We start from the raw sequence: 56,474 nt of genomic DNA on the forward strand, positions 1-56,474 counted from the left end.
GCCACACCCTACAACTGCCAACGAACTACCGACTCAGGACACTAGATGTTTGATTCCGTGAAGTTGGTGTTAGTGGTCGTAGGCGATCAGTGAGCGTTTGCTGGTCGAGCGACGCTCACCGTCAAAGCGCAATAACGCCTGGGCCACAGCCACGGTCAGTAACTCACTGTCGGTAAACAACGGACGGCGACCCGGCCCAACTGATCTTTGGGTGTGGACCCGTCATCAGCGGGCACGAGTGACGCGAAAGTGGGCCAGCCCGTTGGAAAAGGCCACCAGGTGAAGAAATTTCCTTTCCGACCCTCTTGCTGGTTGCGGATCGCCGTGTGAATACGTCGCGGTGCGAAGGGACAGCCGATGTCGAGCCTGGTCGAAGCCCTGGCCCAGCCACCTCCGCCCGGCGTCGGTCACCGCCTGGTCCTGCGGTGATGCGAGGATGGCTGACGTGTCGAGCACTGTGATCGTGGTCATCGTCGTCGTTGCTGTGTTGGTGTTGCTCGCGCTGGTCGTGGGGCTGACGCTCACCCGGCGGCGGCGGATCAGCCTGACCGAGCAGGAGCCGGTCGAGCTGGAGAAGCCGAAGGGCTACCAGGCCGGCGCCGGGATCAGCCTCGCCCCCGGCGGGCAGCAGGCACCGTCCGTGCCTCCCGGCCCGACCACCAGCGAGCCGATCACCGCCCCGGTCCCGACCCAGTCACCGACCCAGACACCGCTCACGCCGACCCAGACGCCGACGGCCGAGCCGCTCACCGAGCCGGTGCCGTCGGCGACCACACCGGTCACCGAAGAGGTACCGGTCGAGCCGCTGCCGACCACCCCCGCCCCCACCGAGGAGATCGCCCCGACCACCGGCCGCCTCGAGCGGCTCCGGGGGCGTCTCTCTCGGTCCCGCTCCACGTTCGGCACCGGCCTGCTCGGCCTCCTCGGCGCCGGCGACCTCGACGAGGACTCCTGGACCGAGGTCGAGGACACCCTCCTGCTCGCCGACCTCGGCGCGGCCACCACCCAGGAGGTCGTCGACCGCCTGCGGGCCGAGCTGGTCGCCCGGGGCGTCCGCACCCCCGAGCAGGCGCGCGCGCTCCTCCGCGAGGTCCTCGTCGACGCCCTGCACCCCGAGATGGACCGCGCCGTCCGCGCCCTCCCGCACGAGTCCAACGGCACCAAGCTCCCCGCCGTCGTCCTGGTCACCGGGGTCAACGGCACCGGCAAGACCACCACCACCGGCAAGCTCGCCCGCGTCCTGGTCGCCGACGGGCGTTCGGTCGTCCTCGGCGCCGCCGACACGTTCCGGGCCGCGGCCACCGAGCAGCTCGCCACCTGGGCCGAACGCGTCGGCGCCGAGGTCGTCCGCGGCAAGGAGGGCTCCGACCCGGCCGCGGTCGCCTTCGACTCGGTCAAGCGCGGGGTCCAGACCGGGGTGGACGCCGTGCTGGTCGACACCGCGGGCCGGCTGCACACCAAGACCGGGCTGATGGACGAGTTGGGCAAGGTCAAGCGCGTCGTCGAGAAGCAGACCAGGGTCGACGAGGTGCTCCTCGTCCTCGACGCCACCACCGGCCAGAACGGGCTCACCCAGGCCCGCGTGTTCGCCGACGTCGTCGACGTCACCGGCATCGTGCTCACCAAGCTCGACGGGACCGCCAAGGGCGGCATCGTCTTCCAGGTCCAGCGCGAGCTCGGCGTTCCGGTCAAGCTCGTCGGCCTCGGCGAGGGCGCCGACGACCTCGCCCCGTTCGAGCCCGGGGCGTTCGTCGACGCGTTGCTAGGCTGACGAACGTGGAGTTCCAGGACGTCGTGCGCAAGCGGCGGATGGTGCGCCGCTACCAGAACCGCCCGGTACCCGCCGAGATCCTCGACCGGATCCTGCGCAACGCCACCCGCGGCCCGTCCGCCGGCTTCTCCCAGGGGCAGGCCTTCCTCGTCCTCGAGGGCGAGGACCTGGCCCGGTTCTGGGCGGTCGGCTCGTCCTGGGCCATGGCCAGCGTCCGGGAGACCGCCCCGCTGGTGATCGTGCCGTTCTCCTGCAAGCGGGTCTACCTCGACCGCTACGCCGAGCCCGACAAGGGCTGGACCGACCGCGACGAGTCCCGCTGGCCCATGCCGTTCTGGCACATCGACACCGGCATGGCCGCGCTGCTGATCCTGCAGACCGTCGTCGACGAGGGGCTCGGCGCGCTCTACTTCGGCATCGGACCCGACGACATCGCGCCGTTCCGCGAGGCCTTCGGCGTCCCGGACGACTACGAGCCGATCGGCGCGATCTCCATCGGCTACCCGGACGAGCCGGAGATCCACCCCGGCAGCTCGGCCCGCCGCCGGCCACGCCGAGACCGTGACGAACTCATCCACCGCGGGCGGTGGTGATCGGACCTAGGGTGTAACCCATGGTCGACACCCAGGTACTCGGCGAATCGGTCGAGCGGAGCGAGGAGATACTGACCCCGGCGGCGCTGGAGTTCGTCGGGGAGCTGCACACGCGGTTCGCCGCGCGGCGCGACGAGCTGCTCGCCGCCAGAGCGGAGCGGCGGGCGGAGGCGTCGCGCACCGGACGGCTGGACTTCCTGCCGGAGACGGCCGAGGTGCGCGAGTCGGAGTGGCGGGTCGCGCAGGCGCCGCCGGACCTGACCGACCGTCGGGTGGAGATCACCGGCCCGACCGAGCGCAAGATGGCGATCAACGCGCTCAACTCGGGCGCCCGCGTCTGGCTCGCGGACCTGGAGGACGCCAACACCCCGCACTGGCACAACGTCGTCTCCGGCCAGGTGAACCTGTTCGACGCGGTCCGCGGCACGATCAGCTTCACCTCCCCGGAGGGCAAGGAGTACGCGCTCAAGGAGGACGTGCGGCCCGCCGTGATCGTGATGCGGCCCCGCGGCTGGCACCTCGACGAGCGGCACCTCACCGTCGACGGCCGCCGCGCGGTGGGTGCCCTGGTCGACTTCGGGTTCTACTTCTTCCACAACGCCAAGGCACTCCTCGAGCGCGGCAGCGGTCCCTACTTCTACCTGCCCAAGATGGAGAGCCACCTCGAGGCGCGGCTGTGGAACGACGTGTTCACCTTCGCCGAGGAGCGGCTCGGCATCCCGCACGGCACCGTCCGGGCCACCGTGCTGATCGAGACGATCCCGGCCGCGTTCGAGATGGAGGAGATCCTCTACGAGCTGCGCGAGCACGCCTCCGGACTCAACGCCGGCCGCTGGGACTACCTGTTCAGCCTGATCAAGTACTTCCGCGACGCCGGGTCCGACTTCGTGCTGCCCGACCGCAACGACGTGACGATGACCGCGCCGTTCATGCGTGCCTACACCGAGCTGCTCGTGCGCACCTGCCACAAGCGCGGCGCGTTCGCGATGGGCGGGATGGCAGCGTTCATCCCCAACCGCCGCGACCCCGAGGTCACCGAGAAGGCACTGGCCAAGGTGCACGACGACAAGCGGCGCGAGGCAGGCGACGGGTTCGACGGCTCCTGGGTGGCGCATCCGGACCTGGTCGACATCTGCGCCGAGGAGTTCGGCGCGGTGCTCGGCGAGCGCCCGAACCAGCTCGACCGCCTGCGGGAGGACGTCTCGGTCACCGCCGAGCAGCTGCTCGACGTGAAGTCCACGCCCGGCGCCGCCACCGAGGCCGGTCTGCGGGCGGCTGTCGACGTCGGCGTGCGGTACCTGGCGTCGTGGCTGTCCGGCAACGGTGCGGCCGCCATCCACAACCTGATGGAGGACGCGGCGACCGCCGAGATCTCCCGCTCCCAGGTATGGCAGTGGGTGCGCAACGGCGTCGTGCTGGACACCGGTGCGCAGGTCAGCACCGACCTGGTCCGCTCGGTACTGGGCTCGGTGCGCGACGAGCTCACCGAGGCGTTGCCCGCCGAGTTCCTGGAGCCGGCGGTCGAGCTGTTCGAACAGGTGGCGCTGGCCGAGGAGTTCCCCGACTTCCTCACCCTGCCCGCCTACGAGCGGATCTGACCCGTGCGTACCTCCCTGGACGGCGCCGCGCTCGCCGGGATCGCCCACCGGCTGTCCGAGGTGGACACCGCCCGGGTGGCCAGGTACCCCGGCGACGCGGCCGGCCGCCAACCCGTGCACACCTGCTACGTGCCGGCCGATCAGGTGGTCGGCGACGTGGCCGAGGCGTGGGGCGCGGCCGCGCTGGCCGCGATCGAGGAACACGCCCCGGACCCGGCGGCGTTCGCCGGCCTGTTCGGGCTGCCGGGCGAGCTCGCGGAGGCGGTACACGCCAAGGTGGTCGCGAAGCTGCGGCTGGAACCGGTGGAGGACCTGCGGATCGACTTCGAGGACGGCTACGGGGTCCGGCCGGACGCCGACGAGGACGCCGACGCGCTGCGTTGCGCGGACCTCGTCGCCGGCTGGCCGGTCCCACCGCCGTGGGTGGGGCTGCGGTTCAAGTCGTTCGACACGCCCGAGCTGTTCGCCCGGGGAGTGCGCACGCTGGACCTGTTCGTCACCGCGCTCGGCCGGGCGCCGGTACTGACCTTCCCGAAGGTCACCGACGTCGCCCAGGTCGCCGCGCTGGTGGACGTGTTGGGGTTGCTGGAGTCCCACCTCGGGCTGGCCGAGGGCGCGCTGCGGTTCGAGATCCAGGTCGAGACCACGCAGTCCATCGTGGACTCCGAGGGGCGGCTGGCCGTCCCTCGGTTCCTCGAGGCCGGGCGGGGACGGGTGAGCGGACTGCACTTCGGCACCTACGACTACACGGCGGCCTGCGGGCTGCCCGCCGCCGAGCAGCACCTCGCCCACCCAGCCTGCGACTTCGCCCGGCACGTCATGCAGGTCAGCGCGGCGGGCACCGGCGTACGCCTGTCCGACGGGTCGAGCAACGTGCTGCCGGTGGGGAACCGGGACGCGGTGACCGAGGCGTGGCGTACGCACTACACGCTCGTCCTGCGGTCGCTGGCCAACGGCTTCCACCAGGGCTGGGACATGCACCCCGCGCAGCTGGTCACCCGGTACGCGGCGAACTTCGTCCACCACCTGGAGAGCGCACCGGCCGACGCCGCCCGGCTGCGGGCCTATGTGGACTCCACCGGCGGCGGGGTGCTGGACGAGCCGGCGACGGCCCAGGCGCTGGCCTCCTCGCTGCGCCGTGCGGTGGACTGCGGTGCGCTCTCCAGCGACGAGGTCAGGGGCCTGTGCGGGCTGTCCGAGGTGGAGCTGGACGCGCTTGGCCGTCGGGAACCGCTGTGACCAGGGCCGACCTGGCGTTCCACGCCCCCCGCGTGATCACTCCGGGCGGCGAGGAGCCGGGCTGGGTCGCCGTCCGGGACGGGGTGGTCGTCGAGGTCTCGCCGAGCCCTGTGCCGGCGGAACGGGTCGTCGAGCTCGCCGAGGACGAGGTACTGCTGCCCGGTCTCGTCGACACCCACGTCCACGTCAACGACCCCGGGCGCACCGACTGGGAGGGCTTCCCCAGCGCGACCAGGGCTGCCGCCGCCGGCGGGGTCACCACGCTGATCGACATGCCGCTCAACAGCGTCCCGCCGACCACGGATCTCGCCGCGCTGGCGATGAAGCGGGCCGTCGCCCGCGACCGCATCCACGTCGACGTCGGCTTCTGGGGCGGTGCCGTCCCCGGAAACCTGGGCGAGCTGATCGGGCTGCACCAGGCCGGGGTGTTCGGCTTCAAGTGCTTCCTGCTGCACAGCGGAGTCGACGAGTTCGGCTTCCTCGACCCCGACGAGCTGGGGGACGTGCTCCGGCTGCTGCACGGCGTCGACGCGCTCACGATCGTGCATGCCGAGGACCCCGAGGTCATCGCGAACGCCCCGCCGGCGGCCGGCCGCCGCTACGCCGACTTCCTCGCCTCCCGCCCCGCGGCGGCCGAGGACAGCGCGATCGCCACCGTCATCGACCGCGCCCGCACCGCCGACGCCAGGGTGCACGTCCTGCACCTGTCCTCGTCGGACGCGCTGCCGCTGGTCGCCACGGCCCGGCGCGACGGGGTCCGCCTCACCGCCGAGACCTGCCCGCACTACCTGACCCTGCGCGCCGAGGACATCCCCGACGGCGCCACCCAGTTCAAGTGCTGCCCGCCCATCCGCGACTCGGCCAACCAGGACCGGCTCTGGCAGGCCCTGGCCGACGGCGTGGTCGACTGCGTGGTCAGCGACCACTCGCCCTCCCTCGCCTCGCTCAAGCGCCTGGACACCGGCGACTTCGGCCGGGCCTGGGGCGGCATCGCCGGCCTGCAGCTGGGCCTGCCGGCCATGTGGACCGAGGCCTCGGCCAGGGGTGTCCCGTTGTCCACAGTGGTGGGCTGGATGTCGGCGGCCCCCGCCGACCTGGTCGGCCTGCGGCACAAGGGCCGCATCGAGCCCGGCCGCGACGCCGACCTGTGCGTGTTCGCCCCCGACGCCGAGTTCACCGTCGACGCGGCGGCACTCCACCACCGCAACCCGGTCACGGCCTACGACGGCCGCCGGCTGCGTGGTGTCGTCCGCTCGACGTGGCTGCGCGGCCGCGAGGTCACCGGCGAGCCGGGCGGGCGCCTGCTCGTGCGAGGGCTGGCATGAGCGGCCCGGCGGCCTGGACCGCGCTGCCCGACCTGGCGTCGCGGCGGGTGGGCGGCAGCGTCGTGTGGGCCAACGACGAGCTGTTCGCCGAGCGGGAGAACCTGGTCCGGGCAAGCGAGCCGGTGTTCCAGCCGGCCACGTTCGGCCACAAGGGACAGATCTACGACGGGTGGGAGACCCGCCGACGCCGGGACACCGGGACCGACCAGGCCGTGGTCCGCCTCGGCCTGCCCGGCGTGGTGCGCGGCGTCGTGGTCGACACGGCGTTCTTCACCGGGAACTACCCGCCGTTCTGCGCTGTCGACGCCTGCGCGGTGGAGGGCTACCCCAGCCCGGCGGAGCTGGCGGAGGCCGAGTGGCACCCGCTCGTACCCCGCTCGCCCCTGGCCGGCGACACGAAGAACCCCTTCGCCGTCGAGGACCAGCACCGCTTCACCCACGTCCGGTTGACGATCATTCCCGACGGGGGAGTGGCCCGCCTGCGCGTGCACGGTGAGCCGGTGGCCGACCCGCGCTTCCTCGACCTGGGCTGGGTCGACCTGGCCGCGCTGGAGAACGGCGCGACGATCTCCGGGTGCAGCAACATGTTCTACTCCTCGCCGGCCAACCTCATCTCGCCCGGCTTCGCCGCGGTGATGGGGGAGGGCTGGGAGACCGCGCGCCGCCGCGACGAGGGCAACGACTGGGTGTCGGTCCTGCTGGCCGGCCCCGGCGTGCCCAGGATGGCGGAGCTGGACACCAGCCACTTCAAGGGCAACGCGCCCGGCTGGGCGTCGCTGACCGCCGGTGACCGGGTGCTGCTCGACCGGACCCGGCTCCAGCCGGACACCCGGCACCGCTTCCTGCTCCCGGAAACCGCGGAGGTGAGCGAGGTCCGGATGGATGTCTACCCGGACGGCGGGATGGCCCGCCTGCGGATCTGGGGGTCGCTGGGCACGACCGGCCGTACCGAGTTCGTCCTGCGCTGGTTCAACCTGCTCCCGGCGAGCCAGGCCCGCGCCGTCCTCGTCGGCGCCGGGGCGGCCGAGCCCGACGCCGTGGCGACGGTCGACGCTCGCCCGCTCACCGCGCCGCCGCTGCACGGCCCGCTCGCCGCGATCTGCTCGGGACGGCCAAGAGGGCTACCGTTGCCGGAGTGATCAGAGCAGCACTGTTCGAAGCAGGCCGACGGGCCGCACTTCGTCGGGATGAGAGACGTCATCGACGGAGCCCGGCCGGACTTGCGACCAGTGTTGGGAGAATTCGCCGGTCCTACTGGCGCGTGGGGCGCGTCGACGCCGAGCTCGTGCGGCGCAGCGGCGAGCTGCCGCCGACCCCGTTCGACACCCTGTTCCGCCGGCTGGGCCGGGCTGCCGACCACAGCAAGCTCTGGTTCGCCGTCGCGGCCCTGCTCGTCGCCCGCAAGGGGGCGACCCGGCGGGCCGGTCTGCGCGGTCTCGCCGCGATCGGCGGGGCCAGCTTCTCCGCGAGCCTGGTCGCCAAGCGGCTGTTCCCGCGCCGCCGGCCGGCCGCCGAGCTGCTGCCCGTGCACCGCCGGATGACCCGGCGGCCCACCTCCTCGTCCTTCCCCTCCGGGCACTCCGCCTCGGCGTTCGCGTTCGCCTCGGCCGTGGCCATGGAGCACGGCCCGATCGGCGCCGTCGTGTTCCCGGCGGCGGCACTGGTCGGGTACTCCCGCGTGCACACCGGCGTCCACTGGCCGAGCGACGTCGCCGCCGGCGCGGCGATCGGTGTCGGCGCGGCCTGGGCCACCCGGCACTGGTGGCCGCACGGCGCCGGTCTGCCCGAGCAGAGCGAACCGCCGGTCGACGTGCCCGAGGTCGGCGACGGGAGCGGCCTGGTGGTCCTGGTGAACCCCGCGTCCGGAACCGACAACGTCGACCCCACAGCGGAGATCATCGCGATGTGGCCGGAGGCGGAGATCATCCGCATCGAGCCCAACACCGACCCGGTCAAGGCCATGACCACCCGCCTCGACCAGGGCGGGGTCCGGGCGGTCGGCGCCGCCGGCGGCGACGGCACGGTGACCGCTGTCGCCGACCTCGCCGTGCGCTACGCGTTGCCACTGGTCGTCGTGCCGGCCGGCACGCTCGACCACTTCGCCCGGGACCTGGGAGTCGACGGGCCGGCGGACACCCGCGACGCCACCCAGGTGGGCGCGGCGGTGAGCGTGGACGTCGCGGAGGTGGCCGTCGAGCGCCGGGAGAGCACCGAGCGGATCACGTTCATCAACACCGCGAGCCTGGGCGGCTACCCGGAGCTGGTGCGGCTGCGGGAGAAGCTCGAGTCCCGCTGGCCGAAGTGGTTCGCCGCGGCGGTGGCCATGCCGCGCACCCTGCGCCGCGCCCAGCCGCTGCCGATCCTGCTCGACGGCGAGTTCAAGCTGGTCTGGATGTTGTTCGTGGGCAACGGCTCCTACCAGCCCAAGGGCTTCGGCGCGGCCCGCCGCGCCAGCCTGTCCTCGGGCAAGCTCGACGTCCGGTACCTGCGGGCGGACCTCCCGTACTCGCGTGCCCGCTTCGTCCTCGCCGCCCTCACCGGCACGCTGCAGACCAGCCACGTGTACCGGCACTTCGAGGCCCCGGCGACCGAGGTCACCCTGCTCGGCCCCGACCGCAGGATCGCCACCGACGGCGAGGTCGGCCCGAGCGGCAGCCGGTTCACCTTCCGGGTCCGCCCGCGCTCGCTCTCGGTCTACCGCCTGCCGCCGCCCTAGGGCACGTCCACACAGCCCTCGATCGCGGTCTTCGCGCCCAGCCCGCCGCTGGCCACGTTGTCGGACAGGCCGAGTACGACCCGGTACGAGGCCCGCCCTCCGCCTTGCCAGCGACGACCTGGATCACGAAGCCCATCGACCGGGACTGTGCGGACGCGCCCTAGCGAGCCCGCCCAAACCCGGAAACCTGGTCGTAACACGATCACGGCGACAGTTCACCGGCGTGAAACGTGGCACGCGATCCTGCGAAACGTCCCTTCTCGATGCTCCTCCGCAAGGTCGAAGGCCGCCGGGGGCAGGGCCAAGGGGACGTACAAGAGGAGGAAGCGTGGAAGGGAATACGGCCTGGGTGCTCACCAGTGCCGCCCTGGTGCTGTTGATGACGCCGGGTCTGGCGTTCTTCTACGGCGGCATGGTGCGTACCAAGAGCGTGCTCAACATGCTGATGATGTGCTTCGGTGCGATGGCCGTCGTCGGCGTGCTGTGGGTGGTCTTCGGCTACTCGCTGGCTTTCGGCGACGACGTCACCGGTGGCCTGTTCGGCGACGTGACCCAGTACCTCGGGCTGAGCGGGCTGCTCGGCGGTGAGGCGCTCTCGGGCACCGCGTTCGTCGCGTTCCAGGGCATGTTCGCGATCATCACGGTCGCGCTGATCGCGGGCGCGATCGCCGACCGGGCCCGCTTCGGTGCCTGGCTGGTCTTCGCCGCCCTGTGGGCGACGCTGGTCTACTTCCCGGTCGCGCACTGGGTCTTCGACTTCAGCAACGACTCCGGCCACGTCGGCGGCTGGATCGCCAACGACCTGGTCGCGCTCGACTTCGCCGGCGGCACCGCGGTGCACATCAACGCCGGTGCCGCCGCGCTGGCCCTGGCCATCGTGCTCGGCAAGCGCCGCGGCTGGCCCAAGGAGCCGATGAAGCCGCACAACCTGCCGTTCGTGATGCTCGGCGCCGGCCTGCTCTGGTTCGGCTGGTTCGGGTTCAACGCCGGCTCGGCGCTGGGCGCCAACGGCCTCGCGGGCCTCGCGTTCATCAACACCCTCGCCGCGACCTGCGCCGCGATCCTGGGCTGGCTGCTGATCGAGCGGCTCCGGGACGGGCACGCGACCAGCCTCGGTGCCGCTTCCGGTGTCGTCGCCGGTCTGGTCGGGATCACCCCGGCCTGTGCCTTCGTCGACATCTGGGGTGCGCTCGCGATCGGTGTGATCGCCGGTGCGGTCTGCGCGCTCGCCGTCGGCCTCAAGTACCGGTTCGGCTTCGACGACTCCCTCGACGTGGTCGGCGTTCACCTGGTCGGTGGTCTCGTCGGCACGCTGCTGATCGGGTTCTTCGGCACGGTCGGCGTGAACGAGCTGGGCGCGGACGGCCTGTTCTACGGCGGGGGCCTCACCCAGCTGGGCAAGCAGGCGGTCGGCGCCGGCGCGGTCCTGGCCTACTCGTTGGTGGCGACGTTCGTCATCGGCTTCCTGATCAAGGTCACAATGGGCTTCCGGGTCGACGAGGAGGCCGAGGTCAACGGCATCGACGAGGCCGAGCACGCGGAGAGCGCCTACGAGTTCTCCGGGGTGCGCAGCGGGTCCTCGGGGATGACCAGGGCCGCGGACACCCTCGCCGGCAAGGTCCCGTCCAACGCGCGCAAGGAAGGCGTTACGCCATGAAGCTGGTCACGGCGATCATCAAGCCGTTCACGCTGGACGACGTGAAGGCCGCGCTGGAGCAGGTCGGTGTGCTTGGCATGACCGTAAGCGAGGTCCAGGGCTACGGCCGGCAGAAGGGTCACACCGAGGTCTACCGCGGCGCCGAGTACTCGGTCGACTTCGTGCCCAAGGTCCGGGTGGAGGTGCTGGTCGACGACACCCTCGGGGACAAGGTGGTGGACGCCGTGGTTGAGGCGGCGCGCACGGGCAAGATCGGTGACGGCAAGGTCTGGGTCACGCCGGTGGACACCGTGGTCAGGGTGCGCACCGGGGAGCGCGGCACCGACGCCCTCTGATGTCGCTGAAGGGGGAGGGGGCGGCCGGACGGGCCGGAGCGCCGGTTCCGGCCGCCCCCACCGCCGCCGACCTGGTTCTCGCCCGCGACCGCCTGCTCGGCGGGCGCGGGCCGAACCAGGCGGGACGGCTCGCGCCGGAGGCACTGCGCGAAGCGCTGACCGACCTCCACGAGTTCTGGCTGACCGTGCACGCCGCCCACGCGGGCATCCGGCCGGACACCCCGGGAATCGCCCTGGTCGCGGTCGGCGGGCTCGGCCGCCGCGAGCTCGTTCCCTACTCCGACCTCGACCTGGTGCTCGTGCACGCCGGCGAGAACGGTCCGGCCGGCGACGTGAGTACGGCCGCCGAACAGCTCTGGTATCCGCTGTGGAACTCCGGAGTCGGGCTGGACCACTCGGTGCGCACCGTGCGGGAGGCTCTCGAGGTCGCCGCCAAGGACCTGCGGACCGCGCTCGGCCTGCTCGACGCCCGGCATCTCGCCGGGGATCCCGAGATCAGCCGGCAGCTCGCCGACCAGGCCAGGGAGGCCTGGCGGGCGGGGGTGCGCCGGCGCTTCGAGGAGATGGTCGACTCCGCCCGCGAACGCTGGCGACGCAGCGGCGAGGTCGCGCACTGGGTCGAACCGGACCTCAAGCACGGCCGGGGCGGGCTGCGTGACCTGGCCATGCTCGACGCGCTCGCGCTGGCCCAGCTCGTCGACCGCCCGGCCGGTGAGGTCGCCCAGGCCCGCAAGCTGCTGCTGGACACGCGGACCGAGCTGCGCCGGATCGCCGGGCGGCCGCGGGACGTGCTGATGCCCCAGGACGGCGACGAGGTCGCCAGCGTGCTCGGCCTGGGAGACCGTTTCGCCCTGGCCAGGGCGCTGTCCGGGGCGGGGCGAGCCGTCGCCTACGCGCTCGAGGTGGCGTTGCGTGCCGGTCAGCAGGTCGGCAACCGCCGGGTCCTCGGCGTCCTGCGCCGCGCGCCGGCCAGACGACCGCTGGCCGAGGGGGTGGTGCTGCACGCGGAGGAGGTCACGCTCGCCCGCGACGCCGACCCGGCCAGGGACCCCGGCCTGCTGCTGCGGGTGGCCGCCGCCGCGGCACGCAGCGGCCGGCCGATCGCACCGAGCGCGCTGTCCCGGCTGAGCGAGTCCGCGCCCGAGCTGCGTGGCCCGTGGCCGGCGGAGGTCCGCCAGGAGCTGGTGTCCCTGCTCGGCGCGGGGGAGGGCCTGATCGACGTGGTCGAGGCGTTGGACCGGACCGGGCTCTGGGCGCGGCTGTTCCCCGAATGGGGCGCGGTCCGCGACCTGCCGCCGCGCGACGCCGCCCACCTCTGGACGGTGGACCGGCACCTCGTCGTCGCCACCGCCAACGCCGCCAGGCTGGTCACCACCGTCTCCCGGCCCGACCTCCTGCTGATCGGCACCGTCCTGCACGACATCGGCAAGGGGCGCGACGCCGACCACTCGGTCGTCGGCGCCGCGCTCGCGACCCAGGTCGGGGAGCGGCTCGGGCTGTCCGAGGAGGACGTGGCCACGCTGTCGGCGATGGTCCGCCACCACCTGCTGCTGCCGCACACCGCGACCCGGCGCAACATCGCCGACGAGGTCACCGTCCGCCGGGTTGTCGACACGCTCGACGGCGACCCCGTGCTGCTCGAGCTCCTGCACGGGCTGGCCGAGGCCGACTCGCTCGCGACCGGGCCGGGGGTCTGGTCGGACTGGAAGGCGGCGCTGGTGGCCGAGCTCGTCGCCCGCTGCCGGGAGGTGATGGCCGGCGGGGGCCACGAGGGACCCAAGCCCCTGGACACGCAGGCCCAGGCGCTCGCCCAGGCGGTTGCCGGGTCGGGCAGGCCCGACGTGCTGATCGACACCAGCGGCTCGGTCGCGACGGTCACGATGCTCGCCCCCGACCACCCCGGGCTGCTCTCGCGCGCGGCCGGCGTCCTCGCGCTGAACTCGCTCAAGGTGCACGCGGCCGAGCTGCGGTCGCACGGCGGGGTGGCTGTCGACACCTTCGCCGTGTCCCCGCGGTTCGGCCGGCTGCCGGACGCGGGCCTGCTGCGCGAGCAGTTCACCCGCGCGGTGTCCGGGTCGCTGCCGCTGGCCGAGAAGCTCGCCGCCAAGGAACGCGACTACGCCGACCGGCTCGACGACCCGCCGGAGCCGCGGGTGCTGTGGTTCGACGGGGAGACCGGCGATGGGACCGCGGCGGTCGTGCTCGAGCTCCGCTCCGCGGACCGGCTCGGCCTGCTGCACGGGGTCGCCGAGGTGTTCGAGCGCCGCGGGGTGGACGTGGTGTGGGCGAGGGCGATGCAGGTCGGCGGCACGGCCATCGCGTCGTTCTCCCTCGCGGTCTCGCCGAGCGCGGGCGGGGACACCGCGAGTGCGGAGTGGCGGCGTGGGGTCGAGCGGGCCGTCCTCGCCGTCTGCTGAGTAGTTCCACCCGGTGCGAACAGGGGACGATCACGCTCCCGGCGGGCCGTCAGGTCGGCGAGGCTGTGTTCCGCACACCGGGGTGGATGTGCGGAATCGGGACGGGGCTCGTCGAGGGGTCGAGCCCGTCCCGATGTCCACCTCCCGGCAGCGACTACCCTCGACGTCGTGTTCGACACTCTCTCCGACCGGCTCACCTCGGTCCTGCAGAACCTGCGTGGCCGGGGCCGGCTGTCCGAGGCCGACATCGACGCCACCGCACGCGAGATCAGGATCGCGCTGCTGGAGGCGGACGTCGCGCTGCCCGTGGTGCGGACGTTCATCGCCAACGTCAAGGAACGTGCCAAGGGTGCGGAGGTCTCCGCGGCGCTGAACCCGGCGCAGCAGGTCGTCAAGATCGTCAACGAGGAGCTGGTCGGCATCCTCGGCGGGGAGACCAGGCGGCTCTCCCTGGCCAAGACCCCGCCGACGGTGATCATGCTCGCCGGCCTGCAGGGTTCCGGTAAGACCACGCTGGCCGGAAAGCTCGCCAAGCACCTCGTCGGGCAGGGCCACACGCCGCTGCTCGTCGCGTGCGACCTGCAGCGACCCAACGCGGTGACCCAGCTGCAGGTGGTCGGCGAGCGGGCGGGGGTGCCGACCTTCGCCCCCGAGCCGGGCAACGGCGTCGGGGACCCGGTCGACGTCGCGCGCCGCTCGATCGAGGAGGCCCGGCGCGCGCAGCACGACGTGGTCATCGTCGACACCGCCGGCCGGCTGGGCGTCGACGAGGAGATGATGCGCCAGGCCGCCCAGATCCGTGAGGCCGTGCAGCCCGACGAGGTGCTGTTCGTGGTCGACGCGATGATCGGTCAGGACGCGGTAACCACGGCCGAGGCCTTCCGCGACGGTGTCGGCTTCACCGGTGTCGTGCTCACCAAGCTCGACGGCGACGCCCGCGGTGGTGCCGCGCTCTCGGTCCGCGAGGTCACCGGTCAGCCGATCATGTTCGCCTCCAACGGCGAGAAGCTCGAGGACTTCGACACCTTCCACCCGGACCGGATGGCCTCGCGCATCCTCGGCATGGGCGACGTGCTCACGCTGATCGAGCAGGCCGAGCAGGTGTTCGACCACCAGCAGGCCGAGGCGGCCGCGGCCAAGATCGGCACCGGCGAGCTGACCCTGGAGGACTTCCTCGAGCAGATGCTCGCCGTCCGCCGGATGGGACCGATCGCGAACCTGCTCGGCATGCTGCCCGGCGCCGGCCAGATGAAGGACCAGCTGGCCCAGGTCGACGACAAGCACCTGGACCGGTTGCAGGCGATCATCCGCGGCATGACCCCGGCCGAGCGCCAGGACCCGAAGATGATCAACGCGTCCCGTCGCCAGCGCATCGCGCGCGGCTCGGGCGTCGCGGTGCGTGACGTCAACGACCTGGTCAACCGGTTCTTCGAGGCGCGCAAGATGATGCAGCAGATGGCCGGCCGGTTCGGCCTGCCGGGCGCGAACCGGGTGAGCAAAACGCGCAAGGGCAAGAAGGGGAAGAAAGGGAAGGGGCGCGGGCCCACCCCGCCCAAGATGCGTGGCGGCCTGCCCGGGATGCCGGGGATGCCCGGAATGCCCGGGATGCCGGGCGGCATGCCGGACCTGTCCCGGATGCCACCGGGCCTCAACGAGCTCCCGCCCGGCCTGGCCGGCCTCGACCAGATCCCGCCCGGCTTCGACCCGAAGAAGTTCCGGCTGCCCAAGGACAAGGACGACAAGGACAAGGACGACAAGGGCAAGGACGACAAGGGCAAGAACGACAAGGGCAAGGGCGAGTAGGCCGCCGTGACCGCCCTGCACCTGCGTGGTGTCGTGCTCCCCGACGACGTGGAGCGCGACCTGTGGATCGTCAACGGCCGCATCCGGACCGAGCCGGTGCCGGGCGCGGAGACCGTCGTCGACGGCGGCTACCTGCTGCCGGGCCTGGTGGACGCGCACTGCCACGTGGGGATCGCCGAGGACCTCGCGCAGGCAGCGGCCCACGCCGAGACCGACCGCGACGCCGGCGCCCTGCTGATCCGGGACTGCGGTTCCCCGATCGACACGAGCCCGCTGCAGGAGCGCCTCGACCTGCCCCGACTGATCCGGGCCGGCCGGCACATCGCCCGGCCCAAGCGCTACATCCGCGGCCTCGCCGAGGAGCTCGACGACCCGGCGCTGCTGCCCGAGGTCGTGGCCGAGCAGGCCGCGATCGGCGACGGCTGGGTGAAGCTGGTCGGCGACTACATCGACCGCGAGGTCGGCGACCTGGCGCCGTTGTGGCCAGACGACGTACTGGCCGAGGCCATCCGGGTGGCGCACGAGGCGGGGGCGCGGGTGACCGCGCACGTGTTCGGCTCCGACGGCCTGCTGAGCCTCATCGAGGCCGGCATCGACTGCATCGAGCACGGAACGGGCCTGACCGACGAGACGATCGCCGCGATGGTGGAGCACGGGACCGCGCTGGTCCCCACGCTGATCAACATCGAGACGTTTCCGGGCATCGCGGCCGGTGCCAGCAAGTACCCCCGCTACGCCGGGCACATGCTCGACCTCTACGGCCGCGTCCGCCGCACGGTCGGCAGCGCGATCGAGGCCGGCATCCCCGTCTATGCCGGAACCGACGCCGGAGGTGGCATCGCCCACGGTCGCATCGTCGACGAGATCATCGCCCTGCACGAGACCGGCATGAGCCGCGAGCAGGCCCTCGCCGCGGCCTCCTGGTCGGCCCGATCGTGGCTCGGCTGGTCCGGCATCCAGGAGTCCTCGGCCGCCGACATCGCGGTCTACGCGACCGACCCGCGAACGGACCTCACGACGCTGCGCACCCCCACCCACCTGTTCCTCCGGGGTCGCCTCCTCCCGTGACCGCCGTCCCCGCCGGGTCATGATCTGATCCACCTCTGGTCCAGATCGAAACGCGCGAACGGACTACTCTCAGGTAGATGACGACCGAACGGGAAGTGACGGAGCCCACGGACTCCCCGCCCGCCGACCCTCCGGTTCGGACTCACCGCTGGGGTTTCGGGGCGTTCCTGCTCGTCTTCGCCGTGTTCGTGCTCTCCGCGGTGGTGATCGGCGCGCTCTTCGGCACCGTCGCCCCAGGCAGCCTCGACTCGGTGACGGTCGTCCTGGTCGGCACGATGGTTCCCACGGTCCTCGCCACGGGGACCGCCCTGCTCGTCACCAAGCTGCGGGGCAACGGCCCGAAGATCGACCTGCGCTGGTCACTCACCCGGGAGGACCTGCGCGCCGGCGTCAAGTTCGGTGCGATCGGGCTGGTCTGCACCACGATCGCGGCCGTGCTCTGGACCAACTTCGTCGGCGAGGAGAACGCCAGCTCGGCCGTCGGACGGCTGGTGGAGAACGAGCGCATGCCGCTCGCCGCCGCCATCCTGCTGTTCCTGTTCGTCTGGCTGCTCGCCCCGATCGGCGAGGAGATCATCTACCGCGGCCTGCTCTGGGGAGCGCTCGAGCGGCTCGCCCTCGGTCGGTGGCTGGTGTTCGTCCTCACCACGGTCATCTTCGCGATCAGCCACCTCGAGCCGCTGCGCACCTCGCTCCTGCTGGTGATCGGCATTCCGATCGGCCTGGCCCGGCTGTTCACCGGGCGGCTCGGCGCCAGCATCGTCGCCCACCAGATCAACAACTTCCTGCCGGCGCTCGCCGTACTGCTGGTCGCGACCGGGGTCATGCCGGCCTGAGGCGAGCCGTCTGGCAGAATGTACGGCTGTCCGTCGTGGTCGGACCCTCTCACCGTGCCATGGCGCCACCGAACTTGGGGCACCAGCGCCTCCGCAATCCCCACGCGGGTTCGCCGGTGCCCGGAACCATCATCGACAGGAGCACCACAACCAGTGGCAGTCAAGATCAAGCTGCAGCGCCTCGGCAAGATCCGGGCGCCGTACTACCGCGTGGTCGTCGCCGACTCGCGTACCCGCCGCAGCGGCAAGGCCATCGAGACGATCGGCCGGTACCACCCGAAGGACGAGCCGAGCCTGATCGAGGTCGACTCCGATCGCACCCAGTACTGGCTCGGCGTCGGCGCCCAGCCGACGGAGTCGGTCCAGCGGATCCTGGAGATCACCGGCGACTGGCAGAAGTTCAAGGGCCTGCCGGGCACCGAGGGCACGCTCAAGCACGCCGAGGGCAAGCCGAGCAAGCAGGAGCTGTTCGACGCCGCCCTCAAGGCCGCGGGCGAGGAGCCGACCACCGAGGCCACCACCCCGAAGAAGAAGGGCGGCGCCCGGAAGTCCGAGGCCAAGAAGGACGAGGCCAAGAAGGACGAGGCCAAGGACACGGCCAAGGACGCCGCTGCGGATGAGGGTGCCAAGGACGAGTCGTGAGCTTCCTCGCTGACGCTCTCGAGCACCTCGTCCGGGGCATCGTCGACAACCCGGACGACGTGCGCGTCGAGCTCGTGACGACCCGCCGCGGTCGCACGCTCGAGCTGCACGTCAACCCCGACGATCTCGGCAAGGTCATCGGCCGCGGCGGCCGCACGGCCACCGCGCTGCGCACCGTGATGGCCGGAATCGGCGGTCGCGGTATCCGAGTGGACGTCGTCGACACCGACCAGTGAGCGAGCTTCTGCTGGTCGGCCGGGTGGCCAAGGCCCACGGCATCACCGGTGAGCTGGCTGTCGACATCCACACCGACTCACCGGAGGAGCGCTTCGCGCCCGGGGCCGTGCTCTCCGCACGGCTCCGGGACCGCTCGGTCCGCCCGGTCACCGTCACGACGGCCCGTCCGCACTCGGGCCGGTTGCTGGTCCGGTTCGCCGAGGTGCCCGACCGGACGACGGCCGAGACCCTGCGCGGCGCCCAGCTGTTGGTCGACGCCGCCGACCTTCCTCCCTCCGACGACCCCGACGCGTACTACGACCACGAGCTCGAGGGCCTCGCCGCCGTGCTGGCCGACGGGACCGAGGTCGGACGCGTCAAGGAGGTCGCCCGCATGCCGGCCGGCGAGCTGCTGGTCGTCGACCGCGGCGAGGGCGGCGAGGTGCTGGTCCCGTTCGTCCGCGAGATCGTCCCCACCGTGGACATCGCCGGCGGACGCGTGGTGCTGGACCCGCCGGAAGGCCTGCTGAGCTAAGTGCGCATCGACGTCGTCACGATCTTCCCCGAGTACCTGGACCCGCTGCGCCAGGCGCTCCTCGGCCGCGCCATCGAGCGCGGTCTGCTCTCCCTCGAGGTCCACGACCTGCGGGCCTGGACCCACGACGTGCACAAGGCCGTCGACGACAGCCCGTACGGCGGCGGCCCCGGCATGGTGATGAAGCCGCAGGTCTGGGGTGAGGCGCTGGACGAGCTCTGCGCGGAGGGAACGCCTCGCCTCGTCGTCCCGACCCCCGCCGGTCGCCCGTTCACCCAGGCGCTCGCCCGCGAGTACGCGGCGGAGGAGTGGCTGATGTTCGCCTGCGGCCGGTACGAGGGCATCGACCAGCGTGTTCTGGACGACGCGGCGCGCCGGATGCCGGTCGACGAGGTGTCGATCGGCGACTACGTGCTGGTCGGCGGCGAGGTCGCGGTCATGGTCATGGTCGAGGCGCTCGCCCGCCTGCTGCCCGGCGTGCTGGGCAACCCGGCCTCCGCCGAGCAGGACTCGTTCTCCGACGGGCTCCTCGAGGGCCCGAGCTACACGCGCCCTGAGGTGTGGCGCGACCTCGCGGTGCCGGAGGTGCTGCGCTCGGGCAACCACGGCGCGATCGACCGGTGGCGTCGCGAGCAGGCGCTGGCCAGGACCTTCCACCGCCGGCCGGAGCTGCTGGAGGCGTTGCCGGAGGGCGCCCTGGACAAGCACGACCGGGCTCACCTGGCCCGACTGCGGTCGGCGGACGATCCCGGTTTCGATGCCGCCGGTCGTGCATGACATACTGGTCTGACTGCTGCGACCGGGCGGCCCCTCGGCGCACTCGACGTTGACTCCCCAGGTTGACACCGTGGCGGATCGCCGCGCGTGCCTGGGACGTACGAACGACATGAGGACGGATACACCGATGAACACCCTGGATGCCCTGGACGCCAAGTCGCTGCGCTCCGACATCCCGGACTTCCGCCCGGGCGACACGCTGAAGGTCCACGTCCGCGTCATCGAGGGCTCCCGCGAGCGGGTCCAGGTCTTCAAGGGCGCCGTCATCCGCCGTCAGGGCGGGGGCATCCGGGAGACCTTCACGGTCCGCAAGATCTCCTTCGGCGTCGGCGTCGAGCGCACCTTCCCGGTGCACTCCCCGAACATCGCCCAGATCGAGGTCGACCGCCGCGGTGACGTCCGCCGCGCGAAGCTCTACTACCTCCGCGAGCTCCGCGGCAAGGCCGCGAAGATCAAGGAGCGGCGCGAGCCCGCCTCGACCTCCTGAGCGGGTGCCGCCACGTCTCCTCGAACTCCCGTAGCCTGGATTCGTGGTCACCCCAGTGCACTCGCACACCCCAGAGGATGATCCGGACCCCGACCGGAAGGCCCCAGAGGCCGGCTCCGGTTCCGGGTCGGAGGGCGAGACCTCGGGTGAGGCCATTTCTCGTGAGGCTGGTGACGGTTCCGGCGACGGTTCTGTAGATGACGCCGGCGACGGTTCTGAGGATGGCTCCGTCGCCGAGACCGAGTCGACGCGCCGGGGCCGGCACCGGCGGCCGGCGAAGAAGCAGCCGCTGTGGCGTGAGCTGCTCACCCTGTTCGCGGTGGCGATGCTGCTGACCTTCCTCATCCAGCACTTCCTGGGCAGGGTCTACTCGATCCCGTCGGGTTCGATGGAGCAGACCCTGCACGGCTGCACGGGATGTACCGGAGACCGGGTGCTGGTCGACAAGCTCGTCTACCGGTTCCGTGACCCCCAACCGGGTGACGTCGTCGTCTTCAAGGGTCCCGAGGCGTGGACCGAGAACGACATCCAGGTGCCGCGGTCGGACAACATCCTCGTCCGCGGGCTGTCGCAGGTCGGCGCGCTCGTCGGGCTCGCCCCGCCGGACGAGCGTGACTTCGTCAAGCGAGTGATCGCGGTCGGCGGCCAGGTCGTCCAGTGTTGCGACGAGCAGGGGCGCGTGATGGTCGACGGGCGGCCCCTGGACGAGCCCTACGTCTACTGGCAGAACGGCATGGCCAACGGCCGGCAGCGCTTCGACCGGGTACTGGTGCCGGAGGGCACCATCTGGGTGATGGGGGACAACCGCAACGACTCCTGCGACTCCACCTGCCAGGGCGGCGGTGGAACCCGCGGGGCCGTGCCGGTGGACAACGTGATCGGCAAGGCGCGGTACATCGTGCTGCCGCCGTCCCGCTGGCAGGGCGTCGGCGACCACAACCCCCAGGGCGAGCGCGCGACCGCGATCGGCGCCCCCTCCTGGCAGCAGGGCCTGCCCGCCGCGCTCGGTCTGCTGGTCGCGTGGCCCGCGCTCCGACTGGGCCGGCGGCTGCGCTGGGTGCTCACCCCAGCACGCCGCAACGATCCGCCCGAATCCTGACCCCGGTAGTCTGCACCCGTGGCTGACGTCGCGCATTCCGGTAACAGCAGGGACAACGAGGACGAGGGAGACGACCAGCCTGAGCTGGATCGTGATCCCCTCGTCGCGCGCGGCCACCGGCGGAAGAAGCAGCGTTCTTTCTGGAAGGAACTGCCGATCCTGGTCGGCGTCGCGCTCCTGCTCGCACTGCTCATCCAGACCTTCATCGCGCGCGTGTTCGTCATCCCGTCCGAGTCGATGGAGCAGACCCTGCACGGCTGTGCGGGCTGCTACGGGGATCGCGTGCTGGTCGACAAGCTCGTCTACAACTTCACCGAGCCGGAGCCTGGTGAGGTGGTGGTGTTCGAGCGCCCCAGCAGCTGGAACCAGTCGGAATTCCAGGCCAACCGGTCCAGCAACGCGTTCGTGTCGTGGCTGCAGGACATCGGTGCGGCGTTCGGGCTGGCCGCGCCGGACGAGGACGACGTGGTCAAGCGGATCGTCGCCGTCGGTGGGCAGCGGGTGGAGTGCTGCGACGAACAGAACCGGGTGCTCGTCGACGGGGAGCCGCTGGACGAGCCCTACGTCTTCTGGACGCCGATCGCCGCCCGCACCCAGGAGTCCTTCCCGCCGATCACCGTGCCCGACGGGCAGCTGTTCGTGCTGGGCGACAACCGCAACAACTCCTGCGACTCGCGGTGCCAGGGCGGGGGTGGCGCCAACGGCATGGTTCCGGTGGACAACGTCATCGGCAAGGTGCGGTTCATCGTGCTGCCGCCGTCGCGGTGGCGGGGTGTGGGGGACCACGACCCGCAGGTGAACGCCGTCGCGTTGCAGGCCGCGCCGCTGGGCGTCGGACTGGTCGCCGCGTGGCCCACGCTGTGGGTCGGCCGTCGGGTCCGGACCGCGCTGAAGTCCATGCGATCGGGTGAGACCGCACGGTCGTCGGGAGACGAACCGTGACGCTGGCCCACCTCCACTGGCTGGAGTCCCGCCCACCGCGGGCCATCCTTCGGCGTGACTCGGGCAACTGGGCGTTACAGGCCGCGCTGGACCGCCGCGGCCTCGGCCCGGTGGCGGGGGTCGATGAGGCAGGACGCGGGGCGTGCGCCGGTCCGCTGGTCATCGCCTCCTGCGTGCTGCGCCCGGGTGACGCGGCCCGCTTCGAGGGCCTGACGGACTCCAAGCTGCTGACGGCCGCGGCCCGGGACCGCATGTACGACCTGGTCCTGCGGCGCGCGCTCGACTACGCGGTGGTCGTCGTGCCGGTCGAGGAGGTCGACCAGCTCGGCGTGCACGTGTCGAACATCGAGGGGATGCGCCGGGCGATCGCCCAGCTGCGCGTCCACCCGGGATACGTGCTGATCGACGGCTTCCGGGTGCCCGGCCTGACCGCGCCGAGCATCCCGGTGATCAAGGGCGACCAGGCGGTGGCCTGCGTCGCGGCGGCGTCGGTTCTGGCCAAGGTGACCAGGGACCGGATAATGACCGAGTTGCACGAGTCGCTCCCGGTGTACGGCTTCGACGAGCACAAGGGGTACTGCACGGGTGCGCACAGCGCGGCGCTGGCGGCGCACGGCCCGAGCCCCGCACATCGCTGGTCGTACGTCAACGTGGCGGCGGCGGGGATGGCGCACGGCCTGCGTCCCCCGCACCCGGTGGCCTTGAGTGTGGCGGCGGCCGCCGTGGTTCAGAATGGGAGGTCGACCCCCGTCGAGCAGGAGGAGCGCGAAACCGCATGAGCGCGGAGGATCTCGAGAAGTACGAGACCGAGATGGAGTTGCAGCTCTACCGGGAGTATCGCGACATCGTCGGCCAGTTCTCCTACGTTGTGGAGACAGAGCGCCGGTTCTACCTGGCCAACGGCGTGGACGTGCAGGTACGCGACTCGAACGGTGAGGTGTACTTCGAGGTCCGGATGTCCGACGCGTGGGTCTGGGACATGTACCGACCAGCGCGGTTCGTCAAGAACGTCCGGGTCATCACGTTCAAGGACGTGAACGTCGAGGAGCTGGACAAGCCCGACCTCAGGCTGCCCGAAGAGGGCCCCTTCGGCACCTAGCTCCCATACCACACCCAGCTCCCCGCCCAACCCGCTCAAAGCCCCAGAACCGCGGGTTGTCCACAACCGCCGCACTTGTCCACAGTTCGGCACCACACCCTGGCACGCCCCCTCCCCGCCCGGCACCGTCGAAGCATGACGACCGAGACCACCCACCCCCGGGCACCCCACCTCCACACCGGAGTGCGCGGCGAGGAGTTGGCCGCGCGGTACCTCGAGGAGCAGGGCCTGGTGATGCTGTCCAGGAACTGGCGCTGCCCAGAGGGCGAGCTGGACCTCGTGGCCACCGACCGCCGCCGCCTCATCGTCTGCGAGGTGAAAACGCGGACCAGCACGAACTACGGCCACCCCGCCGAGGCCGTGACAGCGGAGAAGGCCACCCGCATCCGCCGCCTGTCCCGCCAGTGGCGCACCACCCACGGCATCGGCTGGTGCGAGGAACGCTTCGACATCGTCGCCATCGTCTGGCCTCCCGACGCACCTCCCACCCTCCAACACTTCAAGGCGGCCTTCTGATGTCGGCCCGTCTGGGTTCCCGCACGGCGCGAGTCGAAGTTTCGGCCCGCCTCGACTCCGAGCCCACCGTCGAATCCTCCACCACCAGACCAGACGCGAACGGCGGCCTGTCATGCCGCTAGCCCGTGCCTGGTCAGTCGCCCTGTTCGGTGTCGACGGCGTCATCGTCGAGATCGAAGCCGACATCGGCGGCGGCCGTCCCAGAACCCAGATCGTCGGCCTCCCCGACGCGTCCCTGAACGAGGCGAAGGAACGCGTCCGCGCAGCCATCCGCAACAGCCGCGAGGAGTGGCCGACCGAGCTGGTCACCCTGGCGCTGTCCCCGGCAGCCCTGCCCAAGGGGGGAGCAGGCTACGACCTGGCACTGGCCTGCGCCGTCCTCGTGGCCGCCGGTCGGGTGCCGCCGGAACGCCTCGCAGGCACCGTCCTACTCGGCGAGCTGGCTCTGGACGGCCGTGTCCGCAGCGTCCGCGGAGTCCTTCCCGGTCTCCTCGCCGCCCGCAAAGCCGACCTGCGCCGCGCCGTCGTGCCCACCCCGGCCCTGACGGAAGCAGCTCTCGTCACTGGCCTCGAGGTCCGTGGCGCCGACTGCCTGGTCGACGTGCTCACCTGGCTGCGCGGGGACTCCGAGGCGCTGCACGAACCAAGCGCACCGCAGCCCTCGCCCTCGCCGGAGGTCCTGGACCTCGCGGACGTGATCGGCCAACCCGAGGCCCGGTGGGCCCTGGAAGTCGCGGCGGCTGGCGCCCATCACGTCCTGCTGACCGGCCCTCCGGGCACCGGGAAGACGATGTTGGCCAAACGCCTCCCCGGCCTGCTCCCACCCCTTACCGAGGAACAGGCCCTGGAGGTGACCGCAATCCATTCGATCGCCGGAAGCCTGACGGCACGATCACCCTTGATCACTACCGCGCCGTTCGTCGCCCCACACCACTCAACGTCCGTTCCAGGCTTGGTGGGGGGTGGTGTTGGCTTCGCGAAGCCCGGCGTCATCAGCCGCGCACATCACGGTGTTCTGTTCATGGACGAGGCCTGCGAGTTCGCCGCCAACCGCCTCGAGTCACTCCGCACGGCGCTGGAAGAGGGCGAGGTTCGTCTGGTCAGGAGGGACGGCGTGGCCCGGTATCCCGCCCGATTCCAGCTGATCCTTGCCACCAACCCTTGCCCCTGTGCGCCACCGAGGGAGTCCGACTGCACCTGCTCACCGCACGCCCGACGCCGCTACCTCGGCCGCCTGTCCGGTCCGCTGCTCGACCGGGTGGACCTCCGCGTCCGCATGCGCCCGATGACCGCGATGTCCGGCGTCGAGGTTGGCCAACCGGAAACGACAGCGCAGGTGCGAGCGAGAGTCGCGAAGGCCCGCCACCGCGCAGCCGACCGCTGGAAACAGCACGGTTGGCTCGCCAACGCCCAAGCCCCGGGGCCGATCCTCCGCCGGGAATTCGCTTTGCCCGCGAAGGCCACCGCACTCCTGGACCGTGGCATGCGCGCCGGCGTCGTCACCGCCCGAGGCGCCGACCGTTGCCTGCGCGTGGCCTGGACCCTCGCCGACTTGGCCGAGGACGACCAGCCCGGAGCCGACCACGTAGCCGCCGCCCTCGAGTTCCGCGATCGGAGAGCCGTATGAACACCGCACCACCCGCCCCCAGCCTGGTCGAACGCATCCTGGCCCGACAGTGCTTGGCCAGAACCAAGTCCCCGAAGTCCTCGCCGGATCCGCCCGACGCCGCCGACACCCCAGCGGCCACCGATGACCCCCCTGGTGCTGCGACGGGCATCAGCCCGACCGGCAACGCGCCGGCCACACCAGATCGAGCCAGGGAGATCTACGTCCTCGAACCCGACGATGAGCGGTTCGCGATCGGGCCTCGGTCTCGCGGACCGGCCGATGCAGAGTCTCCTGGGGACACGAGCGGCGAGAGTCGTGACGCCGCGGGAACCGTCAGTCGGTCGAGGTCGCGGTCGCAGCGGGATGCGGTGCGGCTCGCCCGCGCCTACCTGATGCGGGTCGCCGAGCCACCAGCCCCTGCCCTGCTGGCCCTTGTCGACGCGATCGGGCCGGTGGAGGCGGCCGCAGCGGTGCGGACGTCGAGCGCTCCGCCCGGTGTGCTCTCGGAGACGTCGGCTCGGCGGCACCTCGAGCTCGCCGAGAGCGATCTGGCCGACGCCGCGCACGTGGGGGCGCGGCTCGTCGTCCCGGAGGACGAGGAGTGGCCCGCGTGGCCGCTGCTGAGCCTCGGCGCCGCCAGCGATCGAGGGCAGCGGTGGGCGGGGACGCCGCTCGGGCTCTGGGCGCTGGGATCCGCGCGGCTCGTCGACGCCTTCGAACGGGCCGTGTCCGTGGTCGGCGCTCGCGCGGCGACGGGGTACGGGGAGTTCGTGGCGGGGGAGATCGCGCACGGGTTGGCCTCGGCGGGAATGACCGTTGTCTCGGGGGCGGCCTACGGCATCGACGGCTGCGCCCATCGGGGAGCGCTCGCGGCCGGCGGGGTCACGGTCGCCGTGCTGGGGTGCGGGGTCGACGTGAACTACCCGGCGGGGCATGCGCGGCTGCTGAACTGGATCGTCGAGCGAGGGCTCGTGCTGAGCGAGTACCCGCCCGGCACGCCGCCCGCCCGGCATCGGTTCCTCGTGCGGAACCGCCTGATCGCCGCTCTGTCCAGCGGCACCGTGGTCGTGGAGGCGGGGATTCGCAGCGGTGCGCGGAACACCGCCACCACCGCGGCTGCTCTGGGAAAGGCCGTGCTCGCGGTGCCGGGGCCGATCACCTCGGCTGCTTCCGCGGGGTGTCACGACCTGCTCCGAACCGGTAGCGCGCAGCTGGTCGGATCCGTCGCAGAGGTTCTCGAGGCGGTCGGGCCGGTGGGGGAGCACCTGATCGAGCCGCCGACGGGGCCGGTGCGCCGCACCGACGGGCTCGGGGGCGAGGCGATGCGGGTCCACGAGGCGTTGCGCCGCCGGACCGCGCGTACGCCGGCGCGGGTCGCCGTCGAGTCCGGCGTGCCGATCGGGCGGGTCCGCGCCCTGCTGGCGGAGATGGAGCTCACCGGTCTTGTCGAACGATGTGAGGAGGGATGGCGCCAGACACCACACGCATGACGGCCCGGAGCACGCGTGGCGGTGCTTGACGCGGTGCTCGGCATGCCGGAGCGTCACCGACGTGGCGAGCGGGCGGACTGGCGGCAGGCGGGTGGACCTGCACCGGGTCCGTGCGGAGCTGCCGGAGCCGGTCCAGCAGGTCGTGGCCGACTACGAGCGGCACCTCGCGCTGGAGCGTGGCCTGTCGGAGCACACCGTGCGCGCCTACATCGGGGACGTCGTGTCGCTGCTCGGGTTCCTGCATGGACTGGCGGTCGTAGGCCAGGAAGGGGGTGAGGACGGACAGCCGACGGATCGCAGCGGCGGGCGCGGGGTAGGCGGGCTCGATCTCACCGTGTTGCGGGCCTGGCTGGCCGCGTTGCGGTCCGCGGGGACGGGGCGCACCACGTTGGCGCGGCGGTCTGCGGCGGCGCGGACGTTCACAGGCTGGGCACACCGGCGAGGGCACCTTCCGGTCGACCCCGGGATCCGGTTGGCCGCGCCGAGGCCGCGGCGGGTGTTGCCGTCGGTGCTGCGGCAGGACCAGGCCGCCGACCTCATGCGAGCGTCCGGCTCGGGTGCGGCCGAACGGGACGCTGTGGCTCTACGTGATCACGCGTTGCTCGAACTGCTGTACGCCACCGGAGTAAGGGTCTCGGAGCTGAGCGGGCTGGACGTCGACGATGTCGATCTCGGTCGGCGGGTGGTCGTCGTGCTCGGGAAGGGGGCCAAGGAGCGGACCGTCCCCTTCGGGCAGCCGGCCGAGCTGGCGCTGCGGGAGTGGCTGGCGCACGGCCGTCCGGCACTCGCACGACCCACCTCACCACCTGCTCTCTTCCTGGGAGCGCGCGGCGCCAGGTTCCAACCGAGCAGCGTTCGACGTATCGTGCACGAAGCGCTGGGTGCGGTTCCGGGTGCTCCCGTCATGGGGCCACATGGTCTTCGTCACTCTGCGGCGACTCATCTACTCGAGGGGGGTGCCGATCTTCGTAGCGTCCAGGAGCTTCTTGGTCACGCTACGCTCGCGACCACCCAGCTATACACGCATGTGACCGTCGAACGGCTGAAGGCAATTCATGACCGAGCCCACCCCCGCTCCCAACCACCAGGGGGATGACCTGGGGACACCGGGACTGACGCCCACGGGCTCGCCCCGGGTGTTGACCAACGGTCATGCCCCCTCGTTCGGGTTCGGGGAGACGGCCGGGGTGCTGCCGGGCGACCAGCGCACGTTCGACGACGTCGAGGCCGGCATCGTCGCCCTGTGGCGGGCCTTCGGCCGGCGGCGCGAGCAGCGGCTGCGCGACCGTCTCGTCCTGCACTACGCCCCGCTGGTCAAGTACGTCGCCGGGCGCGTCGGTACAGGGCTGCCGGCCCATGTCGAGGTCGCTGACCTGATCCAGTCCGGCATCTTCGGCCTCGTCGACGCCATCGAGAAGTTCGAGCCGGAGCGCGGGCTCAAGTTCGAGACCTACGCCATGCAGCGCATCCGCGGCGCCATCCTCGACGACCTGCGTGCCCAGGACTGGGTGCCCCGCTCGGTCCGCGGGCGGGCGCGCGAGGTCGAGCGGGCGCTTGAGCGGCTCGGCGCCCACCTGCGCCGCACCCCGACCGACGCCGAGCTGGCCGAGGAGCTCGGGCTCACCATGGCCGAGCTGCGCGAGGTCTACGCCCAGCTTCAGCTCACCAGCGTGGTCGCGCTCGACGAGCTGGCCTCCGCGGGCCGCGGCGCCACCTCGCTCGCCGACATCCTCGAGGACCAGGAGGCGCTCGACCCCGTCGCGCTGCTGGTCGACCAGGACAACCGCCGGCAGCTGGCGGAGGCCATCAGGCACCTCACCGAGCGTGACCGGATCGTGGTGACGCTCTACTACTTCGAGAACCTCACCCTGGCCGAGATCGGCCGGGTGCTCGGCGTCACCGAGTCGCGGGTGTGCCAGCTGCACACGAGGGCGGTCCTGCGGCTGCGGGCCAAGCTGCTGGAGAAGACCGAGGTCTGAGCGTCGGTCAGTGGTCCTCCTTCCAGGGCAGTAGTCGGACACCGGCGCGGGACAGCAACGCGAGGGGGTCGAGGTACTCCGCGCCGCGTCGCACGCCCCAGTGCAGGCAGGCCGGGGCACCGGAACACCCCAGATGTCCGGGCAGCAGGTGGCCGAGGAGCGCGCCGGCCGGGAGCCGCTGGCCGCGGGTGACCACGGTGTCGACCGGTTGGTAGGTCGTGCGCAACCCGTTCACGTGGTCGACCGACACGACGCCACGCCCCGCGACCTCACCGGCGAACACCACGACGCCCGCCGCGGCCGCCATCACCGGTGCGCCGATGGGGCCGCCGAGGTCCACGCCGCGGTGGCCGGGACCGTAGGGGGAGGACGGTGCCTGGAACGGCCTCAGGACCGGATGCGGCGGCGGCAGCGGCCACACGAACCGGGACGCGGACGCTCCGGCGTCAGCGTGCGGGTCGGTCGGTGGAACCGGGGGCGCGTGGGAGGGCGGTTGGTATGCGGACAACGCCGGTGGAGGCGTTCCCGCCGGGGTCCACGGGCGGGTGATGGTTGCCAGGACGGAGACGGCGCAGTGGGCCTCCTGGCGACCGGCGGCGAGTGCCGAGGCAGGTGGCCACGGGCCGTCCCGTTCGAAGGCAGTGGCCGCGGTCGGCGGCGAGGGGGCAGCGGTGGCGTCAGGCGGCTTGCCGTTGACGGGTGCGACGTTCGTGGCGAAGGGCATGCGGGTGTCGGGTGCGGCATCGGCGGGTGGGGCAGTGGGGAGGGGGCAGATGGACACGCCGGGCTCGGGTTGGGGGGCGGGAACGGCAGCTGCGGCGAGCAGGAAAGGCGTCGTGAGCAGGGCTACGGCCACGGGGGCGGGTTTGTTGTTCATGACTTCCAGCCTGCCGGCCAGACGGGGCGGCGGGCGGGTCGCCAGGGAATCTGTGGACAACCGGGCCGGTTGTGGACAACTGGAAGTGGGTCTGTCAAGCGCGCTCACCACGGGCGCGTACACTTCCCATCGCGGTCCGTGGGAACACGGGTCGACTTCGCGTGCCAGTGCATCAGCTACGGCGAAGGCTCACGGCTAACGGCATCCGGCGGTCCCTCAGCGGCTTGAACCGTTGCGGGTCCGGCTGCCGGCACCGGCACCAGGGCGGCTCCCCAACCGTGGGAGTCGCGACAACCGACATCGCGCGCCGCGGCTCCGCCGGGCGCGCCTGGCAGAAGAAGGTGCGAAACAGGCCATGGCCGTCGTCACCATGAAGCAGCTGCTCGACTCGGGCGTGCACTTCGGGCACCAGACCCGCCGCTGGAACCCGAAGATGAAGCGCTACATCCTCACCGAGCGCAACGGCATCTACATCATCGACCTCGAGCAGACGCTCTCCTACATCGGACGCGCCTACGAGTTCATCAAGGAGACCGTCGCGCACGGCGGCTCCATCCTCTTCGTCGGCACCAAGAAGCAGGCGCAGGAGGCCATCGCCAACGAGGCGCTCCGCGTCGGCATGCCGTTCGTCAACCAGCGCTGGCTCGGCGGCATGCTCACCAACTTCTCCACCGTCCACAAGCGCCTCCAGCGGCTCAAGGAGCTCGAGTCGATGGAGCAGACCGGCGGCTTCCAGGGTCTCACCAAGAAGGAGATCCTGATGCTCACCCGCGAGAAGGACAAGCTCGAGCGCACCCTCGGCGGCATCCGGGACATGGCCAAGGTCCCCTCCGCCGTCTGGATCGTGGACACCAAGAAGGAGCACATCGCCGTCGGTGAGGCGCGCAAGCTCAACATCCCGGTCGTCGCGATCCTCGACACCAACTGCGACCCGGACGAGGTCGACTACCCGATTCCGGGCAACGACGACGCGATCCGTTCCGCCGCCCTGCTGACCAAGGTCGTCGCCGAGGCCGCGGCCGCCGGACTGATGGCCCGCGCCGGCGTCCGCAACGGCGTGCCGGACGGCGAGGACAAGCCCGCCCCGGGTGTCGCCACCGACGAGCCGCTGCCCGAGTGGGAGCAGGAGCTGCTGGTGGGCCAGAACGCGCCCGCCGCCGCGCCCGCCGCCGAGGCCGCCAAGCCGGCCGACGCCCCGAGCGAGTCCTGACCCGCCGCACGTTCCGAAGGAAGAATGGATAGAGCCACGATGGCGAACTACACCACGGCCGACGTCAAGCGGATCCGTGAGCTCACCGGCGCCGGCATGATGGCCTGTAAGAAGGCCCTGGACGAGGCCGACGGCGACTTCGACAAGGCCGTCGAGATCCTGCGCATCAAGGGCGCCAAGGACGTCGGCAAGCGCGCCGAGCGCACCACGGCCAACGGCCTGGTCGCCGCGGACGCCGGCGTCATGATCGAGCTGAACTGCGAGACCGACTTCGTCGCCAAGAACGCCGACTTCCAGGGCCTGGCCAAGCGCATCATCGACGTCGCCAAGACGGCCAAGCCGGCCGACGCCGACGCGCTGGCCAAGGCGGAGCTGGACGGCAAGTCCGTCGCGGACGCCGTGCAGGAGCTCTCCGCCAAGATCGGGGAGAAGCTCGAGCTGCGGCGCGTCGTCGTCTTCGACGGCCCGGTCGCGACCTACCTGCACCGCCGCGACCCCGACCTGCCGCCGACCGTCGGCGTGCTGGTCGAGTACACCGGTGACGACGCCGAGGCCGCCCGCGGCGCCGCCATGCAGATCGCCGCGATGAAGCCGCGCTACGTCACCCGCGACGAGATCCCCGAGGACGTCGTCGCGACCGAGCGGCGGATCGCCGAGGAGACCGCCCGCGAGGAGGGCAAGCCGGAGGCGGCGCTGCCCAAGATCGTCGAGGGTCGCGTCAACGGCTTCTACAAGGACGCCGTGCTGCTCGAGCAGGCCTCCGTGCAGGACTCCAAGAAGACCGTGAAGGCCCTGCTCGACGGCGCCGGCGTGACGGTCACCCGGTTCGCCCGCTTCGAGATCGGCCAGTCCTGATCCCGGAACGACCAACCCAGGCGGTGCCCCGCCCTCGCGTTTGCCGAGGGCGGGGCACAGTCCTGTTGCCAGTCCCACCAGCCAGGCGCACACGAGGGAGAACGTCGTGATCGACAGCCGCGGGCACGGGTTTCGCAGGGTGCTGCTCAAGCTGGGCGGTGAGATGTTCGGCGGCGGCGAGGTCGGCGTCGACCCCGACGTCGTCCAGACCGTGGCACGCCAGATCGCCGAGGTCGTCCGCGAGGGCACCCAGGTCTCGGTGGTCATCGGCGGCGGCAACTTCTTCCGCGGCGCGGAGCTGTCCCAGCGCGGCATGGACCGCGACCGCGCCGACTACATGGCGATGCTCGGCACCGTGATGAACTGCCTCGCGCTGCAGGACTTCCTCGAGAAGCTCGGCATCGACACCCGGGTGCAGACCGCGATCACGATGGGCCAGGTGGCCGAGCCCTACATCCCGCGCCGTGCCGAACGGCACCTGGAGAAGGGCCGGGTCGTGATCTTCGCCGGCGGGGTCGGCATGCCCTACTTCTCCACCGACACCGCGGCCGCCCAACGCGCACTGGAGATCGGCTGCGAGGTTGTGCTGATGGCAAAGTCGGTCGACGGGGTCTACACCGACGACCCCAAGACCACCCCGGACGCCGAGATGTTCAAGCACATCACCCACCGGGAGGTGCTGGAGCGCGGTCTGGCGGTCGCGGATGCCACGGCCTTCAGCCTCTGCATGGACAACAACATGCCGATCATCGTCTTCAACCTGCTTGTGGAGGGGAACATCGCGCGCGCGGTGCGTGGTGAGAGGATCGGCACCGTCGTCAGCACTCCCTGACAGCGCCGGGGACACAACAACAGGAGCAGCTTTGATCGACGAGACACTCCTCGATGCCGAGGAGAAGATGGAAAAGGCCGTGTCGGTGGCCAAGGAGGAGCTCGGCACGGTGCGCACCGGCCGCGCGAACCCCGCGATGTTCTCGCGCATCGTCGTCGAGTACTACGGTTCCCCGACCCCGCTCAACCAGCTCGCCGGGGTGAGCATTCCCGAGGCGAGGATGGCGGTCGTCAAGCCGTACGACGTGAGCCAGCTCGGGGCCATCGAACGTGCGATCCGCGACTCCGACCTGGGGGTGAACCCGTCCAACGACGGCAACATCATCCGGGTGGTCATCCCCCAGCTGTCCGAGGAACGCCGCCGCGAGATGGTGAAGGTCGCCAAGGGCAAGGGCGAGGACGCCAAGATCTCCATCCGCAACGTCCGGCGCAAGGCCAACGAGGAGCTGCACCGCATCGCCAAGGACGGCGAGGCCGGCGAGGACGACGTGGCGCGCGCGGAGAAGGAACTCCAGCACCTCACGGACAAGTACGTGGCGCAGGTCGACGAGCTGGTGAAGCACAAGGAAGCCGAGCTGCTCGAAGTCTGATACCCCCGAGCTGTGACACGCGACATGACCAGTGACGTGGCGGGTTCGGCCGCCGGAGAACCCGATCCCACCGCGGAGTCACCGCCGATCAGCGCCGGTGGTGCCGCGGTCGCCGCACGGGCCGGGCGCAACGTGCCGGTCTCGATCGCGGTCGGTCTGGTGCTGGGCGCCGCGGTACTGGTGTCCCTGCTGACCGTTCGGCAGATCTTCGTCGGCGTGGTGGCGGTGGCCGTCGCGGTCGGCACGGTGGAGCTGACCGGTGCGCTGCGGCGGGCAGCGGACATCCGGATCACGATGTGGCCGGTATTGGTCGGCGGACAGGCGATGGTGTGGCTGTCCTGGCCGTTCGGCCGGGACGGCCTGCTCGCCGGGTTCGTGCTGACCGTCCTCGCCTGCATGGTGTGGCGCTTCCGCGGCGGCGTCGACGGGTACGTGCGCGACCTGTCCGCCTCGGTGTTCGCCGCGGCGTACGTGCCGCTGCTGGCCTCGTTCGCGGCGATGCTCGTTGTGCCCGAGGACGGCGTGGCGCGGGTGCTGTGCTTCCTCATCCTGGTGGTGTGCTCGGACACCGGGGGTTTCGTGGCCGGCGTGCTGTTCGGCCGGCACCCGATGGCCAAGGTCATCAGTCCCAAGAAGTCCTGGGAGGGCTTCGCCGGGTCGATGACGGCCGGCATCATCGCCGGCACGCTCTCGGTGACGCTGCTGCTGGAAGGCCAGTGGTGGCAGGGCGCGCTGTTCGGCGCCGCCCTGGTGTGCACGGCGACGGTCGGGGACCTCGTCGAGTCGTTGGTCAAGCGCGACCTCAAGATCAAGGACATGGGGCAGCTGCTGCCCGGGCACGGCGGGCTGATGGACCGGCTCGACTCGCTGCTGCCGTCGGCGGTGGTGTCCTATTTGCTGTTGCGCCTGTTCGTGCCCGGCTGATCCTGATTTGCTTGGTGGATGGGGATGGTGTCCAGGGCGCGGGAGCGCATCGCCGCGGTTCGGTGCGGGGCCGACACCCTGCCCAGCCCGAACATCTGGCATTGGCCCGAGGTGTACGAGGTCGAGAACCGCGCCCAGGACGTGCACGGCGAGATCTGGCGGGTGCTCGGCGAGCTGGTGGACTGGACCGGCCGCGACGTCGTGGACGTGGGCTGCGGTGACGGGTTCCACCTGCCCCGGTTCGCGCGGACCGCGCGGCGGGTGGTCGGTGTCGAACCGCACCCGCCGCTGGTCCGTCGCGCTCGTGCCCGGGTCGCCGAGCTGGGGTCCGTCGAGGTGCTCACCGGCTCGGCGCAGCGCATCCCCCTCCCGGACGCGAGTGTCGACGTGGTCCACGCGCGTACGGCGTACTTCTTCGGCCCAGGTTGCGAGCCGGGGCTGGCCGAGGCGGACCGCGTGCTGCGGCCGGGCGGCCACCTGGTGATCGTCGACCTGGACGTGCGGGAGCCGCCGTACGGCCCGTGGATGCTCGCGGACCTACCGGGCTACGACGCGGCGGAGGTCGACGAGTTCTTCGCCCGGAGCGGCTTCCGAATCCGCTCGGTACGCACCGAGTGGCGCTTCGCCAGCCGGGCGGACCTGGCGGCCGTCCTGCGGATCGAGTTCTCCGCGCCCGTGGCCGCGAGGGCGATCGCGGAGGTGGCGGGGCTGACACTGCCCGTTGGCTACCGAGTGCTGCACCGCCCAAAGCCGGCCGGCCTGATCCGCCCCTGAGACCCGCCCACCCGGCCCCCTTTCCCGACCAAACCCCCTCTTGATCAAGAACCCCGTGATGGGCAACCCCCACCCGCTCCGGGGGCACCCCTCATGGCCAGTCTATCGAGGAAAGGGGGTGATCAGAGGGGGCGGCGAGAACTGTGGACAACTCGGGGCCGCGACTGAACCGCTGATGGGGACCGAGTCGGGTGGCGGCACCGACCGTCGGACAGGGACACGGAACAGTCTGGCCGCGGCGCTGGGGCAGGACCGGTTGGGCAGGGGCACCGGAGCCGCCAGGCGGAGCGCGGTCCCCGGTCGTGGCCAGGCGTGCTCAGTCCTCGTCCGGGTCGGGCTCTGTTTCGCCGAGGATCGAGTAGAGCTCGCGGCGGGCGTTGTTGAGCACCTCGACCGCGCGCTTCTTCTGCCGCTGGGTCGCGGCGTTGGCGACCTGCGCCGTCGCGCCCATGAGCTGGCCGATGGCATCTCGCAGCGAGTTGTCGTCGGGGTCGACGTCCTGGGCGATCAGGTCCCAGGGCGGGCTGTCCTCGTGCCTCGCCGCGGCCTCGCGACCCTCATCGGTCAGCTCGTAGCGACGCTTGCCCCCACTGCCCTCGAAGATGACGACCAGGCCCTCGTCGGCCAGCAGTTGCAGGGTCGGGTAGACCGACCCGGGGCTCGGGCGCCAGTACTGGCCGCTGCGCTCGGTGATCTCCTGGATCATCTCGTAACCGTGCATCGACCGCTCCGCCAGCAGGGCCAGGATCGCCGCGCGGACGTCGCCGCGGCGGCTGCGGCGACCTCCTCGGCCGCCGTGTCGGTGGCCGCGTCCGCGACCGCCGGGCTCGCCGGGGAAGCCGGGCCAGCCCAACGGTGGCCGCGGCGGCGGCGGGGGAAATGCCTCTCGGGCCTCCTGCGGGGGAAAGTGGCCGAACTCGGCCTCCCCGCGGAAGGGGCCGCGGTGGTGGTGGCGGCGCTCTCGAGGGCCGGAATGTCCGAATGATGGACGCATGATGTCCTCCTAGAGTTGTATCGCGTGGTATCGCGATAGGTTCACGATATATCGGAAGCTATCGCGATGCAACGGTGATCCCAGTCGCAGCTCGTGGGACACTGGAGGAGCCATGACCGCACTGCCACTCGTCTTCGACGCCCCCCGCCGCGGCCTTCCGCCCCGCCACCTCGCCGACATGTCCGCCGAGGAGCGACGCGCCGCGGTGACCGAGCTGGGGGAGAAGCCCTTCCGCGCCAACCAGCTCGCCCACCACTACTTCGGCCGGCTGACCGCCGACCCCGCCGCGATGACCGACATCCCGGCCGCCAGCCGCACCCGGCTGGCCGAGGCGCTGATGCCGCCGCTGCTCACCGTCGTGCGGCACCTCGCCTGCGACGGCGGCGCCACCCGCAAGACCCTCTGGCGCGCCCACGACGGCACGCTGCTCGAGAGCGTCCTGATGCGGTACCCCGACCGGGTGACGCTGTGCGTGTCCAGCCAGGCGGGGTGCGGCATGGCCTGCCCCTTCTGCGCCACCGGCCAGGGCGGCCTGCAGCGCAACCTCTCCACCGCCGAGATCGTCGACCAGGTCCGGACGGCGGCCGCCGCCATGCGCGACGGCGACCTCGGCGCTCCCGGACGGCTGTCCAACATCGTGTTCATGGGGATGGGCGAGCCGCTGGCCAACTACAAGCGGGTGGTCGAGGCCGTCCGACGGATCACCGAGCCGGCGCCGAACGGGCTGGGCATCTCCCAGCGCTCGGTCACGGTCTCGACGGTCGGCCTGGCTCCGGCGATCGGCAAGCTCGCCGACGAGAAGATGCAGGTCCGCCTCGCGGTCTCGCTGCACACCCCGGACGACGAGCTGAGGGACACGCTGGTCCCGGTGAACACCCGCTGGTCGGTCGACGAGGTCCTGTCCGCGGCGCGCTACTACGCCGACGTCTCCGGCCGCCGGGTGTCGATCGAGTACGCGCTGATCCGCGACGTGAACGATCAGCCCTGGCGCGCCGACCTGCTGGCCCGGCGGCTGCGCGAGCACCTGAACCAGCTGGTCCACGTGAACGTGATCCCGCTGAACCCCACGCCGGGCTCGCAGTGGGACGCCTCACCCAAGCCGGTCGAGCGGGAGTTCGTTCGCCGGGTCAACGCGGGCGGGGTCGCGTGCACCGTCCGCGACACCCGCGGCCAGGAGATCGCCGCCGCCTGCGGGCAGCTCGCCGCGGAAGGCTAGCCCGCGGCCGAAGGCTGGACGCCGTCGAGGGCTAGGTGCTCAGCGTGCTCGCGTAGGGGTCCCAGTCCTCGGGTAACGGCGGCGGGACCTCGACCGTGCTTGTGACCGGTACCGGGTCGCCGCGGACGATGGACTCCTCGATGGCCAGCAGCGTGTCGAGCACGTGGTAGGCGAGCTCGCCGGAAGCCCGCTCGGGTACGCCGGCCCGCAACGCCCGGGCTAGCTCCAGCGTGCCGGTGCCGCGGGAGGCCCCGTGCCCGCGCGGTTCGAGCTCCGCCGGCTCGGTCTGGTCGGGCAGGTGCAGCAGGGTGGCGCCGCCGAAGTAGTTGGGGTCGGGCAGCACGGCGGTACCGTCCGTGCCGTTCACCTCCAGCAGCGCCCGGCGCAGCGCCGAGTCGAAGCTGAGCACGAGCTGGGCCGAACCCCCGTGCTCGAACTCGACCAGCGCGGTGACCGTCGTCGGGACCGCGACCGCGAACTCGGTCCCGGCGCGTGGACCCGACCCGATGACCCGGGTCGCCCGCGTCCGCCCACCCGCCCCGGTCACCCGCCGGACCGGGCCGAGCAGGCCGACGAGCGCGGTCAGGTAGTAGGGGCCCATGTCCAGCAGCGGACCGGCGCCGGGTGCGTACAGGAACTCCGGTGCGGGGTGCCAGCTCTCCGGCCCCGGCGTCTGGAACATGGCGAGCGCCGTGCGCGGCTCGCCGATCCGACCCGTCTCGACGGCGCGGCGCGCGGTCTGCAGCCCCGCCCCCAGCACGGTGTCCGGCGCGCCCGCCACCCGCAGCCCCTTCTCCCGCGCCCGGTCCAGCAGCTTGCGAGCGGTCTCCCGGTCCAGGGCGAGCGGCTTCTCCGTCCAGACGTGCTTGCCGGCCTCCAGCGCCGCGATCCCGACCTCCACGTGCGCTGCCGGCACCGTCAGGTTCACCACCAGCTCGATCGCCGGATCGGCGAGCAGCTCGGCGACGGTTCCGGCGCGTGGCACGCCGTACTTCGCCGCCTGCGCCGACGCGGCCTCGGCGACGAGGTCGGCGACCATCCGCACGTTCAGGTCCGGAAAGCGGGTGAGGTTCTCGAGGTAGTGGTTGCTGACGACGCCAGCGCCGATCACCCCGACGCCGACCGGGCCGCCGCTCACCGCGTCTGTCCGGCCACGTAGGCGCGGCTCGCGGCGAGACCCTCGAAGATGTCCCCGTCGTAGGCGTCGAACTCCACGACCCGCAGCGCGTCCGGCGCCGCGGCGAGGACCGCGTCCACCGGGACCCGGCCCTGCCCCGCGGGGACCTGCCCGCTGGCGTCGGTGGCCAGGTCGCCGTCCTTGACGTGCAGTGCCCGCACCCGACCGCCGAGCCGGCGCAGCAGCTCCGGCGCGTCAGCGCCACCCGCCGCGGCCCAGTACGTGTCGACCTCCAGCACCACCTCGGGGGCGAGCCGGTCGGCGAACACCTCGAGCGCGCTCCGCCCGTCGATCCGGGACTCCAGCTCCCACCAGTGGTTGTGGTAGCCCACGGTGAGGCCGTGCTCGGCGGCGAGGGCGGCCGCCCCGTTGAGCGCCTCGGCGGTCGCCGCGATCTCGGCCGCGTCCTGCCAGCGCTCGCCGGGCACGAACGGCTCGATCACCAGGCCGACACCGCAGGCCTTCGCAGCGGCGAACACGGCCTCCTGGTCCGCCCCGACCAGGGCCGCGTGCGCGGTCGGGGCGGCGAGCCCGGCGGCCGGCAGGGCGGTTGCCAGGACCTCGGCCCGCTCGACCAGGCCGAACGGCTCGACCTGCGCGAAACCGATCTCGGCCAGCCGGGCCAGCGTCCCGGTCGGGTCCTCGGCGTAGGCGTCCCGGACGGAGTAGAGCTGGACGGACAGCGTGCTCATCACGACCCCCTGAGGTGGAGACGGTGCTATGGAAGCGCTTTCATAGTGTCAGCTCACGTTCATCAGGTCGACCACACTCTGCTGACGCGCCGCGTCCGCGCGGTCGAACGGGCCGGCCCAGCGCAGGCCGTAGGTGTCCAGCGCGGTGCGGGTCGCGCCGTAGGCGGTGTCGGCCTGGCGGCGGAGGTAGGCGGTGTAGGGCCGGTCGGCCAGGACGGCGTTGAGCGCGCCGAGCCCCCGCACGTACGCGCCCTTGAACGACGGACCGTCCGGCTCGCAGGAGGACGTTTCGCAGGGGTCGCGCAGGATGCCGTTCGGGTTCAGCGTCGCGTCGGTGGTGGAGGCGTTCGCGAGCTGGCGGGCGCGGGTCAGCAGTGCGCCGTCGCCGGTGGCCCGGTTGAGCTCGACGAGTGCGTCGAGGATCACGCCCTGGTTGTAGCTCCAGACCGGCTGACCGTTGTTCTGGCAGGTCCCGGTGGTGAGGCCGTCGTTGACCAGGTTCGCGCCGTTGATCATCCCGCTTGCCGCGTACCAGGCCCAGCCGGCGCGGGCCCGCGAGAGGTAGCCGGTGTCGCCCGGCAGGCGGTTGTGCAGCGCGGCGTTGACCTGGACGTAGAGCGCGTTGGTGATCGCGTTCTTGTACGACCTGGCGGTGCTCCACCAGACCCCGCCGCCGCACACGCCGTCCCAGTGGGCGTGCATGTGGTCCGCTCCGGCCCGCGCGGTGTCCAGATAGCGGCGCTCGCCGGTGAGGTCGTAGGCGGCGACCCACGCCAGCGCCCACCACCCGGTGTCGTCGATGTAGTCGTTGCGGAACTGGCCGAGGCCCACGTTCACGTTGCGCTCGTAGGTGGTGGCGACCGCGTAGGTGTAGCTGCCCATCCCGGACACCCGGATGTTGTCGATCACCGCGGTCAGCGCGTTGGCCGAGTTCCACCAGCCGGTGGTGGCGAACAGGCCGGTGTCGTTGCGGTAGAACTGCATCAGCGCGGTCGCCGCCGCGGTGCGCCGGTCGTAGGCGTTCCAGGTGGTGCGCGCCCACGCCGTGCACGCGATCTGTGGCTGGTCGACGGCCTTGCCGCAGGCCCGCAGCGCGCCGACGCCCCGGTTGGCCCAGTCGTCGACGTTGTACATGAGCGTCCGCCAGTCGCCGACGCCCGCCGGGGCGGTGGTGGCGCCGAGCCGGCCGCCCCCGCTCCAGGTGGCGCCGCCGTCGAACGAGCGGTCGAGCCACACCTCGTCGCCCTGGCGAACCGTCGACAGCGACGCCCATCCCATGGCGTCGGCGTCGTCGAAGTGCAGCGTGATCTGGCGGCCGTGCAGCGCGACCGCGACCGGTCGCCGGTCGCCGGGCGAGAGCGCCGGGTCACGGGCGTCGCAGAACTTGTTGCAGACGACCGCGAGTGGTGCGGGTGCTGGTGCGGGGTCGGCGGCCGCGGACGGGGGAGCGAACAGGACGGTGGCGGCCGTTGCGGTGACGACGACGGCGGCCAGCAGCGATCTCGGCATCGAGAGCTCCTCGCCGAGCGCTCCCGCGGCCGGGCAGGGACGGCCGCAGCAGTGTGAGAGCGCTCTCACGCACTCCTGACGATATTGCGGCCCTGGTGCCGCGTCAATGACCCGCGACGCCCGTCCGGCGCTCCGCGCGCAGGGTGGCGGCCAGGGTCACCCAGCCGACCGCGGCACCGGCGGTCATCGTGATCGCCATCGCCGGGCCGTCGTTGCCGAGCACGCCGACGAGGGGAGCGATCGCGGCGCCGAGCGCGAACTGCGTCGCGCCGAGCAGGGCCGCCGCGGTGCCGGCCGCCTCGCCGTGCCGGGACAGGGCCAGCGCCGGCGCGTTGGGCAGAACGAAACCGACCGCGCCGAGCAGGAAGAACAGCGGGATCACGAATCCGAGCAGGCCGCCGGCGCCGGTCGCGGTGAGGGTGACCAGGACCAGCCCGGTGACCACCGCCGCGCTCAGGGCGTGCAGCACGATGCGGGCGGGGCTGAACCTGCCCAGCAGGACGACGTTGAACTGGGACGCGCCGATGAGCGCGACCGCGCCGATCCCGAAGACCAGGCCGAACTCCTGCTGGTCGAGCCCGTAGTGGTCCTGCAGGACGAACGAGGACCCGGACACGTAGGAGAACAGCGCCGACATGCCCAGCGCGGCGACCAGCGTGAGCACGACGAACTGCCGGTCGAGCAGGAGCGAGCGGTAGGTGCGCAGCACCGGGCGGACCGACCCGGTCCGGCGGCGGGCCGGTGGCAGCGTCTCCTTGAGCAGGAACACCGCGACCAGCATCAGGGCCACGCCGAGCCCCGCCAGCACGGCGAACACGCCGCGCCAGGAGGTCCTCAGCAGGATCCCCGCGCCGATCGTCGGGGCCAGGATCGGCGCCACGCCCATCACGAGCATCAGCCGGGAGAGCACGGTCGCCGCGGCGCGCCCGGTGAACAGGTCCCGGACCACGGCCATCGCGACCACCATCGCGGCCGCCGCGCCCACTCCCTGCAACAGGCGAAGCGCACCGAGTACCGCCACGTTCGGCGCGACCAGGCAGAGGAGCGAGGCCAGCACGTGCACCGCGGTGCCCGCGACGAGCGGTCTGCGCCGGCCGAGGGCGTCGGACAGCGGACCGACCACCAACTGGCCGAGCCCCAGCCCGAGCAGGGTGCCGGTGAGGGTGAGCTGGGCCGCCGAGGACGTCGTGAGCAGGTCGTCGGCGATCGCCGGCAGGGCCGGGAGGTACATGTCGATCGTCAGCGGACCGAGCGCGATCAGCGCGCCCAGCACCAGGATCAGGCGCACCCGCGCCCAGCCGGCCGGCGACACCGACTCGTCGGCGGAGGACGCTCGCGAGAGCGTGGCGCTGTCCATCGGCGGCCTTTCGCGTGGGGGGACTCGAGGGCTGACGACGGTGTCGTCCCTGATCAGCAATCGGGCGGCTGAGTTTGTTCCGCGCGTTCCGCCAAACGCTGATCATCTTCGGATTCGTGGTTAGTGCGGCCGGTGTCGGGTATCCGGGCGGTCCCCGGAGCGGGTGTGCAGGTTGCCTGACGCACGACCCGCGATGTCACCGTGTCTCCAGGAGGACGAGATGACCAGTTCTGAACCGTCGACGACGCAGGTCGCGAAGGACGAGGCGGCCGAGGTCGCGCGTACCGCCGCCCAGCGCGGTGGCGAGGTCGGCCAGACGGCCGGCGACCAGGCCCGCCGCGTCGCGCAGGAGACGACCCGGCAGGCGAGGGACCTCGCCAAGGAGGGTCGTGAGCAGCTCGTCGGCCAGGCCAGGGAGGGCCAGCGCAAGGCCGCCGGCAGCCTGCACACGCTGGCCGACCAGCTGCACGGCATGTCCGAGAACTCGGAGGGTAGCGGCCTGGCACCGGAGGTCGTCCGCCAGGCCTCCGAGCGCACCAGGGCCGTCGCGTCCTGGCTCGAGGAGCGCGAGCCGGGCGACCTGCTCGCCGAGGTGCGGTCCTTCGCCCGCCGCAAGCCCGGCCTGTTCCTGGCCGGAGCGGCCGTGGCCGGCGTGCTCGCCGGCCGGCTGACCAGAGGCGCGGTGCAGGCCGCCAAGGACGACAGCCAGCAGGGCCAGCAGGGCCAGCAGTTCACGGGCACGACGGGTGGCACCTACGTGGCGGAGCGGGCGCAGCCCGCGACCTACCCGGCGACCCCGCCGGTGCCCCCGCCGGTTCCGCCCGCACCTCCGGTCGGGCCGCCCGGATCGGTCACCACGGCACCCGCGTTCCCGCCCGCGCCCGAGTACCGCGCACCGGAGACCTTTCCCGGGCAGCAGGGGCCGGTGACGCGATGACGACCCCGCACGCACCCGGTGGCGCCGTGCCACCGCCCGGGGGCAGCCACGTCGACGTGTCCGACCGGTCGGTCGGCGAGCTGCTGGGGAACATCTCCCGTGACCTGTCGACCCTGCTGCGCCAGGAGCTCGCGCTGGCCAAGGCCGAGCTGAAGGGCGAGGTGTCCAAGGCCGGCAAGGGTGCCGGCATGCTCGGCGCCGCGGGGTTCGCCGGCTACATGGTCCTGCTGTTCCTGTCCTTCGCCCTCTGGTGGGCGTTGGCGAACGCGATGGACACCGGACTCGCCGCGCTGATCGTCGCGGTGATCTGGGGAGTGGCCGCTGGCGTCCTCTTCGCCGCCGGGCGGAAGCGGATCCAGCAGGTCAACCCGAAGCCGGAACGCACCGTGGAAACCATCAAGCAGGTCCCCGACGCCATCAAGCCGACCCAGGAGACGCCATGACCTACCCGAACTACCCGACCGATCCGAACTACACCGACGACCCCGAGCAGCTCCGCCGGGACATCGAGCGCACCCAGCGCAACCTGAGCACCGACGTCGACCTGCTCACCGAGAAGGTCACCCCCAGCCGCATCGTCGAGCGCCGGGTGGGCCGGGCGCGCCGTGCGCTGACCTCGGTGCGGGACAGGGTCATGGGCAGTGGCCAGGACGCCGCCTACACGGTCCGCGACCGGGCCTCCTCCGTCGGCGGGAGCGTCAAGGGCACCGCGTCCTCGGTGGGCGGGAGCGTCAAGGACACCGCCTCCTCGGTGGGTGACACCGTCTCCTCGGTGGCCGGGAACGTGGCCGACACGGTCAGCGAGACCCCGCAGGCCATCCGGCGCGGAACCGAGGGCAACCCGCTGGCCGCCGGCCTGATCGCGTTCGGCGCCGGGTGGCTGGTCTCCTCGCTGATCCCGGCCAGCCGTGCCGAGCAGCAGCTGGCCGAGCAGGCCAAGGAGCAGGTCCAGGAGTACGGCCAGCCGCTGGTCCAGCAGGTCGCCCAGGACGTCAAGGAGAACCTGCGCGAACCGGCCCAGCAGGCCGTCGAGTCGGTGAAGGAGACCGCGACCGACGCGGCCGGCACGGTCAAGGACGAGGCCAGGCACGCGGCGAGCGACGTCACCGACCGCGCGCAGGAGGCCAAGTCCTCCGTTCAGGACCGCTGACCACTCGAAGCCTCACCGCCCCGGGCCGGACCCCTATCGGCCCGGGGCGGTGGTGTCAGTGGGGTGGTGTCAGTGCGCGGTCAGCGGCGCCAGGACGTGCGCTGCCGCACCCGCGCCCAGATCAGGATGGCGACCAGGCCGATGCCGAAGGCCAGCAGGTAGAGCTGCTCGGTCCGCGCGATCTGGGTGCCGAAGAACGCCATCGCGAACATGGAGATCGCCGTGAACCACCCGCCGATCTCCCGGCCCCGCGGGAAGCGGCCGTGCCAGCCCCACTCCGCGGACGGCTCCTCGTGGGGGTCGACCGCGTTGCGCGACCGCTTCGCGAGCTGTGAGCCTGCCACGTTCCCTCCCGGCACCTGATGATCGTTCGCCCGCACCATGCTCCCACATCGCGGCGGGCGCATCGCGCCGGCACCTTCGGCCCACCATGCGTGAGCGCCGGCAGCGCCATCGGCCACAATGTGCCCGATGACCAGACGAACCGTCCTCGTGCTCGGCTCCACAGGCTCCGTCGGCGTGCAGGCCCTGGAGGTCCTCGCCGCGAACCCCGACCGGTTCGAGGTCGTGGGCATCGCCGCCGGTGGCGGCAAACCCGGCGAGCTCGCGGCACAGGCGGTCGCCGCCGGTGCCGGCGCGGTCGCCGTCTCCCGGTCGACGGCGTTCGAGGACGTCCAGCTCGCGCTGTACGCCGAGGCCCAGAAGCGCGGCTACGAGCGCGGCGGCTTCCCCATGCCGCGGTTGCTGGCCGGGCCGGAGGCGATCGCCGAGCTGATCGACAGCACCCCGGCCGACATCGTGCTCAACGCGATAACCGGGTCGATCGGCCTCGAGCCGACCCTGCGCGCGCTGGGCACGGGGTCGACGCTGGCCCTGGCTAACAAGGAATCGCTGATCGCCGGCGGCCCGCTGGTGCTCCGTGCCGCGGGGCCGGGGCAGATCGTGCCGGTCGACTCGGAGCACTCGGCCATGGCGCAGTGCCTGCGGGCCGGCCGGGCCGAGGAGGTCGACCGCCTGCTGCTCACCGCCTCCGGTGGCCCGTTCCGCGGCCGTCGACGGGCCGAGCTGGACGGGGTCACCGTGGCCGACGCGATGGCCCACCCGACCTGGGACATGGGCCCGGTCATCACGATCAACTCGGCCACCCTGGTGAACAAGGGCCTGGAGCTGATCGAGGCGCACCTGCTGTTCGGCGTGCCCTACGACCGCATCGAGGTCGTCGTGCACCCGCAGTCGATGATTCACTCGATGGTGGCGTTCACCGACGGCTCGACCATCGCCCAGGCCAGCCCGCCGGACATGCGCCTGCCGATCTCGCTGGCGCTCGGCTGGCCGGACCGGGTGCCCGGAACGGCGTCCCGCGCACGCTTCGACGAGCCGCAGGCCTGGACGTTCGAGCCGCTGGACAACGAGACGTTCCCCGCGGTGCGGCTGGCCAGGCAGGCCGGCGAGGCGGGCGGGTGCCTGCCCGCGGTCTACAACGCGGCCAACGAGGAGGGCGTCGCAGCCTTCGTAGCAGGACACACGGCCTTCACCGCCATTGTGGACACTGTGCAGCGGGTGCTCGACGACGCGGACGACTGGCACGGGGAGCCGTCCGGGGTCGAGGAGGTACTCGCCGCGGAGAGCTGGGCACGCGCCCAGGCCAGGCAGCGGCTCGGGTCGACGGCTGAGCTCGGGACCACCGGGCGGGGAGAGGACTGACGGACGTGCTCGCGTGGATCCTGGGGGTCATCCTCTTCGCGCTCGGCATCTGCATCTCGGTGGCGCTGCACGAGGCCGGCCACATGGGCGCCGCCAAGGCCTTCGGGATGCGGGTGCGCCGCTACTTCATCGGCTTCGGCCCGACGATCTTCTCGTTCCGCCGCGGCGAGACCGAGTACGGCCTCAAGGCGATCCCGGCCGGCGGCTTCTGCGACATCGCCGGCATGACCGCGCTGGACGAGGTCACGCCGGAGGAGGCGCCCCGGGCGATGTGGCGCTACCCGACGTGGAAGCGCTTCGTGGTGATGGTGGCCGGCTCGGTCACCCACTTCATCCTCGGGTTCCTCATCCTCTACCTGATGGCCATCACGATGGGGCTGCCCAACCTGATCGACCCGAACACGGTGCGGCCCGAGGTGGGCACGGTCAACGACTGCGTCGTGGACAAGGGGAACTCGTCGGCGGAGGGCTGCGAGCCGGGTGCGGCCGCGCCGGCCAAGGACGCGGGCCTTCGCCAGGGCGACCTCGTGCTCTCGGTCGACGGCACCCCCACGCCGACCTGGCGTGACATGGTCGACAAGGTCGAGGACCTCTCCGGCCCGGCCGAGTTCGAGGTCCGGCGCGGCGGCGAGACCCTCACGCTGACCGTGGACGTGGCGCAGGTGTCGACGGCGAACGGGGACAAGGCCGGCGCGATCGGGGTCTCGGTGGCCCTGCCGCCCGCGGTGAACACCTACGGCGCCCTCGACGGGTTCGGCGGCGCGGCCGCGTTCACCGGCGACATGTTCGTCGGCGTCTGGAACGGCCTGCTCGCGTTCCCGGAGAAGATCCCGAAGGTGGTCGAGGCGATCGGCGGCGGCGAGCGCGACCCCGAGACGCCGGTCAGCGTCGTGGGCGCGAGCATCATCGGCGGTGACGCCGTCGAGCAGGGCATCTGGGAGATGTTCCTCCTGCTGCTCGCGACGCTGAACTTCTTCATCGGCGTGTTCAACCTGCTGCCGCTGCTGCCGCTGGACGGCGGTCACATCGCGGTGCTGTTCTACGAGCGGATCAGGGACTGGATACGCGGGCTGCGCGGCAAGCCCGCGGCCGGACCGGTCGACTACTCCAAGTTGTCGGCCGTGACGATGGTGTTCGTCCTCATCGGTGGTGCGGTCGTGTTGTTGACCGTCACAGCGGACATCGTCAACCCGATTCGTATCCGTTAGTAGGCTGGAAGCATGACCGAGAGCATCTCGCTGGGCATGCCGCAGTTGCCGCCGCCGGTGTTGGCGCCCCGTCGCAGGACGAGGCAGCTGATGGTCGGCAAGGTCGGCGTCGGCAGCGACTTCCCGATCTCGGTGCAGTCGATGACCACCACGGTCACCGCCGACGTGAACGCCACGCTCCAGCAGATCGCGGAGCTCACCGCGGCCGGCTGCGACATCGTGCGGGTGGCGTGTCCGTCCCAGGACGACGCGGAGGCGCTGCCGGCGATCGCGCGCAAGTCGATGATCCCGGTGATCGCCGACATCCACTTCCAGCCGAAGTACGTCTTCGCCGCGATCGAGGCCGGGTGCGCCGCGGTGCGGGTGAACCCGGGCAACATCAAGAAGTTCGACGACAAGGTGCGCGAGATCGCGGCGGCGGCGCGCGACCACGGCACCCCGATCCGCATCGGCGTCAACGCCGGCTCCCTGGACCCCCGCCTGCTGAGCAAGTACGGCAAGGCGACCCCGGAGGCGCTGGCGGAGTCGGCGCTGTGGGAGGCGTCGTTGTTCGCCGAGCACGACTTCCACGACCTGAAGATCTCGGTGAAGCACAACGACCCGGTCGTCATGGTGCGGGCCTACGAGCTGCTGGCCGAGCAGTGCGACTACCCGCTGCACCTCGGCGTGACCGAGGCCGGGCCGGCGTTCCAGGGCACGATCAAGTCGGCGGTGGCCTTCGGGGCGCTGCTGCGCCAGGGCATCGGCGACACGATCCGGGTCTCGCTGTCGGCTCCTCCGGTGGAGGAGGTCAAGGTCGGCTCGCAGATCCTTCAGTCCCTCAACCTCCGGCCGCGCAAGCTGGAGATCGTCTCCTGCCCGTCCTGCGGCCGCGCCCAGGTGGACGTGTACAAGCTGGCCGACGAGGTGACGGCCGGCCTCGAGGGCATGGAGGTGCCGCTGCGGGTGGCCGTGATGGGCTGCGTGGTCAACGGACCGGGCGAGGCGCGCGAGGCCGACCTCGGCGTCGCGTCGGGCAACGGCAAGGGCCAGATCTTCGTCAAGGGCCAGGTGATCAAGACGGTGCCCGAGCACCAGATCGTGGAGACCCTGATCGAGGAGGCCATGCGGATCGCCGAGGAGAGCGGCGAGACCGCCGGCGCCGGCAGTCCCGTCGTCACCGTCTCCTGAGCCGGTACCGGTCAGCGCCGCAGTTCGTAGCGCATCAGGACGGTGCCACCCTCGAACACCCGCGTCTCCAGCAGGCGCAGCTCCAGCCAGTTGCCCAGGGCGTGGAAGAACGGCGCGCCGCCGCCGAGCGCCACCGGGTTGTAGAACAGCCTGAACTCGTCGACCAGGCCGGCGGCGGTCGCCGCGGCGGCCAGCCTTGCCCCGCCGATGTCCATGTCGCCGCCGTCCTCGGCCTTGAGCCGCCGGATCTCGGCCACCGGGTCACCGCGGTGCAGGGTGGTGTTCCAGTCGACCTCGGTCACCGTTGAGGAGAACACCACCTTGGGCCTGGCCCGCCAGCGCCTGGCGAAGTCCGCTTCCACCTCCTCCACCTCGGGCGCCTGGTCGGCGGTCGGCCAGTACTGGCTCATGACCTCCCACAGCCGCCGCCCGTAGAGGGACAGGCCGTCCGGGCTGACCGTCTCGTTGTGGTACCAGTGCAGCTCCTCGCTCGGGGTGGACCAGGAGATGTCGTCTCCCGGTGCGGCGACGAACCCGTCCAGCGACACACCCATCCCGTAGATCAGCTTCCGCATACCCGCTCCCTTCCGCCGTGCCTGGCGGTACGGACCAGCCGGCCGTCGGGAACTCATCGCTCCTCGCGGCGATCGGTCGCGATCCGGTGCGCGACGGTACCCCGGACCCCTCGACCCGCCGTCCACGAGGCGGTGTGGGCGTGTCGGCGGGGCTCGGCTGTCCCATGCGGCCGACATCTGGCACGCTTGAGGATGTGTTGCGGCTTGCTGGAGCGCGCTTGCTCGACGAGCGGGATCGGATGGCCGTGTGCGCGATGCTCACGGCGGATCCGGTCGCGTCCTGCATGGTCGCCTCGCGCGTCGAGACCCTCGGAATGGACCCCTGGCGGCTGGGTGGCGAGCTGTGGGGCTGCGAGCCCCGCGGGTTCCGCGGCGGCCGGCTGGACTCGCTGTGCTTCGCCGGCTCGAACCTGATCCCCCTGCAGGGCTCGCGGCCCGCGCTGCGCGCGTTCGCCGACCGGGCGCTGCGCCGCCGACGGATGTGCTCGTCGGTGGTCGGCCCGGCCGAGCAGGTGCTCGGGCTGTGGGAGGAGCTGGAGCTGGACTGGGGGCCGGCCCGCGAGGTGCGCGAGGACCAGCCCCTGATGTCGATGTCCACCCCGCCCCTGGTCACCCCCGACCCGCTGGTCCGGCCGGTGCGCCCGGACGAGCTGGACCGCTACCTGCCGGCGGCCGTCGCCATGTTCATCGAGGAGGTCGGGGTCGACCCGCGCAGCGGCGACGGCGGCGCGAGCTACCGGGCCCGGGTCGCCGAGCTGATCGCCGCGGGCCGCGCCTTCGCCCGGTTCGAGGGCGGGGACGTGGTGTTCAAGGCGGAGATCGGTGCGTTGTCCGAGGCGGTCGGGCAGATCCAGGGCGTCTGGGTGCACCCGGACCGGCGCGGGCACGGGTTCGGCTCCACCGGCACGGCCGCGGTCGTCGACCGGCTGGTCCGCGGGCTCGGCCGCACCGCCAGCCTCTACGTCAACGGCTACAACGTTGTCGCGCAGGCGGCGTACAAGCGGGTCGGGTTCACCAGGGTCGGCCAGTACGCGACCGTGCTGTTCTGAGTGTCGGTGCGTTCGGCCATACTCGCGGTCGTGCGCGTTCCTTCCCGTCGGCGGGCCTCGGCGGTGCTGGCCGCCCTCCTGCTCGTCCTCCCGCTCGCGGGCTGCGGCCTGTTCGGCGACTCCGGGCCCCGGCCGGAGGACGTGGCCGACGAGTTCCTCGGTGCGTTCGCCTCGGGCGAGACCGCGGCCGCGGCCCGACTGACCGACTCGCCGGACTCCGCCCGCGCCCTGCTCGACGAGGTTCGCGGCGCACTGGAACCGGAGAAGGTGTCGGCCCGGCTCGGGACGGTGGAGACCAACGCGGACGAGACGACGGCCAGGGCGACCTTCGAGCTGGCCTGGGACCTCGGCCACCAGCGCCGGTGGAGCTACGAGGGCGGGATGGAGCTCCGTTCCCGGGACGACACCTGGCAGGTGCACTGGTCGACCACGGTCGTGCACCCCGACCTCGCCGAGCAGCAGTCGATCGCCCTGGAGAGCCAGCAGCCCGAGCTGGCCCCGGTACTCGACCGGGACGGTGAGCTGCTGATGTCGCCGGACCGGGTGATCTCGGTCCTGTTCGACCGGGCGAAGGCCGGGGACGCGGCGTCGGTGGCCGGTGCGCTCGCCACCGCCCTCGCCGGCTTCGACCGGACGATCACCCGGCAGTCCATCCTGGACGGCTCGGCCAAGACTCCGGCCGGCCAGCCCTACCAGGTCGTCGCGCTCCGCTCGGGGGACTACCAGCGGGTCAAGCCACGGATCTACGAGCTGCCGGGGGTGCGCTTCACCTCGGCGCCGCGCCTGCTGGCGGTCGACAAGAAGCTGGGCCCGGCGCTGCTGCCGGGCATCCGCAAGCTCGTCGAGGACGACCTCAACGGCAAGGCGGGCTGGCGGATCTACACGACCGACGTCTCCGGCGCCGAGGTGGCCGAGCTGTACTCGGCCGCCGCCGAGCCGGCCGAGGCCGCGCGGGTGACGCTGAGCCGGCGCATGCAGCAGGCGGCCGAGCGGGCCATCGCGGGCGAACCGAAGGCGTCGATGATCGTCGCGATGCGGGCGTCCACCGGCGAGCTGCTCGCCGTGGCGCAGAACCCGCTCGCCGACCAGCAGGGCGCGATCGCGCTGAGCGGCCGCTACCCCCCGGGCTCCACATTCAAGATCATCACTGCCGTCACCGCCATCGAGGGCGGAAAGGTCACAGCGAACCAGCCGGTCGGCTGCCCCGCGACGATCACCGTGGACGGCCGGGTGATCCCCAACGCCGGCCGGTTCGACAAGGGCACGGTCCCGCTGCACACGGCCTTCGCGTTCTCCTGCAACACCACCTTCGCCCAGCTGTCCACCGGCCTGCACCCCTCGGCGATGACCGACACCGCGCGCCGGCTGGGTCTGGGCGCCGACTTCGTGATGCGCGGCGCGACGACCGTGACCGGCTCGGTGCCGCCGGCCACCGACGTCGTCGAGCGGGCCGAGGACTCGATCGGCCAGGGCAAGGTGGTGGCGAGCCCGTTGGGAATGGCGCTGGTCGCCTCGACCGTGGCGTCGGGCCGCATGCCGACGCCGACCCTGCTGGCCGGGGCGCGCACCGAGAGCGACACCGTCGACCCGAAGCCGGTCGCCCCCGCCGTCCTCACCTCGGTCCGGGGCATGATGCGGGAGGTGCAGCAGCGCACCCCGCAGCTGGCCGCGTTCCCGGACCTGCACGGCAAGACCGGGACCGCCCAGTTCGGCGACGGCCGCCGTTCACACGGCTGGTTCGTCGGCTTCCGGGGGGACACGGCGTTCGCGGTGCTGCTCACCGACGCCGGGACCTCCGCGAAGGCGGTGGCGGCGACGGCGCGTTTCCTCGGCGGCCTGGGGTCGTAGGGTGGATGGCATGTTCGCACGTGCCCCGCTCACGCCAGGCGTCCAGAGCCCCCGCCGGCAGGTCCCCTCGTCGATCGCGCGCCCCGAGTACGTGGGCAAGCCGGCGCCCAAGCGGAACACCGAGCCCTGGGTACAGACCGACGAGACGATCGAGGCCATGCGGGTCGCCGGGCGGATCGCGGCCCAGGCGCTGCAGGAGGGCGGCAAGGCGGTCAAGCCGGGTGCGGCGACCGACGACATCGACGCCGTCGTGCACGAGTTCCTGCTCGACCACGGGGCCTACCCGTCCACCCTCGGCTACCGGAACTTCCCCAAGTCGTGCTGCACCTCGCTCAACGAGGTCATCTGCCACGGCATCCCCGACTCGACGCTGATCGAGGACGGCGACATCGTCAACATCGACGTGACCGCGTTCATCGGCGGCGTGCACGGCGACACGAACGCGACCTTCCTCGCCGGAGAGGTGGACGAGGACGTGCGGCTGCTGGTCGAGCGCACGCACGAGGCCACCATGCGGGCGATCAAGGCGGTCCGGCCGGGCCGGGCGCTCAACGTGATCGGGCGGGTGATCGAGGCCTACGCCAGGCGATTCGGCTACGGCGTCGTCCGCGACTTCACCGGGCACGGCATCGCCCGCTCGTTCCACAGCGGGCTCGTGATCCTGCACTACGAGGAGCCGAGCGTGGACACGGTCATCGAGAAGGGCATGACGTTCACGATCGAGCCGATGATCACCCTCGGTGGCATCGACTACGACATCTGGGACGACGGCTGGACGGTCACCACCAAGGACAGGAGCTGGACCGCCCAGTTCGAGCACACGCTGGTCGTGACCGACGACGGCGCGGAGATCCTCACCCTGCCCTGAGCAGCTCGCCGAGCACCTCGAGGATCGCCGTGGCCACCGGCAGGGGATCGCCGGCGGGCGCGAGGTGGTGGGAGGGGATCCGGCGGACCGGCCACCCCAGCCCGGCAGCCTCGTCGGCGTCGGCCTCGTAGGCCTGTGAGAGCAGCACGTACCCGGCCGGTCCGCTCCAGGACACCTCCGGCCGAGGCTCCTTGAGGAACGCGATCGGCACCTCCGGCGCCTCGTCGGCGATCTCGGCCCGCAGCTCCTCGTCGGCGACCAGTTCGGCCAGCGGATCGGGGTCGAACCAGCGCTGCCAGCGGGGGAGCCGCCCCTCCCGCGACAGTGCCCGCAGGTGGGAGTACAGCTCGGCCGGCACGGTGTCGCGCCAGCTGCGGCCGGGGGTGGGCAGCCCCGCGTCGAGGAACACGAGCCCGGTCACGGTGTCCTCCAGCACGTCGGCGAACGCCGGCAGCAGCGGACCGGCGCCGCTGTGCCCGACCAGCACGACCTCCCCGCCGAGCTCCTCCTCGCTCATCGCGTCGGCGAACGCCCCGAGCAGCACCTGGTGCACCGGTGTGGCGACCACACTGGGCCGCAGGTCGAGCAGGAGCGCCGGGTGCCCGTGCGCGGCCAGCGCGTCGGCGAGCGGGCGCAGGCTGGCGGGGCCGAGGAACGGGCTGTGCACGAGGACGGCTGTGATCGGGGACGCGGGCATGCCCGCGATGATGGCAGACGCGGACGTGGAGGGAGCAGGACATGCGAGGCGCGTTGCTGGTGGCCGGAACGTCGTCGGACGCGGGCAAGAGCGTGCTGGTGGCCGGCCTGTGCCGGTGGTTGGTCCGCCGGGGGGTGCGGGTGGCGCCGTTCAAGGCGCAGAACATGTCGAACAACTCCGTGGTGACCCCCGAGGGCGGGGAGATCGGGCGAGCGCAGGCGATGCAGGCCGCCGCCAGCGGGCTCGAGCCGAGCGTGCGGTTCAACCCGGTCCTGCTCAAGCCGGGCGCGGACAACAGCTCCCAGGTGGTCGTACTCGGCCACCCGGTCGGCCAGGTGGACGCGCTGTCCTACCGGGAGCGTCGGGAGGAGTTGCGCGAGGTCGTGCTGTCCACCCTGGCCGAGCTGCGCGCGGAGCACGACGTCGTGGTGTGCGAGGGTGCCGGCTCGCCGGCCGAGATCAACCTCCGGGCCGGCGACATCGCCAACCTCGGCCTCGCCCGCGGCGCCGGCCTTCCGGTGCTGGTGGTCGGCGACATCGACCGGGGTGGTGTGCTCGCCCACCTGTTCGGCACGCTGGCGATCCTGGACCCGGCCGACCAGGCGGTGGTCTCGGCGTTCGCGGTGAACAAGTTCCGCGGCGACCCGGGGCTGCTCGCCCCGGGGCTGACCCGGCTGACCGAGCTGACCGGACGCCCGGTGCTCGGTGTGCTGCCCTGGCACCCCGACCTCTGGCTGGAGGCGGAGGACTCGCTGTCCTACACGGCCGACGGCGTTGTCGGCCGGCCCGCGCCGCCGGTGGGGGAGCAGTGGCTGCGGGTGGCGGTGGTGCGCCTTCCCCGCATCTCCAACGCGACCGACATCGAGGCGCTCGCCTGCGAGCCCGGGGTCGCGGTCCGCTTCGTCACCGAACCCTCCCGGCTGGCCGACGCCGACCTGGTCGTCCTGCCTGGAACCAAGTCCACCGTGGCCGACCTGGGGTGGCTGCGGGAGCGCGGGCTGGCCGACGCGATCGCCGGGCACGTCCGGGCCGGGCGCCCCCTGGTGGGGCTCTGCGGGGGCTACCAGATGCTGGGCGCCACGATCACCGACGAGGTCGAGTCGGGCGCCGGCGAGGTACCCGGGCTCGGCCTGCTCGACCTCGCGGTGACCTTCGCGTGGTCCAAGACCCTCACCCGGCCGACCGGTACCGCTCTCGGTGAGGTGGTCTCCGGGTACGAGATCCACCACGGGCAGATCACTCGCCGGGGTGACCTGGCGCCGTTGATCGACGTGGCGGGCGTGCCCGAAGGCGCCCTGGCCGGCCCGATCGCCGCGACCCACTGGCACGGGTTGTTGGACAACGACGCGTTCCGCCGCCGGCTCCTGCGCTGGGCCGCCGAGCGCGCCGACCGTGCTGGCTTCCGACCGGCCCCGGACACCCGGGTGAGCGCGGTTCGCGAGGCCCAGCTGGACCTGCTGGCCGACCTGGTCGACGAGCACCTGGACACCGACGCCGTCGCCCGCCTCGTCGAGGCGGGCGCACCGGCGGGCCTGCCGGTGCTGTCAGTCCAGCGGCAGGTTCAGTAGCGCGTTCTCGATGAGCTCGGGCATCGCGGGGTGGATCCAGTACTGCCCCCGCGCCATGCTGCGCGCGTCGAGCCCGAAGCTCATTGCCTGGATGAGCGGCTGAATCAGCGTCGAGGCCTGCGGACCGATGATGTGGGCGCCGAGCAGCTGACCGGAGACCGGGTCGGCCAACAGCTTGGCGAAGCCGGAGGTGTCCTCCATGGCCCAGCCGTAGGCGATGCCGGCGTAGTCCTGGGTGGCGCTCACGTACCGCAGGCCCTGCGCCTTGGCCGCCCGCTCGGTCAGCCCGACCGCCGCGACCTGCGGCGAGCTGAACACCGCGTGCGGGACGAACCGGTGGTCGGCCTCGATGGGGCTGTCCGGGTTCAGCAGGTTGTGCTGCACCACCCGAGCCTCGTGGTTCGCCACGTGCTTGAGCTCGAACGGCGAGCTGATGTCGCCAAGCGCCCAGACGCCCTCGGCACTCGTGCGCTGGGTCCGGTCGACCACGACGTGGCCGGTGGTGGTCACGTCCACGCCGCCGGCCGGCAGGTTCAGCAGGTCGGAGTTCGGTTGCCGGCCCACCGCGACCAGCACCACGTCGGTCTCCACCGAGCTGCCGTCGGCCAGGTCGACCCGGATCCCTCCGGGCACGACGGCCGAACCAGTAAGGGTGGTGTCCAGCCGCAGGTCCCACTTCTGTCGGGCGAGCTCGGTGAACCGGGCGCTGATGTCGGCGTCCTCCTGGCGCAGCATGGCGCCGGATCGGCCGAGCACCGTGACGTCCACCCCGAACGAGGAGAACACGTGCGCGAACTCGGCGGCGACGAACCCGGTGCCGACGATCACCATGCGCGCGGGCAGCTCGTCCAGCCTCATGATCGTGTCGCTGGTGTGGAACGGCACGTCCTCGAGCCCGGCCGGCACGACCGGTCGACCACCAGCGGCCAGCACCACCCGGTCCGCGGTGATCGACCGGGTCGACCCGTCGCGCAGGGCGACCTCGAGCTCGCGCTTGCCGGTGAACCGCGCCGTGCCCTCGAACACGGTGACGTTCGCGTTGTCGGCGTGGGCGAGCCGGTACTCCCGGCCGCCGACCGCGATCGGGTCGATCCGACCGAAGATGCGGTCTCGGACGTCGCTCCACCGCACGCCCTTGAGCTCGGCGTCTACCCCGAGCTTCGCGCCCGCCGCCGGCGCGGCCGCGAGCTCGGCGGTGTGCACGAACATCTTGGTGGGGATGCAGCCGACGTTGAGGCAGGTGCCGCCGAACACACCCTTCTCCACGACGGCCACCCGCCAGTCGGCGAACCGGCTGTCGAGGATGGAGTTGCCGGAGCCGGTCCCGACGACGACCAGGTCGAAGTGCGTCACGTCCGCTCCAACGTTGGCGGTACCGACTGGATTCCGGTCAGTGCCGGTAGGTGGGGGTCAGGATCGCCCTGGCGAGGGTGTGGAAGGCCAGGTTGAAGCTCACCACGGCGGGTGATGCGCTGCTGTCGACCTCGAGGGCGTCCACGTCGACCGCGTGCACGACGAAGTAGTACCGGTGCACCTGGTCACCCTGCGGCGGGGCGGCGCCGGCGTAGGCGGGGGCCGACATGTCGTTGCGGACGTGGAACGCGCCACCGGGCAGCGTGTCGTCGGAGCCGCCGGCGCCGGCGGGCAGCTCGGTCGTCGAGGCCGGCAGGTTGACCGCGACCCAGTGCCAGAACCCGCCGGGGATCGGGGCGTCCGGGTCGAAGCAGGTGACCACGAAGCTCCTGGTCTCCTCGGGGAAACCGGACCAGGACAGCTGCGGGGAGATGTTCTGGCCGCCGGCGCTGTCGTGCACCGCGCTCATCGGCAGCTGCTGGCCGTCCGCCACGTCGGTGGAGGTCACCGTGAACGAGCCGGCCGCGGGCAGCAGCTCGTAGGGGTCAGGCGCAACGGCGCGCTCGAGGCTCATCGTCGTCTCTCCCGGGAT

54 protein-coding genes and 2 pseudogenes are annotated in these 56,474 nt (G+C 72.0%); 44 read left to right on the top strand and 12 right to left on the bottom strand.

All coding sequences use genetic code 11. From position 1 onward, the window contains the following. Nucleotides 1–108: 108 nt before the first annotated feature. Nucleotides 109–198 (bottom strand): annotated as a pseudogene (locus BU204_RS42420) (IS982 family transposase); the annotation flags it as partial. A gap of 238 nt (nt 199–436) precedes the next feature. Here BU204_RS42420 and ftsY point away from each other — a divergent pair. The 27 genes and pseudogenes from ftsY to BU204_RS27770 all read left to right on the top strand — a co-directional run bounded on the left by ftsY (nt 437) and on the right by BU204_RS27770 (nt 28,749). Further along, entirely contained in the window at nt 437–1,771 is a 1,335-nt protein-coding gene (gene ftsY, locus BU204_RS27640) for a signal recognition particle-docking protein FtsY (protein WP_075128698.1), read from the top strand. Nucleotides 1,772–1,776: 5 nt separating this feature from the next. Next, nucleotides 1,777–2,364 (top strand): nitroreductase family protein, encoded by a 588-nt coding sequence (locus BU204_RS27645; protein ID WP_075128699.1) that lies wholly within the window; start codon nt 1,777–1,779, stop codon nt 2,362–2,364. Between the two features lie 20 nt (nt 2,365–2,384). Then, the gene (gene aceB / locus BU204_RS27650; protein WP_075128700.1) at nt 2,385–3,962 is read left to right on the top strand and encodes a malate synthase A; all 1,578 of its coding nucleotides are present in this window, start codon (nt 2,385–2,387) and stop codon (nt 3,960–3,962) included. A gap of 3 nt (nt 3,963–3,965) precedes the next feature. Then, nucleotides 3,966–5,201 (top strand): DUF6986 family protein, encoded by a 1,236-nt coding sequence (locus BU204_RS27655; RefSeq protein WP_075128701.1) that lies wholly within the window; start codon nt 3,966–3,968, stop codon nt 5,199–5,201. Next, nucleotides 5,198–6,526 (top strand): allantoinase AllB, encoded by a 1,329-nt coding sequence (gene allB / locus BU204_RS27660; RefSeq protein ID WP_075128702.1) that lies wholly within the window; start codon nt 5,198–5,200, stop codon nt 6,524–6,526. The genes BU204_RS27655 and allB overlap by 4 nt, the downstream gene beginning before the upstream one ends. Then, nucleotides 6,523–7,494, top strand: a pseudogene (gene alc, locus BU204_RS27665) (allantoicase); the annotation flags it as partial. The gene allB and the pseudogene alc, both read left to right, overlap by 4 nt. Nucleotides 7,495–7,787: 293 nt before the next feature. Continuing rightward, a complete protein-coding gene (locus BU204_RS27670) occupies nt 7,788–9,242 on the top strand; it encodes a bifunctional phosphatase PAP2/diacylglycerol kinase family protein (RefSeq protein WP_233160673.1) in 1,455 nt (484 codons plus the stop codon). A gap of 328 nt (nt 9,243–9,570) precedes the next feature. Beyond that, a complete protein-coding gene (locus BU204_RS27675) occupies nt 9,571–10,899 on the top strand; it encodes an ammonium transporter (protein WP_075128703.1) in 1,329 nt (442 codons plus the stop codon). Next, nucleotides 10,896–11,234, top strand: a complete 339-nt coding sequence (locus tag BU204_RS27680) for a P-II family nitrogen regulator (RefSeq protein ID WP_075128704.1) — start codon at nt 10,896–10,898, stop codon at nt 11,232–11,234. The genes BU204_RS27675 and BU204_RS27680 overlap by 4 nt, the downstream gene beginning before the upstream one ends. Then, nucleotides 11,234–13,651, top strand: coding sequence for a [protein-PII] uridylyltransferase (locus tag BU204_RS27685; protein WP_083661693.1), 2,418 nt, complete (start codon nt 11,234–11,236; stop codon nt 13,649–13,651). The genes BU204_RS27680 and BU204_RS27685 overlap by 1 nt, the downstream gene beginning before the upstream one ends. A 168-nt stretch (nt 13,652–13,819) precedes the next feature. Further along, the gene (ffh, locus tag BU204_RS27690; protein ID WP_083661694.1) at nt 13,820–15,454 is read left to right on the top strand and encodes a signal recognition particle protein; all 1,635 of its coding nucleotides are present in this window, start codon (nt 13,820–13,822) and stop codon (nt 15,452–15,454) included. Between the two features lie 6 nt (nt 15,455–15,460). After that, nucleotides 15,461–16,522: an amidohydrolase family protein gene (locus tag BU204_RS27695; protein ID WP_198943017.1), complete on the top strand. Its 1,062-nt coding sequence runs from the start codon at nt 15,461–15,463 to the stop codon at nt 16,520–16,522. A 77-nt stretch (nt 16,523–16,599) separates the two neighbouring features. Further along, nucleotides 16,600–17,358: a CPBP family intramembrane glutamic endopeptidase gene (locus BU204_RS27700; protein ID WP_075128705.1), complete on the top strand. Its 759-nt coding sequence runs from the start codon at nt 16,600–16,602 to the stop codon at nt 17,356–17,358. A 153-nt stretch (nt 17,359–17,511) separates the two neighbouring features. After that, entirely contained in the window at nt 17,512–18,000 is a 489-nt protein-coding gene (gene rpsP, locus BU204_RS27705) for a 30S ribosomal protein S16 (RefSeq protein WP_075128706.1), read from the top strand. Then, nucleotides 17,997–18,236: an RNA-binding protein gene (locus tag BU204_RS27710; RefSeq protein WP_075128707.1), complete on the top strand. Its 240-nt coding sequence runs from the start codon at nt 17,997–17,999 to the stop codon at nt 18,234–18,236. Before rpsP ends, BU204_RS27710 begins: the two co-directional genes overlap by 4 nt. Then, on the top strand, nt 18,233–18,751 hold the full coding sequence (rimM, locus tag BU204_RS27715; RefSeq protein ID WP_143229797.1) for a ribosome maturation factor RimM: 519 nt from the start codon (nt 18,233–18,235) through the stop codon (nt 18,749–18,751). The genes BU204_RS27710 and rimM overlap by 4 nt, the downstream gene beginning before the upstream one ends. Then, nucleotides 18,752–19,528, top strand: a complete 777-nt coding sequence (gene trmD / locus BU204_RS27720; RefSeq protein WP_075128708.1) for a tRNA (guanosine(37)-N1)-methyltransferase TrmD — start codon at nt 18,752–18,754, stop codon at nt 19,526–19,528. A gap of 127 nt (nt 19,529–19,655) precedes the next feature. Further along, entirely contained in the window at nt 19,656–20,015 is a 360-nt protein-coding gene (gene rplS / locus BU204_RS27725) for a 50S ribosomal protein L19 (RefSeq protein WP_075128709.1), read from the top strand. Nucleotides 20,016–20,058: 43 nt separating this feature from the next. Next, nucleotides 20,059–21,114, top strand: a complete 1,056-nt coding sequence (gene lepB / locus BU204_RS27730) for a signal peptidase I (RefSeq protein ID WP_233160675.1) — start codon at nt 20,059–20,061, stop codon at nt 21,112–21,114. 18 nt (nt 21,115–21,132) lie between these two features. After that, nucleotides 21,133–22,056: a signal peptidase I gene (gene lepB / locus BU204_RS27735; RefSeq protein WP_083661696.1), complete on the top strand. Its 924-nt coding sequence runs from the start codon at nt 21,133–21,135 to the stop codon at nt 22,054–22,056. A gap of 20 nt (nt 22,057–22,076) precedes the next feature. Beyond that, on the top strand, nt 22,077–22,835 hold the full coding sequence (locus tag BU204_RS27740) for a ribonuclease HII (RefSeq protein ID WP_198943018.1): 759 nt from the start codon (nt 22,077–22,079) through the stop codon (nt 22,833–22,835). Beyond that, nucleotides 22,832–23,155, top strand: coding sequence for a DUF2469 domain-containing protein (locus BU204_RS27745; RefSeq protein ID WP_075128711.1), 324 nt, complete (start codon nt 22,832–22,834; stop codon nt 23,153–23,155). The genes BU204_RS27740 and BU204_RS27745 overlap by 4 nt, the downstream gene beginning before the upstream one ends. A 135-nt stretch (nt 23,156–23,290) precedes the next feature. Further along, a complete protein-coding gene (locus BU204_RS27750; protein ID WP_075128712.1) occupies nt 23,291–23,671 on the top strand; it encodes a YraN family protein in 381 nt (126 codons plus the stop codon). A gap of 112 nt (nt 23,672–23,783) precedes the next feature. Beyond that, nucleotides 23,784–25,298, top strand: a complete 1,515-nt coding sequence (locus BU204_RS27755; protein WP_075128713.1) for a YifB family Mg chelatase-like AAA ATPase — start codon at nt 23,784–23,786, stop codon at nt 25,296–25,298. 374 nt (nt 25,299–25,672) lie between these two features. Beyond that, entirely contained in the window at nt 25,673–26,770 is a 1,098-nt protein-coding gene (gene dprA, locus BU204_RS27760) for a DNA-processing protein DprA (protein ID WP_075128757.1), read from the top strand. 61 nt (nt 26,771–26,831) lie between these two features. Continuing rightward, complete coding sequence (locus tag BU204_RS27765) at nt 26,832–27,866, top strand: tyrosine recombinase XerC (RefSeq protein WP_233160677.1); 1,035 nt, start codon at nt 26,832–26,834, stop codon at nt 27,864–27,866. Continuing rightward, complete coding sequence (locus BU204_RS27770) at nt 27,826–28,749, top strand: FliA/WhiG family RNA polymerase sigma factor (protein WP_083661697.1); 924 nt, start codon at nt 27,826–27,828, stop codon at nt 28,747–28,749. The genes BU204_RS27765 and BU204_RS27770 overlap by 41 nt, the downstream gene beginning before the upstream one ends. Nucleotides 28,750–28,756: 7 nt before the next feature. Here BU204_RS27770 and BU204_RS27775 read toward each other — a convergent pair whose 3' ends face one another. Further along, the gene (locus BU204_RS27775) at nt 28,757–29,626 is read right to left on the bottom strand and encodes a peptidoglycan DD-metalloendopeptidase family protein (RefSeq protein WP_233160679.1); all 870 of its coding nucleotides are present in this window, start codon (nt 29,624–29,626) and stop codon (nt 28,757–28,759) included. Between the two features lie 355 nt (nt 29,627–29,981). Between BU204_RS27775 and rpsB the strand changes: the two genes are divergently transcribed. The 6 genes from rpsB (at nt 29,982) to BU204_RS27805 (ending at nt 34,810) form a co-directional block, all read left to right on the top strand. Then, complete coding sequence (gene rpsB / locus BU204_RS27780) at nt 29,982–30,836, top strand: 30S ribosomal protein S2 (RefSeq protein ID WP_075128714.1); 855 nt, start codon at nt 29,982–29,984, stop codon at nt 30,834–30,836. Nucleotides 30,837–30,875: 39 nt separating this feature from the next. Next, nucleotides 30,876–31,691: a translation elongation factor Ts gene (tsf, locus tag BU204_RS27785; RefSeq protein WP_075128715.1), complete on the top strand. Its 816-nt coding sequence runs from the start codon at nt 30,876–30,878 to the stop codon at nt 31,689–31,691. Nucleotides 31,692–31,797: 106 nt separating this feature from the next. Then, nucleotides 31,798–32,523 (top strand): UMP kinase, encoded by a 726-nt coding sequence (gene pyrH / locus BU204_RS27790; RefSeq protein ID WP_075128716.1) that lies wholly within the window; start codon nt 31,798–31,800, stop codon nt 32,521–32,523. Between the two features lie 31 nt (nt 32,524–32,554). Further along, complete coding sequence (gene frr, locus BU204_RS27795; protein WP_075128717.1) at nt 32,555–33,112, top strand: ribosome recycling factor; 558 nt, start codon at nt 32,555–32,557, stop codon at nt 33,110–33,112. 24 nt (nt 33,113–33,136) lie between these two features. Beyond that, nucleotides 33,137–34,036: a phosphatidate cytidylyltransferase gene (locus BU204_RS27800; protein ID WP_083661706.1), complete on the top strand. Its 900-nt coding sequence runs from the start codon at nt 33,137–33,139 to the stop codon at nt 34,034–34,036. A gap of 18 nt (nt 34,037–34,054) precedes the next feature. Beyond that, nucleotides 34,055–34,810 (top strand): class I SAM-dependent methyltransferase, encoded by a 756-nt coding sequence (locus tag BU204_RS27805; protein WP_075128718.1) that lies wholly within the window; start codon nt 34,055–34,057, stop codon nt 34,808–34,810. A 316-nt stretch (nt 34,811–35,126) separates the two neighbouring features. Here BU204_RS27805 and BU204_RS27810 read toward each other — a convergent pair whose 3' ends face one another. Continuing rightward, on the bottom strand, nt 35,127–35,804 hold the full coding sequence (locus BU204_RS27810) for a PadR family transcriptional regulator (protein ID WP_075128719.1): 678 nt from the start codon (nt 35,802–35,804) through the stop codon (nt 35,127–35,129). Nucleotides 35,805–35,916: 112 nt separating this feature from the next. On the opposite strand from BU204_RS27810, the gene rlmN reads away from it, so the two are divergent. Then, nucleotides 35,917–37,020, top strand: coding sequence for a 23S rRNA (adenine(2503)-C(2))-methyltransferase RlmN (gene rlmN, locus BU204_RS27815; protein WP_075128720.1), 1,104 nt, complete (start codon nt 35,917–35,919; stop codon nt 37,018–37,020). A gap of 31 nt (nt 37,021–37,051) precedes the next feature. Here the strand turns inward: rlmN and BU204_RS27820 are convergent, their stop codons facing one another. The 4 genes from BU204_RS27820 to BU204_RS27835 form a co-directional block, all read right to left on the bottom strand. After that, nucleotides 37,052–38,158: a Gfo/Idh/MocA family protein gene (locus BU204_RS27820; protein WP_075128721.1), complete on the bottom strand. Its 1,107-nt coding sequence runs from the start codon at nt 38,156–38,158 to the stop codon at nt 37,052–37,054. Continuing rightward, nucleotides 38,155–38,889 carry a sugar phosphate isomerase/epimerase family protein gene (locus tag BU204_RS27825; RefSeq protein ID WP_075128722.1) on the bottom strand — a complete coding sequence of 245 codons (735 nt, stop codon included), beginning with the start codon at nt 38,887–38,889 and terminating at the stop codon, nt 38,155–38,157. Before BU204_RS27825 ends, BU204_RS27820 begins: the two co-directional genes overlap by 4 nt. A 48-nt stretch (nt 38,890–38,937) precedes the next feature. Continuing rightward, the gene (locus tag BU204_RS27830; protein WP_083661699.1) at nt 38,938–40,398 is read right to left on the bottom strand and encodes a glycoside hydrolase family 76 protein; all 1,461 of its coding nucleotides are present in this window, start codon (nt 40,396–40,398) and stop codon (nt 38,938–38,940) included. A gap of 103 nt (nt 40,399–40,501) precedes the next feature. After that, a complete protein-coding gene (locus BU204_RS27835; RefSeq protein WP_075128723.1) occupies nt 40,502–41,755 on the bottom strand; it encodes a multidrug effflux MFS transporter in 1,254 nt (417 codons plus the stop codon). Nucleotides 41,756–41,975: 220 nt separating this feature from the next. Here BU204_RS27835 and BU204_RS40285 point away from each other — a divergent pair, with 220 nt between their 5' ends. The 3 genes from BU204_RS40285 to BU204_RS27850 are packed head-to-tail and all read left to right on the top strand — an operon-like array spanning nt 41,976 to nt 43,842. Next, nucleotides 41,976–42,692, top strand: coding sequence for a hypothetical protein (locus BU204_RS40285; RefSeq protein ID WP_075128724.1), 717 nt, complete (start codon nt 41,976–41,978; stop codon nt 42,690–42,692). After that, a complete protein-coding gene (locus tag BU204_RS27845) occupies nt 42,689–43,135 on the top strand; it encodes a phage holin family protein (RefSeq protein WP_075128725.1) in 447 nt (148 codons plus the stop codon). The genes BU204_RS40285 and BU204_RS27845 overlap by 4 nt, the downstream gene beginning before the upstream one ends. After that, the gene (locus BU204_RS27850; RefSeq protein ID WP_075128726.1) at nt 43,132–43,842 is read left to right on the top strand and encodes a DUF3618 domain-containing protein; all 711 of its coding nucleotides are present in this window, start codon (nt 43,132–43,134) and stop codon (nt 43,840–43,842) included. Before BU204_RS27845 ends, BU204_RS27850 begins: the two co-directional genes overlap by 4 nt. Before the next feature lie 80 nt (nt 43,843–43,922). Here the strand turns inward: BU204_RS27850 and BU204_RS27855 are convergent, their stop codons facing one another. Then, nucleotides 43,923–44,186 carry a DUF2631 domain-containing protein gene (locus BU204_RS27855; protein WP_083661707.1) on the bottom strand — a complete coding sequence of 88 codons (264 nt, stop codon included), beginning with the start codon at nt 44,184–44,186 and terminating at the stop codon, nt 43,923–43,925. 127 nt (nt 44,187–44,313) lie between these two features. On the opposite strand from BU204_RS27855, the gene dxr reads away from it, so the two are divergent. The 3 genes from dxr to ispG are packed head-to-tail and all read left to right on the top strand — an operon-like array spanning nt 44,314 to nt 47,924. Next, entirely contained in the window at nt 44,314–45,546 is a 1,233-nt protein-coding gene (gene dxr, locus BU204_RS27860) for a 1-deoxy-D-xylulose-5-phosphate reductoisomerase (RefSeq protein WP_083661700.1), read from the top strand. A 5-nt stretch (nt 45,547–45,551) separates the two neighbouring features. Continuing rightward, nucleotides 45,552–46,754: a M50 family metallopeptidase gene (locus tag BU204_RS27865; protein ID WP_075128729.1), complete on the top strand. Its 1,203-nt coding sequence runs from the start codon at nt 45,552–45,554 to the stop codon at nt 46,752–46,754. Nucleotides 46,755–46,766: 12 nt separating this feature from the next. Further along, nucleotides 46,767–47,924 carry a flavodoxin-dependent (E)-4-hydroxy-3-methylbut-2-enyl-diphosphate synthase gene (ispG, locus tag BU204_RS27870; RefSeq protein WP_075128730.1) on the top strand — a complete coding sequence of 386 codons (1,158 nt, stop codon included), beginning with the start codon at nt 46,767–46,769 and terminating at the stop codon, nt 47,922–47,924. Between the two features lie 11 nt (nt 47,925–47,935). Here ispG and BU204_RS27875 read toward each other — a convergent pair whose 3' ends face one another. Further along, a complete protein-coding gene (locus tag BU204_RS27875) occupies nt 47,936–48,499 on the bottom strand; it encodes a dihydrofolate reductase family protein (RefSeq protein ID WP_075128731.1) in 564 nt (187 codons plus the stop codon). Nucleotides 48,500–48,693: 194 nt separating this feature from the next. Here BU204_RS27875 and BU204_RS27880 point away from each other — a divergent pair, with 194 nt between their 5' ends. Genes BU204_RS27880 through map form a run of 3 tightly spaced genes read left to right on the top strand, consistent with a single transcriptional unit; the run spans nt 48,694 to nt 52,264 of the window. Beyond that, nucleotides 48,694–49,548, top strand: coding sequence for a GNAT family N-acetyltransferase (locus tag BU204_RS27880; protein WP_075128732.1), 855 nt, complete (start codon nt 48,694–48,696; stop codon nt 49,546–49,548). A gap of 30 nt (nt 49,549–49,578) precedes the next feature. Then, the gene (locus BU204_RS27885; RefSeq protein ID WP_075128763.1) at nt 49,579–51,396 is read left to right on the top strand and encodes a penicillin-binding transpeptidase domain-containing protein; all 1,818 of its coding nucleotides are present in this window, start codon (nt 49,579–49,581) and stop codon (nt 51,394–51,396) included. A gap of 10 nt (nt 51,397–51,406) precedes the next feature. Beyond that, complete coding sequence (gene map, locus BU204_RS27890; RefSeq protein WP_075128733.1) at nt 51,407–52,264, top strand: type I methionyl aminopeptidase; 858 nt, start codon at nt 51,407–51,409, stop codon at nt 52,262–52,264. Here the strand turns inward: map and BU204_RS27895 are convergent. Continuing rightward, nucleotides 52,251–52,961, bottom strand: coding sequence for an alpha/beta fold hydrolase (locus BU204_RS27895; protein ID WP_075128734.1), 711 nt, complete (start codon nt 52,959–52,961; stop codon nt 52,251–52,253). The genes map and BU204_RS27895 overlap by 14 nt on opposite strands. Before the next feature lie 41 nt (nt 52,962–53,002). On the opposite strand from BU204_RS27895, the gene BU204_RS27900 reads away from it, so the two are divergent. Further along, entirely contained in the window at nt 53,003–54,529 is a 1,527-nt protein-coding gene (locus tag BU204_RS27900) for a cobyric acid synthase (protein ID WP_075128735.1), read from the top strand. Here the strand turns inward: BU204_RS27900 and BU204_RS27905 are convergent. Then, nucleotides 54,506–55,882, bottom strand: coding sequence for a mycothione reductase (locus BU204_RS27905; RefSeq protein WP_075128736.1), 1,377 nt, complete (start codon nt 55,880–55,882; stop codon nt 54,506–54,508). The two genes, BU204_RS27900 and BU204_RS27905, sit on opposite strands and share 24 nt — an antisense overlap. A 37-nt stretch (nt 55,883–55,919) precedes the next feature. Next, entirely contained in the window at nt 55,920–56,456 is a 537-nt protein-coding gene (locus BU204_RS27910) for a YbhB/YbcL family Raf kinase inhibitor-like protein (protein WP_075128737.1), read from the bottom strand. Nucleotides 56,457–56,474 lie beyond the last annotated feature (18 nt).

Source organism: Actinophytocola xanthii, from assembly GCF_001921205.1.
Taxonomy (GTDB): Bacteria; Actinomycetota; Actinomycetes; order Mycobacteriales; family Pseudonocardiaceae; genus Actinophytocola; species Actinophytocola xanthii.

Excerpts from the sequence above, each read along its gene's own strand:
- BU204_RS27680 (WP_075128704.1), top strand. The coding sequence starts at position 10,896 with ATGAAGCTGGTCACGGCGATCATCAAGCCGTTCACGCTGGACGACGTG.
- BU204_RS27800 (WP_083661706.1), top strand. The coding sequence starts at position 33,137 with ATGACCAGTGACGTGGCGGGTTCGGCCGCCGGAGAACCCGATCCCACC.
- rlmN (WP_075128720.1), top strand. The coding sequence starts at position 35,917 with ATGACCGCACTGCCACTCGTCTTCGACGCCCCCCGCCGCGGCCTTCCG.
- BU204_RS27805 (WP_075128718.1), top strand. The coding sequence starts at position 34,055 with ATGGGGATGGTGTCCAGGGCGCGGGAGCGCATCGCCGCGGTTCGGTGC.
- BU204_RS27685 (WP_083661693.1), top strand. The coding sequence starts at position 11,234 with ATGTCGCTGAAGGGGGAGGGGGCGGCCGGACGGGCCGGAGCGCCGGTT.
- BU204_RS27910 (WP_075128737.1), bottom strand. The coding sequence starts at position 56,456 with ATGAGCCTCGAGCGCGCCGTTGCGCCTGACCCCTACGAGCTGCTGCCC.
- BU204_RS27900 (WP_075128735.1), top strand. The coding sequence starts at position 53,003 with ATGCGAGGCGCGTTGCTGGTGGCCGGAACGTCGTCGGACGCGGGCAAG.
- BU204_RS27700 (WP_075128705.1), top strand. The coding sequence starts at position 16,600 with ATGACGACCGAACGGGAAGTGACGGAGCCCACGGACTCCCCGCCCGCC.
- BU204_RS27895 (WP_075128734.1), bottom strand. The coding sequence starts at position 52,961 with ATGCCCGCGTCCCCGATCACAGCCGTCCTCGTGCACAGCCCGTTCCTC.
- BU204_RS27850 (WP_075128726.1), top strand. The coding sequence starts at position 43,132 with ATGACCTACCCGAACTACCCGACCGATCCGAACTACACCGACGACCCC.
- BU204_RS27830 (WP_083661699.1), bottom strand. The coding sequence starts at position 40,398 with ATGCCGAGATCGCTGCTGGCCGCCGTCGTCGTCACCGCAACGGCCGCC.
- BU204_RS40285 (WP_075128724.1), top strand. The coding sequence starts at position 41,976 with ATGACCAGTTCTGAACCGTCGACGACGCAGGTCGCGAAGGACGAGGCG.
- BU204_RS27835 (WP_075128723.1), bottom strand. The coding sequence starts at position 41,755 with ATGGACAGCGCCACGCTCTCGCGAGCGTCCTCCGCCGACGAGTCGGTG.
- ftsY (WP_075128698.1), top strand. The coding sequence starts at position 437 with ATGGCTGACGTGTCGAGCACTGTGATCGTGGTCATCGTCGTCGTTGCT.
- BU204_RS27810 (WP_075128719.1), bottom strand. The coding sequence starts at position 35,804 with ATGCGTCCATCATTCGGACATTCCGGCCCTCGAGAGCGCCGCCACCAC.
- BU204_RS27755 (WP_075128713.1), top strand. The coding sequence starts at position 23,784 with ATGCCGCTAGCCCGTGCCTGGTCAGTCGCCCTGTTCGGTGTCGACGGC.
- tsf (WP_075128715.1), top strand. The coding sequence starts at position 30,876 with ATGGCGAACTACACCACGGCCGACGTCAAGCGGATCCGTGAGCTCACC.
- aceB (WP_075128700.1), top strand. The coding sequence starts at position 2,385 with ATGGTCGACACCCAGGTACTCGGCGAATCGGTCGAGCGGAGCGAGGAG.
- dprA (WP_075128757.1), top strand. The coding sequence starts at position 25,673 with ATGCGGGTCGCCGAGCCACCAGCCCCTGCCCTGCTGGCCCTTGTCGAC.
- BU204_RS27770 (WP_083661697.1), top strand. The coding sequence starts at position 27,826 with ATGACCGAGCCCACCCCCGCTCCCAACCACCAGGGGGATGACCTGGGG.
- BU204_RS27745 (WP_075128711.1), top strand. The coding sequence starts at position 22,832 with ATGAGCGCGGAGGATCTCGAGAAGTACGAGACCGAGATGGAGTTGCAG.
- BU204_RS27750 (WP_075128712.1), top strand. The coding sequence starts at position 23,291 with ATGACGACCGAGACCACCCACCCCCGGGCACCCCACCTCCACACCGGA.
- BU204_RS27845 (WP_075128725.1), top strand. The coding sequence starts at position 42,689 with ATGACGACCCCGCACGCACCCGGTGGCGCCGTGCCACCGCCCGGGGGC.
- dxr (WP_083661700.1), top strand. The coding sequence starts at position 44,314 with ATGACCAGACGAACCGTCCTCGTGCTCGGCTCCACAGGCTCCGTCGGC.
- BU204_RS27825 (WP_075128722.1), bottom strand. The coding sequence starts at position 38,889 with ATGAGCACGCTGTCCGTCCAGCTCTACTCCGTCCGGGACGCCTACGCC.
- rplS (WP_075128709.1), top strand. The coding sequence starts at position 19,656 with ATGAACACCCTGGATGCCCTGGACGCCAAGTCGCTGCGCTCCGACATC.
- rpsB (WP_075128714.1), top strand. The coding sequence starts at position 29,982 with ATGGCCGTCGTCACCATGAAGCAGCTGCTCGACTCGGGCGTGCACTTC.
- map (WP_075128733.1), top strand. The coding sequence starts at position 51,407 with ATGTTCGCACGTGCCCCGCTCACGCCAGGCGTCCAGAGCCCCCGCCGG.
- BU204_RS27875 (WP_075128731.1), bottom strand. The coding sequence starts at position 48,499 with ATGCGGAAGCTGATCTACGGGATGGGTGTGTCGCTGGACGGGTTCGTC.
- ispG (WP_075128730.1), top strand. The coding sequence starts at position 46,767 with ATGACCGAGAGCATCTCGCTGGGCATGCCGCAGTTGCCGCCGCCGGTG.
- BU204_RS27775 (WP_233160679.1), bottom strand. The coding sequence starts at position 29,626 with ATGAACAACAAACCCGCCCCCGTGGCCGTAGCCCTGCTCACGACGCCT.